Annotated in this window: 50 protein-coding genes (2 of these 50 only partly in view); 31 read left to right on the forward strand and 19 right to left on the reverse strand. The window is 60.3% G+C overall.

What is annotated here, in order from left to right; all coding sequences use genetic code 11:
- Positions 1 to 807, reverse strand: the 5' portion of a protein-coding gene (locus K3819_RS15515) for a LysR family transcriptional regulator (protein WP_221397398.1). It extends 159 nt beyond the left edge of the window; the window shows 807 of its 966 coding nt (coding positions 1-807); its start codon is at positions 805 to 807; its stop codon lies off the left edge, out of view.
- Positions 808 to 1,118: 311 nt separating this feature from the next.
- On the opposite strand from K3819_RS15515, the gene argH reads away from it, so the two are divergent.
- The 14 genes from argH (at position 1,119) to K3819_RS15585 (ending at position 17,326) form a co-directional block, all read left to right on the forward strand.
- On the forward strand, positions 1,119 to 2,546 hold the full coding sequence (gene argH, locus K3819_RS15520) for an argininosuccinate lyase (protein ID WP_221397399.1): 1,428 nt from the start codon (positions 1,119 to 1,121) through the stop codon (positions 2,544 to 2,546).
- A 150-nt stretch (positions 2,547 to 2,696) separates the two neighbouring features.
- Complete coding sequence (locus K3819_RS15525; RefSeq protein WP_011334265.1) at positions 2,697 to 3,575, forward strand: amino acid ABC transporter permease; 879 nt, start codon at positions 2,697 to 2,699, stop codon at positions 3,573 to 3,575.
- 10 nt (positions 3,576 to 3,585) lie between these two features.
- Positions 3,586 to 4,350 carry an amino acid ABC transporter ATP-binding protein gene (locus K3819_RS15530; protein ID WP_039768627.1) on the forward strand — a complete coding sequence of 255 codons (765 nt, stop codon included), beginning with the start codon at positions 3,586 to 3,588 and terminating at the stop codon, positions 4,348 to 4,350.
- 39 nt (positions 4,351 to 4,389) lie between these two features.
- Positions 4,390 to 5,214, forward strand: coding sequence for an ABC transporter substrate-binding protein (locus K3819_RS15535; RefSeq protein WP_074690517.1), 825 nt, complete (start codon positions 4,390 to 4,392; stop codon positions 5,212 to 5,214).
- 128 nt (positions 5,215 to 5,342) lie between these two features.
- The gene (locus K3819_RS15540) at positions 5,343 to 6,188 is read left to right on the forward strand and encodes a polysaccharide deacetylase (protein ID WP_085730857.1); all 846 of its coding nucleotides are present in this window, start codon (positions 5,343 to 5,345) and stop codon (positions 6,186 to 6,188) included.
- On the forward strand, positions 6,181 to 7,071 hold the full coding sequence (locus tag K3819_RS15545) for a polysaccharide deacetylase (protein WP_221397400.1): 891 nt from the start codon (positions 6,181 to 6,183) through the stop codon (positions 7,069 to 7,071). The genes K3819_RS15540 and K3819_RS15545 overlap by 8 nt, the downstream gene beginning before the upstream one ends.
- Positions 7,068 to 8,420, forward strand: a complete 1,353-nt coding sequence (locus K3819_RS15550) for an MmgE/PrpD family protein (RefSeq protein WP_221397401.1) — start codon at positions 7,068 to 7,070, stop codon at positions 8,418 to 8,420. Before K3819_RS15545 ends, K3819_RS15550 begins: the two co-directional genes overlap by 4 nt.
- Positions 8,421 to 8,436: 16 nt before the next feature.
- Positions 8,437 to 9,615 (forward strand): MFS transporter, encoded by a 1,179-nt coding sequence (locus K3819_RS15555; protein ID WP_221397402.1) that lies wholly within the window; start codon positions 8,437 to 8,439, stop codon positions 9,613 to 9,615.
- Positions 9,616 to 9,772: 157 nt separating this feature from the next.
- Entirely contained in the window at positions 9,773 to 10,468 is a 696-nt protein-coding gene (locus tag K3819_RS15560; protein WP_221397403.1) for an HPP family protein, read from the forward strand.
- A 357-nt stretch (positions 10,469 to 10,825) separates the two neighbouring features.
- The gene (locus K3819_RS15565) at positions 10,826 to 13,642 is read left to right on the forward strand and encodes a cytochrome P450 (RefSeq protein WP_085610370.1); all 2,817 of its coding nucleotides are present in this window, start codon (positions 10,826 to 10,828) and stop codon (positions 13,640 to 13,642) included.
- A gap of 3 nt (positions 13,643 to 13,645) precedes the next feature.
- On the forward strand, positions 13,646 to 14,050 hold the full coding sequence (locus K3819_RS15570) for a RidA family protein (RefSeq protein ID WP_221397404.1): 405 nt from the start codon (positions 13,646 to 13,648) through the stop codon (positions 14,048 to 14,050).
- Positions 14,043 to 14,897 (forward strand): alpha/beta hydrolase, encoded by an 855-nt coding sequence (locus tag K3819_RS15575; protein ID WP_085610372.1) that lies wholly within the window; start codon positions 14,043 to 14,045, stop codon positions 14,895 to 14,897. Before K3819_RS15570 ends, K3819_RS15575 begins: the two co-directional genes overlap by 8 nt.
- 167 nt (positions 14,898 to 15,064) lie before the next feature.
- Entirely contained in the window at positions 15,065 to 16,171 is a 1,107-nt protein-coding gene (locus K3819_RS15580) for an enoyl-CoA hydratase/isomerase family protein (RefSeq protein ID WP_221397405.1), read from the forward strand.
- 3 nt (positions 16,172 to 16,174) lie between these two features.
- On the forward strand, positions 16,175 to 17,326 hold the full coding sequence (locus K3819_RS15585) for an acyl-CoA dehydrogenase family protein (protein WP_039768643.1): 1,152 nt from the start codon (positions 16,175 to 16,177) through the stop codon (positions 17,324 to 17,326).
- 89 nt (positions 17,327 to 17,415) lie between these two features.
- Here K3819_RS15585 and K3819_RS15590 read toward each other — a convergent pair whose 3' ends face one another.
- The 6 genes from K3819_RS15590 to K3819_RS15615 form a co-directional block, all read right to left on the reverse strand.
- Positions 17,416 to 18,189 (reverse strand): enoyl-CoA hydratase, encoded by a 774-nt coding sequence (locus K3819_RS15590; protein ID WP_221397406.1) that lies wholly within the window; start codon positions 18,187 to 18,189, stop codon positions 17,416 to 17,418.
- 14 nt (positions 18,190 to 18,203) lie between these two features.
- Positions 18,204 to 19,331, reverse strand: coding sequence for an acyl-CoA dehydrogenase (locus K3819_RS15595; protein WP_085610374.1), 1,128 nt, complete (start codon positions 19,329 to 19,331; stop codon positions 18,204 to 18,206).
- Positions 19,332 to 19,472: 141 nt separating this feature from the next.
- Positions 19,473 to 20,666 carry an acetyl-CoA C-acyltransferase gene (locus K3819_RS15600; RefSeq protein ID WP_085610375.1) on the reverse strand — a complete coding sequence of 398 codons (1,194 nt, stop codon included), beginning with the start codon at positions 20,664 to 20,666 and terminating at the stop codon, positions 19,473 to 19,475.
- A 12-nt stretch (positions 20,667 to 20,678) separates the two neighbouring features.
- Positions 20,679 to 21,440 (reverse strand): SDR family NAD(P)-dependent oxidoreductase, encoded by a 762-nt coding sequence (locus K3819_RS15605; protein ID WP_221397407.1) that lies wholly within the window; start codon positions 21,438 to 21,440, stop codon positions 20,679 to 20,681.
- A gap of 15 nt (positions 21,441 to 21,455) precedes the next feature.
- Entirely contained in the window at positions 21,456 to 23,120 is a 1,665-nt protein-coding gene (locus tag K3819_RS15610; RefSeq protein ID WP_221397408.1) for an AMP-binding protein, read from the reverse strand.
- 184 nt (positions 23,121 to 23,304) lie between these two features.
- Positions 23,305 to 24,321 carry an AraC family transcriptional regulator gene (locus K3819_RS15615; RefSeq protein WP_221397409.1) on the reverse strand — a complete coding sequence of 339 codons (1,017 nt, stop codon included), beginning with the start codon at positions 24,319 to 24,321 and terminating at the stop codon, positions 23,305 to 23,307.
- 179 nt (positions 24,322 to 24,500) lie between these two features.
- On the opposite strand from K3819_RS15615, the gene efeU reads away from it, so the two are divergent.
- The 4 genes from efeU to efeO (K3819_RS15635) are packed head-to-tail and all read left to right on the forward strand — an operon-like array spanning position 24,501 to position 28,710.
- Entirely contained in the window at positions 24,501 to 25,340 is an 840-nt protein-coding gene (efeU, locus tag K3819_RS15620; protein WP_221397410.1) for an iron uptake transporter permease EfeU, read from the forward strand.
- Between the two features lie 8 nt (positions 25,341 to 25,348).
- Positions 25,349 to 26,548 carry an iron uptake system protein EfeO gene (efeO, locus tag K3819_RS15625; protein ID WP_221397411.1) on the forward strand — a complete coding sequence of 400 codons (1,200 nt, stop codon included), beginning with the start codon at positions 25,349 to 25,351 and terminating at the stop codon, positions 26,546 to 26,548.
- A gap of 17 nt (positions 26,549 to 26,565) precedes the next feature.
- Positions 26,566 to 27,864 (forward strand): iron uptake transporter deferrochelatase/peroxidase subunit, encoded by a 1,299-nt coding sequence (gene efeB / locus K3819_RS15630; RefSeq protein WP_221397412.1) that lies wholly within the window; start codon positions 26,566 to 26,568, stop codon positions 27,862 to 27,864.
- Positions 27,865 to 27,885: 21 nt separating this feature from the next.
- Positions 27,886 to 28,710 (forward strand): iron uptake system protein EfeO, encoded by an 825-nt coding sequence (gene efeO / locus K3819_RS15635; protein WP_085610380.1) that lies wholly within the window; start codon positions 27,886 to 27,888, stop codon positions 28,708 to 28,710.
- Between the two features lie 65 nt (positions 28,711 to 28,775).
- Here the strand turns inward: efeO (K3819_RS15635) and K3819_RS15640 are convergent, their stop codons facing one another.
- The 5 genes from K3819_RS15640 to pssA all read right to left on the reverse strand — a co-directional run bounded on the left by K3819_RS15640 (position 28,776) and on the right by pssA (position 37,897).
- On the reverse strand, positions 28,776 to 29,216 hold the full coding sequence (locus tag K3819_RS15640) for an SMI1/KNR4 family protein (protein WP_221397413.1): 441 nt from the start codon (positions 29,214 to 29,216) through the stop codon (positions 28,776 to 28,778).
- On the reverse strand, positions 29,206 to 29,964 hold the full coding sequence (locus K3819_RS15645; protein ID WP_221397414.1) for a hypothetical protein: 759 nt from the start codon (positions 29,962 to 29,964) through the stop codon (positions 29,206 to 29,208). Before K3819_RS15645 ends, K3819_RS15640 begins: the two co-directional genes overlap by 11 nt.
- Before the next feature lie 16 nt (positions 29,965 to 29,980).
- Positions 29,981 to 31,246 carry a hypothetical protein gene (locus K3819_RS15650; RefSeq protein ID WP_221397415.1) on the reverse strand — a complete coding sequence of 422 codons (1,266 nt, stop codon included), beginning with the start codon at positions 31,244 to 31,246 and terminating at the stop codon, positions 29,981 to 29,983.
- Positions 31,243 to 36,486 (reverse strand): AAA domain-containing protein, encoded by a 5,244-nt coding sequence (locus tag K3819_RS15655; RefSeq protein ID WP_221397416.1) that lies wholly within the window; start codon positions 36,484 to 36,486, stop codon positions 31,243 to 31,245. Before K3819_RS15655 ends, K3819_RS15650 begins: the two co-directional genes overlap by 4 nt.
- 67 nt (positions 36,487 to 36,553) lie before the next feature.
- Positions 36,554 to 37,897, reverse strand: coding sequence for a CDP-diacylglycerol--serine O-phosphatidyltransferase (gene pssA, locus K3819_RS15660; RefSeq protein WP_085610381.1), 1,344 nt, complete (start codon positions 37,895 to 37,897; stop codon positions 36,554 to 36,556).
- 216 nt (positions 37,898 to 38,113) lie between these two features.
- Between pssA and K3819_RS15665 the strand changes: the two genes are divergently transcribed.
- Positions 38,114 to 38,680 carry a TetR/AcrR family transcriptional regulator gene (locus K3819_RS15665; RefSeq protein WP_074690500.1) on the forward strand — a complete coding sequence of 189 codons (567 nt, stop codon included), beginning with the start codon at positions 38,114 to 38,116 and terminating at the stop codon, positions 38,678 to 38,680.
- Positions 38,681 to 38,733: 53 nt separating this feature from the next.
- On the forward strand, positions 38,734 to 39,213 hold the full coding sequence (locus K3819_RS15670; RefSeq protein WP_007951263.1) for a nuclear transport factor 2 family protein: 480 nt from the start codon (positions 38,734 to 38,736) through the stop codon (positions 39,211 to 39,213).
- A gap of 42 nt (positions 39,214 to 39,255) precedes the next feature.
- Here the strand turns inward: K3819_RS15670 and sfnG are convergent, their stop codons facing one another.
- A complete protein-coding gene (sfnG, locus tag K3819_RS15675) occupies positions 39,256 to 40,350 on the reverse strand; it encodes a dimethylsulfone monooxygenase SfnG (protein ID WP_085610382.1) in 1,095 nt (364 codons plus the stop codon).
- A gap of 334 nt (positions 40,351 to 40,684) precedes the next feature.
- On the opposite strand from sfnG, the gene K3819_RS15680 reads away from it, so the two are divergent.
- Positions 40,685 to 41,464 carry a TSUP family transporter gene (locus K3819_RS15680; RefSeq protein WP_027611974.1) on the forward strand — a complete coding sequence of 260 codons (780 nt, stop codon included), beginning with the start codon at positions 40,685 to 40,687 and terminating at the stop codon, positions 41,462 to 41,464.
- Here the strand turns inward: K3819_RS15680 and nudC are convergent.
- The 3 genes from nudC to K3819_RS15695 form a co-directional block, all read right to left on the reverse strand.
- Positions 41,432 to 42,262: an NAD(+) diphosphatase gene (nudC, locus tag K3819_RS15685; RefSeq protein WP_064381471.1), complete on the reverse strand. Its 831-nt coding sequence runs from the start codon at positions 42,260 to 42,262 to the stop codon at positions 41,432 to 41,434. The two genes, K3819_RS15680 and nudC, sit on opposite strands and share 33 nt — an antisense overlap.
- A 6-nt stretch (positions 42,263 to 42,268) precedes the next feature.
- The gene (locus tag K3819_RS15690) at positions 42,269 to 43,081 is read right to left on the reverse strand and encodes a crotonase/enoyl-CoA hydratase family protein (RefSeq protein ID WP_085610383.1); all 813 of its coding nucleotides are present in this window, start codon (positions 43,079 to 43,081) and stop codon (positions 42,269 to 42,271) included.
- 82 nt (positions 43,082 to 43,163) lie between these two features.
- On the reverse strand, positions 43,164 to 43,937 hold the full coding sequence (locus K3819_RS15695) for a class I SAM-dependent methyltransferase (RefSeq protein ID WP_221397417.1): 774 nt from the start codon (positions 43,935 to 43,937) through the stop codon (positions 43,164 to 43,166).
- A gap of 158 nt (positions 43,938 to 44,095) precedes the next feature.
- Here K3819_RS15695 and K3819_RS15700 point away from each other — a divergent pair, with 158 nt between their 5' ends.
- The 6 genes from K3819_RS15700 (at position 44,096) to K3819_RS15725 (ending at position 48,697) form a co-directional block, all read left to right on the forward strand.
- Positions 44,096 to 44,629: a tetratricopeptide repeat protein gene (locus K3819_RS15700; protein WP_085610385.1), complete on the forward strand. Its 534-nt coding sequence runs from the start codon at positions 44,096 to 44,098 to the stop codon at positions 44,627 to 44,629.
- 89 nt (positions 44,630 to 44,718) lie between these two features.
- Complete coding sequence (locus K3819_RS15705; protein ID WP_256575331.1) at positions 44,719 to 45,177, forward strand: sigma-70 family RNA polymerase sigma factor; 459 nt, start codon at positions 44,719 to 44,721, stop codon at positions 45,175 to 45,177.
- Positions 45,174 to 45,932: an anti-sigma factor gene (locus tag K3819_RS15710; RefSeq protein WP_221397418.1), complete on the forward strand. Its 759-nt coding sequence runs from the start codon at positions 45,174 to 45,176 to the stop codon at positions 45,930 to 45,932. Before K3819_RS15705 ends, K3819_RS15710 begins: the two co-directional genes overlap by 4 nt.
- Positions 45,933 to 45,982: 50 nt before the next feature.
- Positions 45,983 to 46,609: a bifunctional nicotinamidase/pyrazinamidase gene (pncA, locus tag K3819_RS15715; protein ID WP_221397419.1), complete on the forward strand. Its 627-nt coding sequence runs from the start codon at positions 45,983 to 45,985 to the stop codon at positions 46,607 to 46,609.
- A 378-nt stretch (positions 46,610 to 46,987) separates the two neighbouring features.
- Positions 46,988 to 48,352, forward strand: coding sequence for a hypothetical protein (locus K3819_RS15720; protein ID WP_221397420.1), 1,365 nt, complete (start codon positions 46,988 to 46,990; stop codon positions 48,350 to 48,352).
- Positions 48,353 to 48,433: 81 nt separating this feature from the next.
- On the forward strand, positions 48,434 to 48,697 hold the full coding sequence (locus tag K3819_RS15725; RefSeq protein WP_178076439.1) for a hypothetical protein: 264 nt from the start codon (positions 48,434 to 48,436) through the stop codon (positions 48,695 to 48,697).
- On the opposite strand, the gene K3819_RS15730 is transcribed toward K3819_RS15725, so the two are convergent.
- Together K3819_RS15730 and K3819_RS15735 are read right to left on the reverse strand one after the other, a co-directional pair.
- On the reverse strand, positions 48,657 to 49,970 hold the full coding sequence (locus K3819_RS15730) for an ATP-binding protein (protein ID WP_085610389.1): 1,314 nt from the start codon (positions 49,968 to 49,970) through the stop codon (positions 48,657 to 48,659). The genes K3819_RS15725 and K3819_RS15730 overlap by 41 nt on opposite strands.
- 4 nt (positions 49,971 to 49,974) lie before the next feature.
- Positions 49,975 to 50,676 (reverse strand): response regulator transcription factor, encoded by a 702-nt coding sequence (locus tag K3819_RS15735; RefSeq protein ID WP_039768681.1) that lies wholly within the window; start codon positions 50,674 to 50,676, stop codon positions 49,975 to 49,977.
- Positions 50,677 to 50,893: 217 nt separating this feature from the next.
- On the opposite strand from K3819_RS15735, the gene K3819_RS15740 reads away from it, so the two are divergent.
- Together K3819_RS15740 and K3819_RS15745 are read left to right on the forward strand one after the other, a co-directional pair.
- Positions 50,894 to 52,051 carry an efflux RND transporter periplasmic adaptor subunit gene (locus K3819_RS15740; protein WP_221397421.1) on the forward strand — a complete coding sequence of 386 codons (1,158 nt, stop codon included), beginning with the start codon at positions 50,894 to 50,896 and terminating at the stop codon, positions 52,049 to 52,051.
- A 15-nt stretch (positions 52,052 to 52,066) separates the two neighbouring features.
- The gene (locus tag K3819_RS15745; RefSeq protein ID WP_221397422.1) at positions 52,067 to 55,165 is read left to right on the forward strand and encodes an efflux RND transporter permease subunit; all 3,099 of its coding nucleotides are present in this window, start codon (positions 52,067 to 52,069) and stop codon (positions 55,163 to 55,165) included.
- Positions 55,166 to 55,183: 18 nt separating this feature from the next.
- On the opposite strand, the gene K3819_RS15750 is transcribed toward K3819_RS15745, so the two are convergent.
- Complete coding sequence (locus tag K3819_RS15750; protein ID WP_221397423.1) at positions 55,184 to 56,146, reverse strand: transposase; 963 nt, start codon at positions 56,144 to 56,146, stop codon at positions 55,184 to 55,186.
- Between the two features lie 370 nt (positions 56,147 to 56,516).
- On the opposite strand from K3819_RS15750, the gene K3819_RS15755 reads away from it, so the two are divergent.
- Together K3819_RS15755 and K3819_RS15760 are read left to right on the forward strand one after the other, a co-directional pair.
- The gene (locus K3819_RS15755) at positions 56,517 to 57,158 is read left to right on the forward strand and encodes a DUF1345 domain-containing protein (protein ID WP_085610392.1); all 642 of its coding nucleotides are present in this window, start codon (positions 56,517 to 56,519) and stop codon (positions 57,156 to 57,158) included.
- Between the two features lie 280 nt (positions 57,159 to 57,438).
- Positions 57,439 to 57,671, forward strand: the 5' portion of a protein-coding gene (locus K3819_RS15760) for a hypothetical protein (protein ID WP_221397424.1). The gene runs 214 nt beyond the window's last position; only the first 233 of its 447 coding nucleotides appear in the window; its start codon is at positions 57,439 to 57,441; the stop codon falls past the right edge of the window.

Genomic DNA, 57,671 nt, shown 5'->3' on the forward strand with positions numbered 1-57,671 from the left:
GGCGTAGTGTTGCGGTAGAAAGCCCACGAAACGCCCGGTCTTGATCAACAATGCCACTGCTTCGACCTGGGTCGCCGAGGCGGAAAAGCTGTCGTAGCGGGCGAAGTTGAGCTTGTCGCGATGGATTGCGTAGCGGTGGTTGATGCACTCGTAATCCTGCAGCACGTTGCCGCCCATCTGCTCCGCCGGCATCTCGAACAACGGATGACCGACGGCGCAGTAAGCCTGCGAGCGTTCTTCATAGAGCGGGTAATAATCGAACTCTTCGCGCTTTTGATAAACCGGGACTATTCCGGCAACTAAGCGCCCCTCTACCACGCCTCTTTCCACTTCATCCAACTGGGTCGCCTGAAGTTGAAACCTTACTTTCGGCGAATGTTCATTTATCTTTCTAAGCGCGGCAACTAACGGTGAATTATCGTCGCTAATTGTATTGTCGACCACTCCCACTCCAAGGTCGCCGATAAGTTCGTTCTGCGCGGAGCTAAGCCGGTCACGAAAGTTGTCGACCGAAGCAAACAGATCAATCGACGCCTGATACACCAGACGCCCTTCTTCGGTCAGGTGAAACCCCTCGCGGCCACGGGTGCACAGGCGCATGCCGATGCGGATTTCCAGGTCGGAGATCTGTTTGCTGATCGCGGCCAGGCCCACATTCAGCTCGTTTTGCGCCGCGCTGAAGCCGCCGGCCTCGACCACCGCCTTGAACACCTTGAGCAGTTTGAAATCCAGTCCGCTGAGGGCCAAAGGTGCCCGGTGAGCGGTTTTGACCGGTGGGTTTCCGGAATTGGAAAGTGGGGTTTCCATAATGCTGATTTACCTCTGGCGCAATGTTCAACAATCTGTGTCCAACAACAAAAACATCGCCGGCTAATAATAATGATCACAGAAAACCAGCCTTGGCAACCGCCAGAAAATCCCGAACATCAGTGCCAACTCACTGATCGCCAAACATTAAAAGCTGACACTTCGATCAGCTCTTGTCTCTTGCAACTGCCCTCTTGAAAACTGCTTTGGCCTGATTCTGTCTGCCGCTTCTGTCCACTAATTGGCCGGCACGATTTTTCAGGGCCCAGCACACCGATTTCAGTTCGCGTTACCGACGAGGAAAACAACAAATGTCTCAAACCACCGACCGTCTCTGGGGTGCCCGTTTCAAAAGCGGCCCGTCCGCAGCCCTGGCGGCCCTGTCCCGTTGCCCTGAGCGCTATTTCCGCCTGACGCCGTACGATCTGGCCGGCTCCAAGGCCCACGCCGGGGAACTGCAACGTGCCGGCCTGCTCGACGAGCAGGAAACCCGCACGATGATCGAAGCCCTGGACGGCATCGGTGCCGATTTTGCTGCCGGGCGCATCGCCCCGACCCTGGACGACGAAGACGTTCACACCTTTATCGAGCGCCTGCTGACCGAACGCCTCGGCGCGCTGGGCGGCAAGCTGCGCGCCGGCCGTTCGCGCAACGACCAGACTGCCAACGACCTGCGCCTGTTTCTGCGGGATCACGTCCGCACCCTGGCCGTGGAAGTGCTGGCCCTGCAAACGGCGCTGGTCGATCAGGCCGAGCAGCACGTCGAGAGCATCTGCCCCGGTTTCACCCACTTACAGCAAGCGCAACCGATCGTGTTCGCCCATCACCTGCTGGCCCACGCGCAATCGATGTTGCGTGACGTGCAACGCCTGGTGGATTGGGACGCGCGCACCTCGCTGTCTCCGCTCGGTGCCGCAGCCATGGCCGGTTCCGCGATCGCTCGCCAGCCGCAGCAGTCGGCCAAGGAAATGGGCTACGCCGGGGTCTGCGAAAACTCCATCGACGCCGTGGCCAGCCGCGATCACGTCGCCGAGTTCCTGTTCATCGCCAGCATGCTCGGGATCAACATCTCGCGTCTGGCCGAAGAGTTCTGCCTGTGGTCGTCGCGCCAGTTCCGTTGGGTAGATCTGGACGACGCCTACGCCACCGGCAGCTCGATCATGCCGCAGAAGAAAAACCCCGACATCGCCGAACTGGCCCGGGGCAAGGCTGGCCGTCTGATCGGCAACCTGACCGGCCTGCTGTCGACGCTCAAATCTCTGCCGCTGTCCTACAACCGCGACTTGAGCGAAGACAAGAACGGCGTGCTCGACAGCGTCGACACCCTGCTGCTGGTGCTGCCGGCCATGGCCGGGATGGTCGCGACCATGACCGTCAACGTCGAGGAACTGCGGCGTCAGGCACCGCTGGGTTTCACCCTGGCTACCGAAGTCGCCGACTGGCTGGCGGTGCGCGGCGTGCCGTTCAAGGAAGCCCACGAAATCACCGGCGCGCTGGTGCAGGCCTGCGAGAAACACGGCATCGAACTGTGGGAAGCCTCGCCGGCGCTGCTGGCCGAGATCGACCCGCGCCTCACGGCAGACGTGCGTGACAGCCTGACCCTGGAAGCCGCCATCGCAGCCCGCAGCGGCTGGGGCGGTACCGCACCGCAACAGGTGCGCGAGCAGATCGGCCGCCTGAAAACCGCCCTCGCCGCGCAGCGGCAGTGGACCGAAAACTACCAGGGCTTCCGCCTCTAACGGCCAATACGCAAACCCTGTAGGAGCGAGCCTGCTCGCGATGGCGATGGATCAGCCAGCAGAGATGTCGAGAGTGCTACCGCAATCGCGAGCAGGCTCGCTCCCACAGTGGAATGCGGTGGATTTGAAAGTACAGTTCGGAGAAACACCATGAGCCAGACTCAGGCAGAACGACTCCAGGCGGAGCGCAAACTGGCGGAAAACCAGTTCGACATTACCCAGTACCAGCACGTGCCACGGCGTTATTACGGGCGGATCTTCTTCGCCACCGTGATCGTCATCGCGATCATCGGTCTGGTGCGGGCCTTCGCCGAAGGCAAGATCGAATGGTCGTACATCGGCCAGTTCCTCACCTCCGAAGCGATCATGTGGGGCCTGTTCAACACGATCATCATGGCCGTGCTGGCCATGGCGCTGGGCATCGTGTTCGGCGTGATCACCGCGATCATGCGCATGTCGGCCAACCCGATCCTGCGCTACGTGGCCGTGACCTACACCTGGCTGTTTCGCGGCACGCCGCTGATCCTGCAACTGCTGTTGTGGTTCAACCTGGCGCTGATCTTCCCCACCATCGGCATCCCCGGCCTGTTCGAACTCGACACCGTGAGCCTGATGACCCCGTTCGTGGCCGCCCTGCTCGGCTTGAGCATCAACCAGGGCGCCTACACCGCTGAAGTGGTGCGCGCCGGCCTGCTGTCGGTGGACACCGGCCAGTACGAAGCAGCCAAATCGATCGGCATGCCGCGCCTGCAGGCGCTGCGCCGGATCATCCTGCCGCAGGCCATGCGGATCATCATTCCGCCGGTCGGTAACGAGTTCATCGGCATGGTGAAAATGACCTCGCTGGCGAGCGTCATCCAGTACTCGGAACTGCTCTACAACGCCCAGAACATTTACTACGCCAACGCCCGGGTCATGGAGCTGCTGATCGTCGCCGGTATCTGGTACCTGGCCACCGTCACCGTCCTGTCCTTTGGTCAAAGCCGTCTGGAGCGTCGTTTCGCTCGCGGCGCCGGCAAGCGTTCTTGAGGAGTCGAACATGAGAAACATCGTCAAGGCCGTGAGCCTGAACAAATATTACGACCAGTACCACGCGCTCAAGGACATCAACATCGAGGTCGAGCAAGGCGAAGTGCTGTGCATCATCGGCCCGTCCGGCTCGGGCAAGAGCACCCTGCTGCGCTGCGTCAACCAGTTGGAAAAGATCGACAAGGGCGGCCTGTGGGTCGACGGCGAACTGGTCGGCTACCGCGTGGTCGGGCACAAGCTGCACGAACTCAACGAGTCGCAGATCGCCCGCCAGCGCCTGGCCACCGGCATGGTGTTCCAGCGCTTCAACCTGTTCCCGCACATGACCGTGCTGCAAAACATCATCGAAGGCCCGTGTCAGGTGCTCAAGCGTTCGCCCAAGGAGGCGCACGAAGAAGCTCTGGAACTGCTGGCCCGGGTCGGCCTGGCCGACAAACGCAACAGCTACCCGATCGAGTTGTCGGGCGGTCAGCAGCAACGGGTGGCGATTGCCCGCGCGCTGGCCATGCGACCCAAGCTTATGCTGTTCGATGAACCCACTTCGGCACTCGACCCGGAACTGGTCGGTGAGGTGCTGTCGGTGATGCGCGATCTGGCGCAGACCGGCATGACCATGATCGTCGTCACCCATGAACTGGGCTTCGCCCGGGAGGTTTCCAACCGCATGGTGTTCATGGACGGCGGGCAGATCGTGGAGGCTGGAAGCCCCGAAGAAATACTAATAAGTCCGCAAAACCCGCGCACCCAAAGCTTCATTTCTGCCGTTCGAACCTGAGGCCCCTTTGGCCTTCACAACACTCATAAGAGAACGTCCATGAAGAACTTCGTCATTCCAGCAGTACTCACCTCCCTCATGTCTTGCGGTGTCGCCGTGGCCGCCGAGTTGCCGGCCAGCATCAAGGAAAAAGGCGAGATCGTCGTCGCGATCATGCCCAACTATCCGCCGATGGATTTCAAGGACCCGGCCACCAACAAGCTCACCGGCCTTGACTACGACCTGGGCAACGCCCTGGCCGAACGCCTCGGGGTGAAGATCAAGTGGCAGGAAACCGGCTTCGAGCAAATGATCAACGCCCTGACCACCGACCGCGTGGACATGGTCCTGTCGGGCATGACCGACACCGCCGAGCGCCAGGCCAGCGTGACCTTCGTCGACTACTTCACCAGCGGCCCGCAGTTCTACACCTTGCAGAAGAACGCAGCGACCAACGAGATCATCGACCTGTGCGGCAAGAAAGTCGGCACCAGCCGCCGCACGACGTTCCCGGCGGAAATCGCCGAGTGGAGCAAGGCCAACTGTGAAGCCGCCGGGAAACCAGCGATCAACGTGATCGGCACCGAAGGCTCGGCCGACGCCCGCGCCCAACTGCGCCAGAGCCGTATCGACGCGGCGATGCAGGGCAGCGAAACCCTGTCGTACCTCAAGACCCAGGAAAAGGACATGTACAAGACGGTCGGCCAGCCGATCTCCGTGCAGTTCACCGGGCTGGGGGTGAGCAAGAAAAAGCCTGAGCTGAGTGAAGCGGTGAAGGTGGCGTTGCAAAGCATGGTGGATGACGGCAGCTATAACGCGATCCTGAAGAAGTGGGATCTGGAACTGGGTGCGATCAAGGATGTGACCATCAACGCCGGTAAGTAACTGGTTCCTCTGTGGGAGCGGGCTTGCCCGCGATGGCGCTCGATCAGTCGACATCAATGTTGAATGTACCGGCCTCATCGCTGGCAAGCCAGCTCCCACAGGGGTCGTGAACAGTTGGAGAGTTATCGATGTCCTCCTTGCAACCCACCTGGCCCGACCAGCACAAAGCCTGCCTCGCCCTGGCCTTCGACCTCGACGGCCCGACCGGCGATGCCATGCTCAACAACTCGATCTGGCACAAACCCGAATACTTCGGCTTTGGCGGCTACGGCCCCTACCGCGCCTTGCCACGCCTGCTGGATCTGCTCGACACCTTCAAGATCCCGACCACTTTCTTCGTCCCCGCCTGGGTCGTGGAAAACTGGCCGAAACAGTGCCAGGCCATCGTCGAGCGCGGTCATGAAGTCGCCTACCACGGCTACAAACACGAATCCTTCTACGCCCTGACGCTGGACCAGCAGCAGGCCGTGATGAACAAGTCCCGCGATGTGTTCTGGCAATACCTGCACATCCGCGCCGAAGGTTTTCGCACCCCATCCGGCGACTGGCGCGCCGAAACCCCGGCGATGCTGGCCGACAACGGTGTCATCTATTCCAGCAGCATGCGCGGCGATGACCGCCCGTATCTGGTCAACGTCCCCGGCCATGACACGCCGCTGGTGGAGATTCCCGGCCGCTGGGAAATGGACGACTACGCCTCCCTCGCCTACACCCGCGCACCGAACTTCCCGTCCGGGCTCGACCGCACTGCCAGCTACGAGCTGACCCTCGACAACTGGCAACGCGAGTACGACGGCGCGATGGACGAAGGCCTGTGCCTGACCACCCTGTTCCACCCGAAAATCACCGGCAAACCGGGGCGCATCCTGTTGCTGGAGAAACTCTTCGAGCACATGCGCCAGCGCGATGACGTGTGGTTCGCCACTTGCCGCGACGTCGCCCGCTGGTGGCTGAAGGAGCATCACCATGGCTGACGCTGACAACCTCTGGCCCGCCGGCAAACGCTGCGCGGTGGTGCTGACCGTCGATTACAACGACATCCACGGCATTCTCACCCAGGCCCCGGAAGTCGCCGGGCGCGACAAGACGCTGTCGGTGTGGCGCTACGGCACGCAACGCGGCGTCGAGCGTTTGCTCGGCCTGTTCAGGGAACTCGGGGTGCGCAGCAGCTGGTTCGTGCCCGGCATCGTCGCCGAGGAAAACCCGCAGCACATCGCCGCGATTCTGGCTGACGGCCATGAAATCGCCTGCGCCGGTTACCGCCATCAGAATTACGACACGCTGGATCTGGCGGCGCAAAGCGCGGAAGTCGCCAAGGGTTGTGCAGCGCTGCAAGCATTGACCGGCGTGCGTCCGACCGGTTTCCGGATTCCCGCCGGCAACGGCGCGCCGGGCTTCATCGAAGCCTTAAAAGATCACGGCATTCACTGGTCTTCCTCATGGCGCGGCGATGATCTACCGTTCTTGCACCCGACCGCGCCCGAAGTGGTCGAGCTGCCGCTGCATTACGAACTGGAAGACGAACCTTATTTCGCCTTCAACCTGAGCCCGGCCGTGCCGCCGGCACAATCGCGGATCGCTTCCTACAGCCACACCCTGGGCAACCTGCAAATGGACTTCGCCGGGTTCCACCGCTTCGGCCTGTGCTACGTGCTGCGCCTGCACCCGGAAATCATCGCCACGCCGGGGCGCATCGGTGTGCTGCGCGAATTGCTGCAAGGCATTCAGCAGCATGACGACGTGTGGATCGCCACCGGAGCCGAAGTCGCGCAGTGGTGGGCGCAAACGGCGGCGCCGGTCACGCAGGATCATCCGGCGTCGGTGTATGAGCGCCATTATCGGGACTACCTCGTATGACGGAACGCATGCAGCGGCTGGCGCAGTTTTGCGTCGAGACCCGCTTTGAAGACCTGCCGCCAGCGTTGGTGGAACAGGCCAAGCGGCACATTCTCGACACCTTCGGCGCAGCGCTGGCCGGGGCTGACAGTGCGGTGGCGCTTCAGGCACGGCAGGTGTTCGGCGCCGAGCCGGGCACCGCGTTGGTCTGGGGTTCATCGTTGCGGGTCGGCGCGGGGCATGCGGCCTTGCTCAACGGCATCGCCGCCCATGCGCTGGAGCTGGACGACACCGGCGGTTGCGATCACTCGGGCGCGGTGGTGTTGCCGGCGGTGATGGCGGCGCTGTCACTGGTGGATCGGCCGGTGGACGGTCGCGAGTTCATCACCGTCGTGGTGATCGGCTACGAAATCGGCCGGCGGGTGCTGGAAGCCTGCGGCAGTTATTCGGCGCACAACGGCGCCGGCTGGCACTCCACCGCCACTTGCGGCGTGTTCGGCGCGGCGGCAGCCTGTGCGCGGATCTTTGCGCTGGATGTCGGGCAGACCGTGTCGGCACTAGGCATCGCCGGCAGTTTCAGCGGCGGGTTGTGGGCGTTCATCCACGACGGTTCGCAGAGCAAAAAACTGCACAGTGGCCGGGCGGCCGAGGGTGGCTTGCTCGCCGCGCGTTTTGCTCGCGAAGGCGTCAGCGGGCCGTCGGTGTTGTTCGAGGATGTCTGGGGTGGTTTTCTCAAGACCCTGGCGCCGGCCAGCGCACAACCGGATGCGCTGGATGCCGATTTGGGAAAGGTCTGGAAACTCGCGCGCTGCTCGATCAAACCCTATGCCGCGTGCCGTGGCACCCATTCGGCCATCGATGCGCTTGGGTTGTTGCTGGAGCAATTGCAGGTCGGCGCCGATCAGGTGGAAGACATCCAGGTGCACCTGTGCGGGTTTCTGCTCGACATGTGCGGCGGTCGCGACATCCAAAGTCTGGCCGCTGCGCAGATGAGCCTGCCCTACGCCCTCGCCGCGCGACTGGTGCACGGTCATTGCCGACTCGAGGCTTACGATGAGCAGCCACGCAACGATCCGCGCATCGCTCACTGGCTGACGCGCATTCGCCTTGAAGTGGATGAGCGACTGTCGGAGGATGGCGAGCCGGTGGTCGTGGTGCGAACCCGCGACGGGCGCCAGGCGAGCTTGTGTGTCGAGGTCCCGCTGGGCGCTCCGGGCAATCCGCTGAGCGAGGCGGCGCTGGAGGAGAAGTTTTTCAGTCTGGCGTTGCGAGTCATTTCACCGGTCAAGGCCGAGCCGTTACTGGCGCAGCTGCGGCAACTGCAAACACTGGATTCCGTGCGCGATCTTGAGTACCTGTTAACCGAATAAGGACATTTGATTTTCCGTGGCCACCTACTCGCTCGTTATCCGCCGCCTGATGATCGTCTCGCTGACCATCGTCGTCAGCCGCGCCATCACCAGTCCGTTGCTCACGCTGTTTCTGAGCAACAAGCTCGGTCTCAACCAACAGGACGTCGGGTTGTTATTGGGCATCGCGGTGTTCATCGCCACCCTGCTTGCGCTGTACGGCGGCTACATCATCGACCGGCTCGAGAAGCGCCGGTTGCTGATTCTGGCGATGCTCTCCAGCGCCATCGGCTTCGTGCTGCTGACCTTCGCCAAAGACCTCTACCTGACCACCGCAACCCTGGTCATCACCGAAACCGCCTCGGCGCTGTTCTTGATCGGCTCCAAGGCGATCCTCAGTGAAAACCTGCCCATGGGCCAGCGGGCCAAGGCGTTTTCCCTGCGCTATACGCTGACCAATATCGGCTACGCCACCGGCCCGATGCTCGGCGTGGTAATCGCCGGGGTCTACCCGATTGCGCCGTTCCTGATTGCCGCCGGCATCGCTTTCGGCAGCATCTTCCTGATGATCGGGATTCCCAAGGATGCCAGCCCGGTCGCCGCCATCGGCCAGCCGCAAAGCTTCCTGAAAACCCTGATCACCCTGAAAAACGACCGCACGCTGATCATGTTCACCTGCGGCTGTCTGCTCAGCACCGTGGTTCACGGCCGCTTCACCCTGTACCTGTCGCAATACCTGCTGGTGGTCGAGGATTCGCAGCGCGCGTTGCAAACCATGGCCGCCCTGCTCGCCTGCAACGCCATCGCGGTGATCCTGCTGCAATACCAGATCGGTCGCTTCCTCAACCGGGAAAAACTGCGCTATTGGATCGCCGCCGGCACCAGCCTGTTCATCGTTGGATTGATCGGCTTCAGCCTGGCCGACAGCCTGGTGACCTGGTGCATCGCGATGTTCATCTTCACCCTCGGCGAGATGATCATTTACCCGTCGGAATTTCTGTTCGTCGACACTTTGGCCCCGGAAGAACTGCGCGGCAGCTATTACGGCGCGCAGAACCTGGCGGCCCTCGGCGGCGCGCTGAGCCCGGTGATTTGCGGCTTTCTGCTGATGCATACGCCTGCGCCGACCATGTTCTACGCCCTCAGCGCACTGACGGCGATGGGCGGGATTCTGTGTTTCATGAGTGGGCGGCGCGTGGCTTTACTGCATAAATAATGCACTGAAACTGCATTTATATGAATTTGTCAGCATCGTGATTGCTTGGCACACTGTGCGCGTTCCTCCCCCAATAGTTGGAACACTTCGAAGGACTTTCCGCGTTTACGGACAAGTCCTTTTTTTTGCCCCGGATTTCGCAAAGGATCGATTCTGCATGCTCGCTCGCTGGTTGCCCGCCGCCATCAACACCCGTCCCACCGAATGGAGCCGCGCCGCCATCGGCATGGCCCTGGGCACGTTGTTCAGCGTGTGGGCGTGCAGTCAGGTGTTCGGCATTGAAATGGCCTACCACCTGATCGGCCCGCTGGGCGCTTCGGCAGTGTTGCTGTTCGCGGTGTCCTCCGGCGCCCTCGCCCAGCCATGGTCGATCATCGGCGGCTACCTGTGCGCAGGCGTCGTCGCGTTGCTGGTGGCCCACGTCCTCGGCCGAACCCTCGGCAGCGCCTGCCTTGCGGCGGGTATGGCGCTGATCCTGATGTGCTGGCTGCGCTGCCTGCACCCACCGGCCGGCGCCGTGGCATTGACGATGGTGCTGGCCGATCCGATGACCATCGCCATGGACTGGAAAGCCCTGGAACCGGTGATGCTCAGCGCCGCCTGCCTGCTGCTGGCCGCCCTGGCCTACAACAACCTCACCCGCATCCGCTACCCGAAACGCCCCGCCGAACCGGCGCCGGCCGTGGCGCCGGTGGATATTCAGTCCATCACGGCCGAAGATCTGAAACTGGCACTGGCCGATATGGAGGCGTTCATCGATGTCACGCCGGAGGATCTGGAACAGTTGATTCATGCCAGTGAGTTGCATGCCAAACGGCGGAGTATTGGTGAAGTGCTGAGTGGACGCCGGTAAGACGTGATCCGACCGAAGGTTGTCGGGCGCCCTTGCCAAGACATGGCCAACGTCTACCTTTCAACCTTGTACCGCACAGATCTGTCTGCTTTTCACTTGGAAGTCTGGCCCGCAGTAATGTCCAGTAGCGATGACATCGGTAGTCTGGCTATGGAAGAACGCTCAACGTTGTTGAGAAGCGAGCTGGCTTTGCGCTTTGACTGAACCGTTACTTTCCTCAAACATCGCAGTTCCCGCGTAACCTGCAGTCCGCCCGGATGCCCCGCTTTTCACTGGCGGGCCAGCGTGTTTTCGCCAGCTCCGCGAATCTGGTGGTTTTCGAATCCATGGTTTCGAAATCTGCGAGAGGAACGTTTCATGAGCGACCCACTGCTGAAGTTGCTGCAAACGCCCTTGTTCGACCCCGAGAAGCGCCATCGCGCGTCTCTGCGCGAATATATGGATCTGAATATCGATCGTATGCGCGCGATCATCGGTAACGGGCTCATGACTAATGCCATGTGGCTGGGCCAACCCCGTCAGTCTGAATTCCGGTTGATGCTTGAACGTGCAGCGCTTATTGGCGCCTGGGACTATTCACTGATTGCCTGCATCGTCGACCACTTCATTGCCGGTGACGCTTTTTTTGCCCATGGCAGTCAGAACCAGATCGCGCAGTATCAACAGGAGATCTGTCAGCTGGATGCGGTTTACGCTTTTGGCTGCACGGAGATCGCCAGCGGCTCCGATGTTGGCAACCTGCAAACCACAATCACCCATGCCCCTCACAAACATTGTCTGATTCTGAACTCGCCCACTGCACAGTCCTGCAAGTTCTGGATCGGCAACGCCCTGCACGCAGCAGTGGTGGTCATGGTACTGGGGCGTCTGATGGTCAAAGGTGTGGATGAGGGGTTGCACTGGTTCCGCGTGCGAATTCGCGAGGAAGAAAATGGCCCGCTTTTGCCAGGCGTCAGGATTACCACTTGCGATCCCAAGGGCGGGATCCACGCCAATCAAGTCGCCGGCATCCGCTTTAGCAAAATGAAGTTGCCGCTGGGCGCGCTGATGCAACGCTATGCCAGGTTCTCTGCGCAAGGTGATTTCAGCAGCGACATCCCGCCAAAAGAACGCTTGAAAAGCGCGATGCAGACATTCATCCAGGAACGCCTTTTCCTTATTGCTGCCGCTCGTGGTGGCGCCAGTATGTGTGTTTACCTGACGTATCGTTTCGGCTTGAATCGTTTGCTCAAGGGTAACGAAGGCAGCCAGTCTCTTCTGACCAAGGCACTGTTCCAACAACGCCTGTATGTCGAACAACTCAAGGTGCTGGCCCTGAAGATGCTGGAGCGGGCGGTGCTGTCGCGGTTCGAAGCGTACTGGCATCAGCCGGCCAGACGGACAGAACTGCATATTCTTGCCGCCATCGTCAAAATTGTCGGCACGTGGCTGGGTCTGGAGGTCATGAGGGCATGCAGAGAGCTTTGTGGTTCGCAGGGTTTTCACCATCACAACCAGATCGTCACCTTGTGCATGGATCACGAGATCAGCACCACCTTTGCTGGTGATAACAATGTCCTGTGCTGTCAGGTTGCCCGGGACGCGATAAACCGGCCGCGGTCTGCCTCTGACAACATCGCACAGCAAATTGAATCTTCAATTGTTGATGAGTGCCGCCGTGCCGGTGATTTTTCCCATTGTCAGGCTGTAGCGCTCACCTACGCTCGAGCGCTGGATCTGATAATCGACGAAGGTAAACGCAATAGGCTTGTGTCATCCGAGATATTCGAGGACATCGTCCACGTCTTTTCCCCGAAACTTTACCAATGGGGGCTCGCTGCCAACACCGAGCTGGAGCAGAACGCCACCGAAGCTCGACTGAGCTTGATAAACAAGCTGCTCAAACCACCGTCAGAGCTGGTCAGTGCCCCCATCGACAAAAAAGACTACATAAAACACTTCACGAAACCGCTGTACGAAAGGGAGCCGGATTTCTCGAACCGCAATACGATTCGCAACCCTTACCGGGCGTATGCCTGGCTGCGGGAACATCAACCGGTCTACTGGTGCGAACACTTGCAGGCGTGGTTTCTGACGCGTCATTGCGATGTTTTCGCTGCACAAGCTGACGCCCGGCGTTTTTCGTCAAACCGCATGCAACAACTGATCGACGCGCGGGTGCCTGAAAACAAACGCACGCATCTGACCGAATTCATCAAACTGGCGTCCCGATGGATGTATTCCCAGGATGGCGCAGTTCACAAGGCCAGTCGTCAATTGCTGGGCAATGCCTTTACACCCCGCTCCATCGAATCCTTGCGGACAATCATTCAAGACATCACTGATCGCGAACTGTCGAGGCTGCGCGGACAGACCGATTTGAAAGCCAGGCTTTTTGACCGGATTCCAGCCCTGATTCTGGCTTGGCTTTACGGCATGGAGGAGGATGACGCGCTAAAGCTTCGACGCTGGACGCGAGACATTGTCATGTTTCTCGGCGGCAGCCAGGATGCGGATCAGGGGCCGGATCAGGCCCTGGAAGGCATCAAGGAAATGTACGCCTTTTTCGCTGAGCTCATTGAAGAGCGGCGCAGGCAACCCAGAGATGACCTCGTGAGTCGGGTACTGGAGAGTGGCCAGAACAGCGCCGCCAGTGTTGATGAAGTGCTGGCACAGATCGTGTTCATTCTGGTTGCGGGTTACACCACCAGTGCAGACCAACTGTGTCTCGGCCTGTTGCATTTGCTAAAGCATCCCGAACAACTCAAGGCCCTGAAGGCTGACCCGACACTGATCGACTCATTCATTGAAGAAATGCTGCGCTTCGACCCTGCCGGCTCCTTGAGCCACAGGGTGCTCATGGAGGACGTCACCATTGACAACGTCACGATGAAAAAGGGGCAGCTGGCTTACTTGATACGAGCCTCAGCCAATCGTGATCCGACAAAATTCCCCAATCCCGACAAGTTCAATATTCGTCGCCCAAAGTGCGATCACCTGACGTTTGGAAGAGGCGAACATTTTTGCTTGGGCACGGTGCTATTCAGGCTAGAGGCCAAGATCGTATTCACCTCGCTGTTGCAACGCTTCCCCGACTTGCATCTCATCACGCACCGGCCTGCTACGTGGCGCAACAGCAACCTGCAATTCCGGGGTTTGAAGACACTTCCAGTCGATCTGGGCACAGGAGCCTGAGTCATGAAATTCAAACGTGTTTATTCCGGAGCACCTTGGGAACGCCTCGCCGGTTACTGCAGAGCCGTGAAGGCTGGCAACACTATTCTGGTCGGAGGGACGGTGGCATTTCGCAAAAACGGCAAGCCCTTCAAACCTGGCGATGCGTACGCCCAGACACGGCGATGTCTGAAAATCATCGAACAGGCGCTGAAGCAACTGGGTGAGGATCGTACCCGCATCATTGCCACGCGCATGTACACCACCAATATGGATAACTTGCCAGAAATCGCGCGGGCGCACAAAGCGTTTTTCGAAGGGCATCCACCGACGACAATGTTGCTGGAAGTCTCTCGACTGGTCAGCCCTGAGTACGTTATCGAGATCGAGGCAGAGGCCCGTTCGGGCAGGAGCTGCGGCCATGGATGAAACCTCGTTGACTGTAGAGGACGCCAGAACGGCGTTGCGTGAGGCGCAAGTCACCTGCGTTCATGACCTGGCGATTCAAAGCCATGGCCGGTCACTGCCGCTGCGCCTCTACACGCCACCCGGCAAGAGGCCATTTCCCGTGCTGGTTTTCTTTCATGGCGGGGGGTGGGTCACGGGAGACCTGGACACGCATGACGGATTCTGCCGGTTGATGTGTGAGTGGGCTGGTTGCGCCGTGGTCGCCGTTCATTACGCCCGCCCTCCGGAACACTTGTTTCCGGCAGCTCTGGAAGACTGCTGGACAGCTTTCAAGTGGGTGACACGGCAAGGCGTTGATTGCGGACTGGATATTTCAAGCATTGCAGTCGCAGGAGGTGGTTCAGGAGGCGGGATGGCCGCCGTCATCAGCCAGCGCGACGCTGAATGTGACAAGCCAGGTATCTGCTCTCAGTTGCTGCTTTACCCTTTGCTCGATTGCCACACACGCCGCCGCTCCCACACGAAATTCGGGCAAGGACATGGACTGACCACAGACATGATCGAATGGTACCTCGGTCACTACCTGCCGCCCGGTACATCGCGCGTGGACAGACGGCTGTCGCCCCTGCTCAGTGACTCGCTGCGTGGATTGCCCCGGACGTTGATCATCACCTGCGGACTTGACGTTCTGCGGGATGAAGGCCGTGCCTACGCGAGGCGATTGCGAGCAGCAGGTGTCACTGTCGAACACAAAGAGTTTTCGGGGATGCGTCACGGTTTCATGAACTACCCCGCCGCCCATGAAGAGGCCAGGCGCGCCCTGTTGCTTTGCGCCCGGACCCTTCAAGCACAGCTTCGCGGCGAATGACGGCAGGGACTGGAATCAACGCCTGCAAGCAGCTTTCCAGACAAGGCAAAAATGCAGACAGCCCATGCACATATCCCCGTTGTACACGGCAAATTTGCACTGTTACGATCCGCTAACGCTCGCGCGCGAGCTTCTCGAATAAAGACAATAAAAGCAGGGAGTTAGTGATGACTGCTCAGGCTTCATCCCCGCGGACTTCGTCCATGGATGCCACGCCGCACGAAGTGCTGGCCGAGGTTCGCAATCACATCGGTCATCTGACCCTCAACCGCCCCGCCGGCCTCAATGCCCTGACCCTCGACATGGTGCGCCAGCTCCAGCGGCATCTGGACGCCTGGGCCGCCGATGCCGATATCCACGCGGTGGTGCTGCGCGGTGCCGGCGAAAAAGCCTTTTGCGCCGGTGGCGACATTCGCTCGCTCTACGACAGTTTCAAAAGCGGCGAGACGCTACACGAAGATTTCTTCGTCGAGGAATATGCCCTCGACCTGACAATCCACCATTACCGCAAACCGGTGCTGGCGCTGATGGACGGTTTCGTTCTCGGCGGCGGCATGGGGCTGGTGCAAGGTGCCGATCTGCGGGTGGTCACCGAGAAGAGCCGTCTGGCGATGCCGGAAGTGGCGATCGGGTACTTCCCGGATGTCGGTGGCAGTTATTTCCTGCCACGGATACCCGGCGAGCTGGGGATTTACCTGGGCGTCAGCGGCGTGCAGATCCGTGCAGCAGATGCGCTGTATTGCGGCCTGGCCGACTGGTATCTGGAGAGCAGCAAACTCGGCATCCTCGACGAACAACTCGATCACCTGGAATGGCACGACACGCCGCTCAAGGATCTGCAAAACCTGTTAGCCCGCCACGCCGTGCAAACCCTGCCGGATGCGCCGCTTGAAGCCTTGCGCCCGGCCATCGACCACTTCTTTGCGTTGCCGGACGTGCCGAGCATCGTCGAGCAACTGCGCGCCGTGACCGTCGCCGACAGCCACGAATGGGCAACCACCACCGCCGACCTGCTGGAAACCCGCTCGCCGCTGGCCATGGGTGTGACCCTGGAAATGCTCCGTCGCGGCCGCCATCTGAGCCTGGAACAGTGCTTCGCCCTCGAACTGCATCTGGATCGCCAGTGGTTCGAACGTGGCGACCTGATCGAAGGCGTGCGCGCCCTGCTGATCGACAAAGACAAATCACCACGCTGGAATCCGCCGACCCTGGCCGCGCTGCACGCCGAACAGGTCGCAAGTTTCTTCCACGGTTTCGCAGAGAGCGGGAGCTGAGCCATGCACGATCTCGAATTGACTGAAGACCAGGTCATGATCCGCGACATGGCCCGGGACTTTGCCCGCGGCGAAATCGCGCCCCACGCACAAGCCTGGGAAAAGGCCGGCTGGATCGATGACGGTCTGGTGGCGAAGATGGGCGAACTCGGCCTGCTGGGCATGGTGGTGCCGGAAGAATGGGGCGGCACGTACGTCGACTACGTGGCCTATGCGCTGGCAGTGGAAGAGATTTCTGCCGGTGACGGCGCCACCGGCGCGTTCATGAGCATCCACAACTCGGTAGGCTGCGGCCCGGTGCTGAACTACGGCAGCGAAGAACAGAAACAGACCTGGCTGGCGGATCTGGCCAGCGGCGCGGTGATCGGCTGCTTCTGCCTGACTGAGCCCCAGGCCGGCTCCGAAGCCCACAACCTGCGCACCCGCGCCGAACTGCGCGACGGGCAATGGGTGATCAACGGCGCCAAGCAATTTGTCAGCAACGGCAAGCGGGCGAAGCTGGCGATCGTGTTTGCGGTGACAGATCCGGATCTGGGCAAGCGTGGCATCTCGGCATTTCTGGTGCCGACCGACACGCCGGGCTTCATCGTTGATCGCACCGAACACAAGATGGGCATTCGTGCTTCCGACACCTGCGCGGTGACGCTGAACAATTGCAGCATTCCTGAAGCCAATCTGCTGGGTGAACGCGGTAAAGGTTTGGCAATTGCCCTTTCCAACCTTGAAGGCGGACGCATCGGTATTGCCGCGCAAGCATTGGGCATCGCCCGTGCGGCGTTCGAGGCGGCGCTGGGTTATGCCCGTGATCGGGTGCAGTTTGGCAAGGCGATTGTCGAGCACCAGAGCATCGCCAACCTGCTGGCGGACATGCAGATGCAGATCAACGCGGCCCGCTTGATGATCCTGCACGCGGCGCGGCTGCGCACGGCGGGCAAACCGTGTCTGTCGGAGGCTTCGCAGGCCAAGCTGTTTGCGTCGGAAATGGCCGAGAAGGTGTGTTCGTCAGCGATTCAGATTCATGGCGGGTATGGGTATCTGGAGGATTACCCGGTTGAGAAGTACTACCGGGATGCGCGGATTACCCAGATTTATGAGGGGTCGAGCGAGATACAGCGAATGGTGATTGCTCGGGAGTTGAAGAACTACCAGCTCTAAAAGCATCGCCAGCAGGCTGGCTGCCACAGGGATTTGTGTAATCACAGATCCAATGTGGGAGCCAGCCTGCTGGCGATGGAAGCGCCGCGTTATTTGCCTTGGAACTCCGGCGCACGCTTGGCCACAAACGCCGCCATCCCTTCCTTCTGATCCTGCGTCGCAAACGCCGCATGGAACACCCGACGCTCGAAGCGCACGCCTTCAGTCAGGTTCACTTCGAATGCACGATTCACGCTTTCCTTGACCATCATCGCAATCGGCAGCGATTTGCTGGCGATCACTGCGGCGACTTTCAGCGCTTCGTCCAGCAATTCGGCACTCGGCACGATCCGCGCAACGATGCCGCAGCGCTCGGCTTCCACCGCGTCGATCATGCGGCCGCTCAGGCACATTTCCATGGCCTTGGCCTTGCCCACCGCGCGCGTCAGGCGCTGGGTGCCGCCCATGCCCGGCAGCACGCCGAGGTTGATTTCCGGCTGGCCGAATTTGGCATTGTCGCCGGCCAGGATGAAGTCGCACATCAGCGCCAGTTCACAGCCGCCGCCCAGGGCAAAACCGTTGACTGCGGCGATGATCGGCTTGCGCCGGTTGGCTACGCGGTCGCTGTCGCTGAACAGGTCGTCCATGTAGATCTGCGGGTAGGTCAGATCGGCCATTTCCTTGATGTCCGCGCCGGCGGCAAAGGCTTTGGTCGAGCCGGTGATGACGATGCAGCCAATATTCGCGTCGGCTTCAAAACCATCGAGCGCGCGGTTCACTTCGCTGACCAGCTGCGCGTTGAGGGCATTCAGCGCCTGCGGGCGATTAAGGGTGATCAGGCCGACGCGGCCATGGGTTTCCAGCAAAATCGTTTCGTAACTCATGTGCAGATTCCTTCTCAAAGATTGCGCGAAATGACCATGCGCTGAATGTCGCTGGTGCCTTCGTAGATCTGGCAGACCCGCACGTCGCGGTAGATGCGCTCCAGCGGGAAGTCGCTGAGGTAACCGTAACCGCCGAGGGTTTGCAATGCCATGGAGCAGACCTTCTCGGCCATTTCCGAGGCGAACAGTTTGGCCATCGACGCTTCCACCAGCGCCGGCTGACCGCTGTCGCGCAGGGCGGCGGCGTAATGCACCATCTGCCGCGCCACGGCGATCTGAGTCGCCATGTCCGCCAGACGGAAGGCCACGGCCTGATGCTCGATGATCGGCTTGCCGAAGGTGTCGCGTTCGCGGGCGTAATCGCGCGCCGCTTCGAACGCGGCGCGGGCCATGCCCACCGATTGCGAAGCGATACCGACACGGCCACCTTCGAGGTTGGCCAGGGCGATCTTGTAGCCCTCGCCCTCCTCGCCCAACCGGTTGGCCACCGGCACTTTCACGTCTTCGAACAGAATCTGGCAGGTGTCCGAGGCGTGCTGGCCGAGCTTGTCTTCGATGCGGGCAACTTTGTAGCCCGGCGAGTCGGTCGGCACGATGAAAGCGCTGATCCCGCGTTTGCCGGCACTCGAGTCGGTGACCGCAAACACGATCACGACCCCGGCGTTCTGCCCGGAAGTGATGAACTGTTTGCAGCCGTTGAGCACGTAGTGATCGCCTTCCAGCCGTGCACGGGTTTTCAGGCTGCTGGCGTCGGAACCGGCCTGGGGTTCGGTCAGCGCGAAGGCTCCGAGCATCTCGCCGCTGGCCAGCGGTTTGAGGAAGCGCTCGCGCTGGTCGTCGTTGCCGAACTTGAGGATCGGCACGCACCCCACCGAGTTGTGCACGCTCATGATCGTCGAGCATGCGCCGTCGCCGGCAGCGATTTCTTCCAGGGCCATGGCGTAGGCCAGGTAGCCGGTGTCGCAACCGCCCCACTGCTCCGGCACCAGCATGCCGAAGAAGCCCAGCCCGGCCATTTCGCCGATGGCTTCTTTCGGGAAGCGGTGTTCGCGATCCCACTCGGCGGCGAACGGTTTGAGCCGTTCCTCGGCAAACTGCCGGGCCATGTCGCGGATTTGTTGTTGGTCGTCATTGGGAATCATGGTGAATCCTTATTCATTGGCACCGTCTATCCCCTGTGGGAGCGGGCTTGCTCGCGAAAGCGGTGGATCAGCACAGTGAGTGTTGGCTGATAGGACGCTTTCGCGAGCAAGCCCGCCCCCACAATTCGAGATGCGCGAGCTTTAGTAGAGGCATTCCACGGCCATCGCCGTGGCCTCACCGCCACCGATACAGATCGCCGCAACGCCGCGTTTCAGGCCTTTCTGGCGCAGGGCCGAGAGCAAGGTCACCAGAATCCGCGCGCCGGACGCACCGATCGGATGACCCAACGCGCAGGCGCCGCCGTGGATATTCAGCTTGGCGTGAGGAATTTCCAGGTGCGTCATCGCCGCCATGCCGACTACGGCGAAGGCTTCGTTGACCTCGAACAGATCGACCTGATCCAGCGACCAGCCGGTTTTCTTCATCAGCTTCTTGATCGCACCAATCGGCGCCACCGGGAACAGGCCCGGGGTATCAGCGAAGGCTGCGTGGCCGTGAATCACCGCCAGTGGTTTCAGACCCTGTTTCTGCGCTTGCGACTGGCGCATCAGCACCAGCGCAGCAGCGCCGTCGGAGATCGAGCTGGAGTTGGCCGCAGTTACCGTACCGCCCTCGCGGAACGCCGGTTTCAGCGAAGCGATCTTGTCCAGTTTGGCCTTCGGTGGCTGCTCGTCGTTGCTGATGATCACTTGTTCTTTGCCGACGGTCACGGTCAGCGGAACGATCTCGGCCTTGAAGCTGCCGTCCTGGATCGCCTGCTGGGCGCGGGTGGTCGAGGCGATGGCGAAAGCGTCCTGAGCCTCGCGGCTGAAGTCGTTGGTTTCGGCGCAATCCTCGGCGAAGGTGCCCATCAGACGACCCTTGTCGTAGGCGTCTTCGAGGCCGTCGAGGAACATCGAATCCAGCACCCGGCCGTGGCCCATGCGGTAACCGGCACGGGCGCGGTCCAGCAGGTACGGCGCGTTGGACATGCTTTCCATGCCACCGGCGATCACCACATCGGCACTGCCGGCCAGCAGCATGTCGTGAGCCAGAATGGTGGTCTCCATGCCCGAGCCGCACATCTTGTTGACCGTGGTGCAGCGGGTGGATTTGTCCAGCCCGGCGCCCAGCGCAGCCTGACGCGCAGGTGCCTGACCGAGACCGGCAGGCAATACGCAGCCGAACAACACTTCATCGACCGCATCGGTGGCGACACCGGCGCGTTCAACCGCAGCCTTGATCGCCGCCGCGCCGAGTTGTGGCGCGGTCAGGCTTTTCAGTTCGCCCTGGAAACCGCCCATCGGGGTGCGGACGGCGCTGACGATGACAATCGGATCGTTGGAGATGGTCATGGGAAATCCTCCTTACTTGGCGGCCATGCGCAAGGCACCGTCGAGACGGATTACCTCGCCATTGAGCATGCTGTTTTCAATGATATGCCGCACTAGCGCGGCGTACTCGGCAGGTTTGCCCAGACGCGGCGGGAACGGCACGCCGGCGGCCAGCGAGTCGCGCACTTCCGGGGTCATGCCGGCCATCATCGGGGTTTCGAAAATGCCCGGAGCGATGGTCATCACGCGAATGCCGAAGCGCGCCAGCTCACGGGCCGCAGGCAGGGTCAGGCTAGCGATGGCGCCTTTGGACGCGGAATACGCGGCCTGGCCAATCTGGCCGTCGAACGCCGCAACCGACGCGGTGTTGATGATCACACCACGCTCGCCGTCGGCGTTGGCTTCGCTTTCGGCAATCGCTGCCGCTGCCAGACGCAGCATGTTGAAGCTGCCGATCAGGTTGACGTTGATCACCTGAGCGAAGCTGGACAAGGCGTGCGGGCCGTTCTTGCCGAGGATCTTCTCGCCGCGAACGATGCCGGCGCAATTCACCAGACCATTCAGGCTGCCGAAGGCTGTAACGGTCGCCTGCACGGCGGCTTCGGCGGCGGCTTCGTTGCTGATGTCGGCAACCACGCTTTGCGCGCCGAGGCGCTGAGCCTGGGCAAAAACGGCATCGGCGTTCATGTCCACCAGCATCACTTTGCCGCCGGCGTTCACCAGCAATTCAGCGGTAGCGGCACCCAGGCCGGACGCGCCGCCGGTGACGATAAAAACCTTGTTCTCGATCTGCATGACTGACTTCCTGATTCAAGCTGAAACGGTGTGCGCCGCGGCCTCTTGAGCCTTGGCGATTTCCTGGTTGCGCAAGATAAAGCGCTGCAATTTGCCGCTCGGGGTTTTCGGCAACTCGCTGACAAATTCGATTTCACGGGGGTACGAGTGCGCGGCCAGACGCTTGCGCACGTGTTGGCGCAATTCTTCGGCCAGCGCTGGTTCGGCGCGGTATTGCGGGTTGAGCACGACGAAGGCTTTGACCAGTTCGGTGCGCTCCGGATCGGGCTTGCCGACCACTGCCGCTTCGACCACGGCCGGGTGTTCGATCAGTGCGCTTTCCACGTCGAACGGGCCGACCCGGTAGCCGGAAGTGGTGATGACGTCATCGCTGCGGCCGACGAAGCTGATGCTGCCGTCCGGGTTCCACTCGACGGTGTCGCCGCTCAGGTAGTAATCGCCGACGAAAGCCTTGGTTGGTGCGCCTTCATAGCCGGCGAACCAGCACATCGGCGACTGCGTGCGGTCGATGGCGAGGATGCCGGGCTGGCCGACGCCGAGTTCATTGTTCTGCTCGTCGAGCACCACGATGCGATGGCCCGGCGAAGCGAAACCGGCGGCACCGAGGTGGATCGGGTGTTCGAGGCCGTGGTGGTTGCACAGAACCATGCCCAGTTCGGTCTGGCCGTAGTGATCGTGGATGACCACGCCGAGGTTGTCGGCGAACCAGCGGATCACTTCCGGGTTCAACGGCTCCCCGGCGCTGCTGACGATGCGCAGCTTGCCCTTGATCGACCTGGCGAACTCATCGCCACCGGCAATCAGCAGGCGATACGCCGTGGGCGAACCGGTGAGGTTGGTGATCCCGTACTTGTTGATCACCCGGCAGGTGCTTTCGAGGGTAAACGGGCCATCGTAGAACGTGATCGGGTGGCCCATCGACAACGGGCCGGTCACACCAAAATAGATGCCGTAGGCCCAGCCCGGATCGGCGACGTTCCAGAACGCATCTTCCGGGCGCAGGTCCACGGCATCGCGGGTGTAGCTCTGGAACGCCACGATGGCCTTGAGCGGCACCGACAGCGCTTTCGACGGGCCGGTGGTGCCCGAGGTGAACATCAGCAGGAACGGGTCTTCGCCGGTCAGCATCAGCGGTTCGCAGACACTGGAATGGTTGGGCAACTCGGCCCAGAAACTGAAATCGCCACGGACGATGCCCTGGCCTTTCGGGCCGCCGACGGTGACCAGTGTCGGGCAATCGGCGACTTCGCTGAGTTTCGGCCGGTTGGCGGCATCGGTGACCACCACTTTGGCGCCGGAGCTGTTCAGGCGATGTTCGAGGGCTTTGGGGCCGAACGCGGTGAACAGCGGTTGATACACCGCGCCGATGCGCCAGGTGGCGAACACGGTGATCAGCAATTCGATATTGCGCGGCAACAGGCCGGCGACCTTGTCGCCCTTCTGCACGCCCTGGGCGAGAAGGAAATTGGCAAAACGCGCGGCTTTGTCCTGCAGGTCGCTGAAGGTGTACGTCGCACTGGTGCCATCGCGGCCTTCCCAGAACAGGGCGATGCGCCCCGGCAAGGCGTGGCGGTCACAACATTCGACGCAAGCGTTGAGCGCCTCGAGCGTACCGCTGAGCGCGGCATCCACGGTGTGCTGATAATCAAACTGTGCGGTGGCAGACAAGTAATCGCGCATTGCCAGAATCCCTCTGTTCTTATTAGGTTGGGGAACCGTAAACAACAGAGGAATACTCGCGCCGCACGCCGGCTGCGGCAATGGTCAAAGCCCTCAAAGTGGATGACTGGTTTGGCCAAGATTCCGGACTTTGATCGCTCCCACGCCGAGCGTGGGAACGAGAATCAACGGTGGGAGGTGTGGGTCAGGACGCTTCGTTGAGGATCAAGCTGCGATAGTGCCCAGGATTAGTCCCCGACCACTTGCGAAACGCCTTGTAGAACGAGCTGGCATCGGCAAACCCCAGCCGCGTGGCGATCTCGGCAAAACTGATCGAAGGCTCCGCCAGCCAGGTGATCGCCAGCTCCTTGCGCACGCTGTCCTTCAAACCCTGATAGGTCTGCCCTTCTTCCGCCAGACGTCGGCGCAGGGTCGAGGCCGACATGCACAGTTGCTGGGCCAGTGCGTCGGTTTCCGGCCAGTGTTCGGCGGGCAGCTGCCGCAGATCCTGCTTGATCCGGCTGGCGAGGCTTTCCGGGTCGCGGTACTTCACCAGAATGTTGGCCGGGGCATGGGCCAGGAAGCGTTTCAATTCCTCGGCGCTGCGCTTGATCGGCAGATCCAGCACGTCGGCGGCGAAAATCATCCGCGTGCGTGGCCGGTCGAAGCGCAGGTTTTCCGAGAACATCACCCGATAGTCATCACAAAAATCCGGCGCCGGGCAGCGCAGCTCGATGGCCAGGATCGGAATCCGCCGCCCCGCCAGCCAGCACGCCACGCCGTGGACGATCATCCAGTAAGTGAAATAGGTGAAGGCGCGACGCGGTTCCGGATCGTCTTCCAGCAGCACGATCTCCGCCAGACTCTGCTGGTGCACCAGTTGCGCCGGCAGGCGTTCAAGCATCAACGACAGGAAATTCAAACCGCTGCTCAGCCCGGTCGCCAGGTTCGGCTGGGCCATGGCGCTGCGGCAGAGGAATTCGAGGCTGCCGGATTTCAGCTTGCGCGGGTCCATGCCGAAGAACTCGTCATCGCCGCGCCGCGCCAACAGGCGCCACAACCGCGCGTACTGGCTGGCCGGCACACGGGCGTCATCGGTGGGCAGCAACGCCGGATCGATCCCGACCTTGCTCAAGACTTCTTCCGTGGCCACGCCCGGGGCACAACTTTGCAGCAGTGCTTCGCGCACCAGTTGAATGGCGATGGTGTCTTTTTCCGACATGGAACGCGCGCAATCCTGTTGTTGTTCGAGTGGCGGGCATCTTAGCGCAGCTGGCTGGGCGGCGTGGATGTTCAGACTCGTTCAGCTGAGGTTCAGCTAAATGTCAATGAATGCCATGTGAGAATGACTTTCATTATGTTACAACTTGTAACCTCATTTCGTTACACAGTGACCGCCGAATGCTCGTTCCCTTTTTGATCATGTTGCGCGAAGGCATCGAAGCCGCGCTGATCGTTGGCATCATCGCCAGCTACCTGCAACAGACCGGCCGTGGCCAGTGGATGCCGGCGGTGTGGATCGGCGTGTTTCTCGCTGCTGCGCTGGCGTTGCTGGTCGGCGGTGGCCTGGAGCTGGTCAGTGCCGAATTCCCGCAAAAGCAGCAGGAACTGTTCGAAGGCGTGGTCGGCCTCGTCGCTGTGGGCATTCTCAGTTCGATGGTGTTCTGGATGCGCAAAGTGGCGCGTTCGATCAAGCATTCACTGCAAGCCTCCCTCGATCATGCGCTGACCGCGTCGAAGCATCAGGTCATCGCGCTGATCGCCATGGTGTTTTTCGCCGTGGCCCGGGAAGGCCTGGAAACCGTGTTCTTCCTGCTCGCCGTGTTCCAGCAGAGCGAAGGCCCGGCCGCGCCGATCGGCGCCCTGCTCGGCCTGATTCTGGCGATCGTCGTCGGCTTCCTGATCTACAGCGGCAGCATGCGTTTGAATCTATCGGCGTTCTTCCGCTGGACCGGGCTGTTCATCCTCGTGGTCGCCGCCGGGATTCTCGCCAACTCGGTGCAGGCCCTGCATGAAGCTGGGGTGTGGAACCACCTGCAAACCGTGCTCTTCGACTTCAGCGCGACGCTGCCGATGGACGGCCCGCTGGGCTCGGTGCTCACCGGCATGTTTGGTTATCAGGATGCACCGACCGTCAGCACCCTCGGCGCGTACCTGATTTATCTGCTGGTGGCGCTGGTCATGTTCTTCATGCCGGCACCCAAACCCGCTGCCCAATCGTCTTCCGTTTCCAGCCAATAAGGGCCTTCATGTCAAAGCCTAAAATTCCTCAGGCCTCGCCTCCCCGCGCCTTGCGCTGGGCGGTGGCCGGTTCGGTGATTGTGATGATCGCCGCCGGTGGCCTGTTCTACTACGCCTCGAAACTGGCCACCGCCAAACGTCAGCACAACCGTGACGAAGTGGTGGTCAACATCCATCCGCACAGTTGCGAACCGAACGCCCTGACGGTGCCGGCCGGCCGCGCCAGTTTCCGCATCGTCAATCGCTCCGACCGGGCGGTGGAGTGGGAAATCCTCGACGGCGTGCTGGTGATCGAAGAGCGCGAGAACATCGCGCCGGGCCTGAGCCAGGTGATCAACGCCAACCTGCAACCCGGCGACTACGCCATCACCTGCGGCCTGCTGAGCAACCCGCGCGGCACCCTGCACGTGACGCCAACCGCCGCCTCCGATGCCGCCGCCAAGGCCAAGCCGTCGATGGTTGCCTTCGTCGGGCCGCTGTCGGAGTTCCGTGTCTACCTGGCCAGCCAGGGCAGCGCGCTGATCAAAGCCGTGACGGCGCTGAATCAAGCCATCGACAGCGGCGATCTGGCCCAGGCCCAGGCGTCGTATTTGCCGGCCCGTGCCGCGTACCAGCGTCTGGCCCCCGCCGCACAACGCCTGGCAGAGCTGGACAACAGCATCAACGCCCGCGCCGATTACTTCGAAAAACGCGAGCAGGATCCGGCCTTCGTCGGTTTCCACCGCCTCGAATACGCGCTGTTCCAGCAACGCAAACTCGAAGGGCTGACACTGATTGCCCAAGGCTTGCTCGACAACGTCACCACGCTCAAACAACAGCTGCTGGCCCAATCCCTGCCGCCGGAGCAACTGGTGGAAATCGTCGTGCGCAACCTCAACACCCTCGCCGACGTGCGCGCCGCCAGCGGCGAAGAGGAACGCTACAGCCACAGCGATCTCAACGGCTTCGCAGCCAATCAGGAAACCGCGCACAAAGTCGTCGAATTGCTGCGCCCGCTGCTGAGCAAATCCGCCGCCGACCTGCTACCGAAAATCGACGGCGCACTGGCTGATTTCGATTCCACGCTGAACGGCTTCAAGGTCAAGGACGGCTACGCCAGTTACGACACCCTTAACGGTGAGCAACGCAAGCAGATCGCCGACAAGGCCAAGGCTCTGGCCGACGCCCTCGACGCCATAGATCCCGCCCTCGGCCTCTCCGGCCTGTAAGCAGAAGACGAATACCGATGAACGATTCCGAACACTTCAACCTGCAACGTCGCCGCGTACTGATGGGCATGGGCGCCGCCGGCGTCGCACTGGCCGGTACTGCCCTGAGCTGCCCGGCGATGGCCGCCGCCCCTGCGCAAGTCACCGAAGCGCCGAGCAGCGACAAGACCCAGGATCACCACGATTTCCATGGCGTGCACCAGACTGGCATCGTCACCCCGCGTCCGGCGGCCGGCATGCTGGTGTCGTTCGATGTGCTGGCCAGCGACCGTGAAGACCTGGAGCGTCTGTTCCGCACTCTCAACGAGCGCATCGCATTCCTGATGAAGGGCGGCCCGGTGGCGCAGATCGATCCGAAGTTGCCGCCACCGGATTCCGGCATCCTCGGCCCGGTGGTGACACCGGACAACCTGACCATCACCGTGTCCGTCGGCGAATCGTTGTTCGATGAGCGTTTCGGCCTCGCGTCCGCCAAACCCAAGCGTCTGGTGCACATGGTCGGTTTCCCCAACGATGCGCTGGAAGCCGATTGCTGCCACGGCGACCTGAGCCTGCAGTTCTGCTCCAACACCGCCGACACCAACATCCACGCCCTGCGCGACATCGTGAAGAACCTGCCGGACCTGCTGCTGGTGCGCTGGAAACAGGAAGGCAGCGTGCCGCCGCAAGCGCCGGCCAAGCCCGGTGTGCCGGCGCAATCGGCGCGTAACTTCCTGGGTTTCCGCGACGGTTCGGCCAACCCGGATTCCAACGACGGCAAGGCCATGGACCGCATCGTCTGGGTGCAACCGGGCAGCGACGAACCGGCCTGGGCCACCCACGGCAGTTATCAGGCGGTGCGGATCATCCGCAACTTTGTCGAACGCTGGGACCGCACGCCGTTGCAGGAACAGGAAAGCATCATCGGCCGAGTCAAAACCACCGGCGCGCCGATGGGCGCCAGCCATGAGACCGAAGTCCCGGATTACAGCAAGGATCCGGAAGGCAAGCTGACCAAGCTCGACGCGCACATTCGCCTGGCCAATCCGCGCACCGCCGCGAGCCAGGCCAACCTGATCCTGCGCCGGCCGTTCAACTACTCCAACGGCGTGAACAAGAACGGCCAGCTCGACATGGGCCTTTTGTTCATTTGCTATCAGGCCGATCTGGAAAAAGGCTTCATCACCGTGCAGACCCGCCTCAATGGCGAGCCGCTGGAGGAATACCTCAAGCCGGTCGGCGGCGGTTACTTCTTCACCCTGCCGGGTGTCACGGGCGACAAGGACTTCATCGGTCGCTCGCTGCTCAACGCTACTCAACCAAAAACAACTGCATAGCATTCAACAGGAGCCGCCCCCATGAAAAAGACGCCACTCGCGTTATTGCTGACCCTTGGTTTGCTCAACACCCCGCTGTCGGCGTTGGCCGCGACCGCGCCTCTGGATCTGGTGGGGCCGGTGTCGGACTACAAGATCTACGTCACCGAACAACTGGATGAACTGGCCAGCCACACCCAGCAGTTCACCGATGCAGTGAAAAAAGGCGACCTGGCCACCGCGCAGAAGCTCTACGCACCGACCCGCGTTTATTACGAGTCGATCGAGCCAATCGCCGAGCTGTTCAGTGACCTCGACGCGTCCATCGACTCCCGCGTAGACGACCACGAGCAAGGCGTAAAAGCCGAAGACTTCACCGGTTTCCACCGCATCGAGTACTCGCTGTTCTCGGAAAAGAGCACCAAGGATCTGGACGCCCTGGCGGATGGCCTGAACAAGGACGTGAAGGACCTGCAAACCCGCGTCGCCGGCCTGACCTTCCCGCCGGAAAAAGTCGTTGGCGGCGCCGCTGCACTGCTCGAAGAAGTTGCCGCAACCAAGATCTCCGGTGAAGAGGACCGTTACAGCCACACCGACCTCTACGACTTCCAGGGCAATATCGACGGCGCGAAGAAAATCGTCGACCTGTTCCGTCCGCAGATCGAGAAACAGGACAAAGCCTTCGTCGCCAAAGTTGACAAGAACTTCGCCACCGTGGACAAGATCCTGGCCAAGTACAAGACCAGGGACGGCGGTTTCGAGACTTACGACAAGGTGAAGGACAACGACCGCAAGGCGCTGGTCGGCCCGGTCAATACCCTGGCGGAAGACCTGTCGACGTTGCGCGGCAAACTCGGGCTGAACTGAGATCCCCCGGCAGCTGGTCCGCATTTCCCCGGCAAGTCCACATCACGATGTTGGCTTGCTGGTGTTTATGCATTGTTCGCTCGCTCGAGCATGAACTCGAACATTTCCAACGAGTCCCTGAAGCGTTTCCATATCGGCTTGCCAACAAACTCAATGGCGCACCAGGTCTGACTGGCCAGCTCAAGGACATAGAGTTCTTCATCAAGTTGCCCGAAATAGATGAAGTCTGCGCTGAAGGTTTCGCGCAAATCATTGTTCGCTTCCAGCAAGGTTTCCTGAAACAGAGGCTCTGTTGCGGCAGGCCAAATGATCAGACCGTTATGCAAAACGCCGTTCGCCCTTCGTAGAACCCGCTTGTAAGCTTCGGGAAACGCCATGCCGAAAGCCTGTTTGAAAGCGGCCTCTGCCCCCTCGATAGTTTGCTCGGAACAGGGTTGAGGAATGGCCGGCACTTCGCTCGGCAGCAGATCGGCCGTCATATGATCGACCCACGATTCAATGGTCATCGTAAATACTCAGCAGATCGACATTCGCCACGCGTTCCGAGTCGTAGTTCATGGCCGGGTTGGGGTAGACAATCGAATCCATCGGCGGCGTCGGCAACGCAACCATTACCCATTCGCCTGGTTTGAGCCGGTCAATGCTCAGTTCCGCAGGATTGTAATGGCCATGCACCGCACGATGCTCCACATCATCGCGAATCAGGATGAAGTTATCCGTGTTGTTATCGCCGCTATCATCGAGTGGCTTGCGATGGTGCACCTGATAGGTCTTGCCCGCGACGACAGGGTTGAGACCGTCGCGAGCCATCTTGTCGATCACCGCCTGGGAAAATCCGGCATTACGCAAGACCTGGGCATGGCTGACCGCAATGTCCTTGAGCCACTGGCGCTTGACCTTGGGATACTGCTTGTCACGCTCGTAGTCGTATTGATTGCGGTCGAGCTTTTTTTCGAACCTGAAATTCTCGAAAGTAAACCCGGTCAGCAGACGCACACCGGAATGGTGGTAGACCAGAGTGGCATCGGGCTCGCCGGCCTGTCTTCGCTTCTCTTGCCAGTCCAACAGTTTTTGATTGAACATTTCCAGCGTCTGATCGTCATGTCTGCGTGTCTTGAACAACACTTGCAGAAAACGCTTGAGGTTGACTCGCAGCTTGTTATCGCGCATCAGCTTCATGACTTCGTCATAGCCTTGAGCGATGACCGCTTTCAGTTCAGCCGCCGTGCGCGGATAAGTAATAAGGCTTGTCATTGGATTCTCGGCGGCCTCAGATGAACGATTCGGCGGTTTCAGCCTTGCTTGGCAGGCTCATGCGTATTTCGACCGGTAATGTCTGCACATGCTGGAGGGCTTCACCGAGATCCTCATCATTGAGCGGTGACTCCTCCGGCCCAAGGTCTACCCAGTAACGCCAGGCAATGTCACGACCAACCAGTGCCAGCCATTGCGCTTTGGAGCGAGTATCACTCAGCGTGAGAATGGCAACCCTGCAGGCAGCGCGCTCGCGAGCGCTGAACCGCTTCCAGCGCTGGGGATCGGCATGGAAGAACAAACCATCGATTTCTTCACGCAACACCACGGCCTCCGCCGGACGGCGAGTCAACAGTTGTGGTGCAAGCCCGGCAGGCAGGCTTGTCCCCTCCCAGCTATTGGCGATCGGCAGACGCGATTCGGCCCGAGCCAACGCCTGGTTCAGGCTTTCGCCTTCAATGACTAACTCATCGAGCCATTGAGCCAGTCCCGTGCTTTGCCCCAGGGCTCGCTGGCTGAACTCATCGAGTACGCGACCGGCTTGTGTCTGATCCTGCTCCACGGACTTGAGTGCAGTATCCAGTGACTGGCTATAGGACGCGCCCAAAGCGTCGATCTGCGGGTGAAGCGCGATATCGTCGAGTATGTCCCGCCCCAGTAAACCGACCTCCAGACAGCCATCCTTGAGTTCGATCAACTGATTATCGAGTGCGCGATGAAATGTACTGGCGAATGTCGAAGGTCGTCCTACGGATTGGTCGGCCATTTGCTCCAACAATTGATCCACACTCAGGCCCGGCGTCAGATTGACCTTGCTCGCCCGCCATTCTTTGACCTCGGGCAACAACGATCTCAAACCCAGACAGGCCTGACCATCGTGCACCCTCGTACCATTCTGCCCTCTCTGGCCCGCAGGCAATGCCCGAAGACTCTCATCCAGATTGCACGGGAAGGGGTAAACGAAAGGGCTGAGCGGGTTTTTCCCGAGCGCGCCTTCATCGGGCAACAACGTTCGCCAGCCGGGGTCGACGCAGTCTTCCTGAATCGATTGCAACACCAGTCCCGAAGCACTTTCTGGCAGCGTTGCAGCAGGATGAAGACGGATTTCAAGCAATTGCTCACGCAGTGCCGGCCCATCCATCGCAGTGGCGACTGCGCTTTTCCATAGCAATTGGTAGACGTATAGCAAGTCGCCTTTGAGCATTGAAGCTGCACGGTCTGGCGTCAGTTCGTAGTCAAGGGGCTCCAGCATCGGATGAGCCGATAAAGCGTGCGAAGTCATTGAATGCTCTCCGATTGGTGCAGCGTCGATCCCGTTGTATCCGGCAGCTTTTGGGAAATTTCGGATTGCCCTTCATAAAGCGCTTGCAGCGCCTCCATGACGCGCTCCGGCCAAAGTCGCCTTGCACGCCAACCCAATGCCAGCATGCGGGCTGTGTTGAGCGCCGGGTAGGTATCGAGCTGTTGCAAGGGTCCGGTTGATAGCTGCATCGAGATGTCACCGGAGTGCCCCAGCAGTGTTTTCTCGATAGCCTTCAACGCTTTGTCGGCGGATGCCGGATCCTCGGTTTCCCAGATCACGGCAGGCTGCTTCGAAACAGGGCAGGCAAAGGTTTTCAGTACTTGATCACCTTCCAGGGGAATTTCCACCTGCACCACATACCGAGCCGGTTCCTTCGCGGCCTGCTGGACAAGGTCCAATAGACCCAACTGCACTCGACCAATACCCTTGGCGGGCACGTTCGGCCTGCTGCGACCGATCCGGGCCGGGTATTGTGTGCTCAGCAGGTGGTCGAGCAGATTTCTTGCCAGCGCGCTTTTGACCAGCCCCGCATCGAGCCCCTGTGCAGGCTGGTCAAAGGCATCACGCAGGGTCGCCGGCTGGAGATTGTTGAAGCGCACCCGTTTGATGTGCGGGCCACTGCCGCCGGCGCCCAGGTCTGCACGGGCCAGACGTTCCTGAAGCACCCTGAGGCAATGCCAGGCAATCAATTCGCCTTCCGCATCCGCATCCGTTGCCAGGTAAACCGTGTCCAGATCAGACCACAACCTTGCAACACGGTCGAACACCCTCAGCCCCGCGTCGTTCAAAGGTCCCCACACAGGCTTCGAAGCTTGCCTGGCGTCCCACTTCTCCGGGGCCTGAAGCTGCGAAATATGGCCTCCGGTGGCTTGAATCTCCCATTCGATACTGTCGCCCAGAGCGGCATGTACAACACTGCGCTTGTACGGCGACTCGACCAGCACCAGATGACGCTGGTTCAGTCGCGAGCCACCAGTGGCTAGCGCATGCCATAAATAATCGCTGGGTTTGTTCAATGTCTCGGCGCTAAGACTGCGGCCATAATCCAGAGCGTTCTGGGACAACGCTACGATGAACATTTCCTTCGCACGGGAAACCGCCACATTGATCAGGTTCGCGCCCTTGTCATAAAAGTGCTGCGCATCCGGGTCATGTGTATCGACCATGGCAAAGATCACGATGTGTTTTTCCGCGCCTTGCAACGAATGTACGGTGTCGATCACCATCCGGTTGTGCAGTGCGTCTTTGTTATCCATGTCGTGCTGGACGCCATAACGCTCGGCCAGTGCCCGCTGAAGCACCGGGATCTGCCCCTTGAACGGCGTCACGATGGCCACTAGATCGCTCAGCGGCTTGCCGTAATGCCGAACAAGGCTCGCCTCGTTTTCATGAACCCACTGCGCGATGCACTGCGCCTCTTTTTCATTGCGCCGCGATCCGCTTGGGTGCTTCGTCTCCTTCACTTCCTCAGTCACCAGAAAGCCGAGTCTTTGCAGTTCAGGGCGCCACAGCGTCGCCGGAGCGCGCGTCGCCACCGCAAGGTCACCCGCGTATACCATGTCATTGCAGATCGTGATGATGGGTTCAAGGCATCGATAATGGTTGGTCAGCGTCAATCCCGGCGCATGGACGAAGGCCGGGTTGAACCACTGTGAGACTTTCTGCGCCATGCGCATCACGCTGCCGCTGGCGAGCAAGGCTCCACTGGGCTCCAGCGCCCGGTAGGGTGTCAGTTCCGCGCCAGTGACATGGGAGGCCAGTTCGAAACGCTGCACCAGACTGGTATCGCTGGCCTTCTCCATCGCCCATACGGGCTCCAGTTGCGCAACATCCCCCACCACGATGGCCTTGCGGGCGAACATGAAGGCACTGGCACCGATGTCCGGCGTGCCCTGCCCCGCTTCGTCAACGATCAACAGATCCGCCATCCCGAACAGGTACAGCTGCGAATCGGCATTCAGGTCCTTCACGTCACAGCGCATCAGTTTCGGTGCGGAATACGCTGTCACGACAAACACCGGGGCAAGCATCGCCAGTTCACGCAGTTGCGCTGCATTGGACGCAACCCATGTTTCATCCTTTTTCAGGTTGGCTGTGCGCAGATGCCGCGAAAGAATATAGCGGCCTTCCCAATACCGCGCGGCTCCATGGAACAACGCAGTGCGCACATTCACATCCAGCCAGTCCTGGAGCTGCTTGAGCAGTGCCGCCAGATTTTTGAAGAAATCCGCCGAAGGTGCCTGACCGGCATGGCAGCATTTCTGGAGCATCTCCAGACGGTCTGTCAGCAACGCTGGATGCGACGGATCCAGCCCAAGGCGCTGCAACGACTGTTCGACCGACACCCGCGACAGAGCCAGTTGCTCCTGAGCGGATTCATAGGTGCGCCAATGCTGATCCAGCTCAAGCAATTGCGCCTCTTCTTCAGCGTGACGCTGCTCAAGCTTGTCCAGGCGGACCATGCACGCTGTCCGGGCCAGCGTTAAACGGGAACGATGAGCCTCCACCAGAGCCGGCCATTGACGGCGTCCGTCCGGGTCCATTGTCAGATGGACGCCGCAACGGCTCATGTACATCGCCAGCCCTTGCGCCGCCTGATCCTGCAAGCGGTTTTGCAAGACCTCAATACGATCGGCCAGCAAACCGGCGTATTCCTCGTAGCCTTGTCTGTGCGCAGGCACGACAACTCCGCAAGCCCTCAACGCTTCGGCCAGTTTCGCCAGATCGCGCTCCTGAGCTCCCGGGGTAAAAACTGCCGCCAGTTTGTCCCCGATCCACTGGAGGACGCTGTATTCATGCTGTTTCTTGATCGTCGCCCCGACCTTGCCTGCCAGTGCGAGCGTCTGCCGGGTGTGGGCAAACGCTCCCTGTGCGTTCAAGACATCGTCGTCTGGCAATTGATCCAGCAAACCTGCGTAGCCATCGCTCAGCCGATCAAAGTCGATGATCGGCGCCAGCCTCGCGAGCCGGGTATTGATGCCTTCGATTTCTGACTGCAGACGGCTGCGCAAACCGTGATCGGCAGTGCGATCCCTCTTCTGTTGCTGTAATTGTCGACGCGCGAGTTCCTGGCCCGGAGTCCAGGGGGCAACCTGCTCGAGGTCGGCCAGCAGTGCCAGCCATTTAGACAAGGACCGATACAGATCGACAATGGCGGCATGACCGGTCTGAACCTGCCCGCGAAGCCTGCCGACCGCCTCCTCCAGGCTTAACGACTGCCCGAAATATTCACGCGCGCACCTCAGAAAACCCGATTCGAGCTTCTGTGCACTGACACTCCCGAAAGGTTTGACGCAACCGTCATATGTCCAGGGGTCACGATGGGAACTGCGCAACACCCACTGGTAGCTCCCATAATCACGCCGTCTTTCCTGGTTGTCACTGGGCGGGGCAAACCAGCCATAGGAGTTCAGATGGGGTAACCAGCGACTGTCGATTCCGGTCACGGCGTCTTCCAGCAGGTTACCGGCGCTGTCGAACAGTGCCGGTCCCGGCGCTTCCTGAAAGCTGGAAATGACGTTGGTCACCGCCTGATTGGTCGCTGCGCAGGCAAGGATCATGGGGCAGGCCGGATCGTCGACCTCCGATAACAGTGGCTCGACCCAGGCGCTGGCAATCACACCTCGCAACAGGCTGGTCTTCCCCGTTCCTGGGGGACCATTGACCGCCAGCAACTGACCGTCATCGGTGTGCCTCAGCGCAATCAACGCGTCGCGCTGTGCGGGATCCAGCGCGTAAGCCTCTCGCTTGCCGTTCTTGAGCGAGTCCATATGGCCGAAATAGGCCAGCAGATGATCAGCGCCATACTGCTCATGGAAAGGATCGTAAGTCCGCTCATTGCCGGGTTTGTCGATATGTGACAGTCGCTTGAACAAATTGAGCTCGCTGCGGCCCATCAGCGATTCGTCGGCCAGCAGTTGCTCATAGGCATTACAGACATGCTGAGTTGCACCTTTGACGGCACCGCCATTCACCAGCGTGAAAACCGGTTTGTAGTTTTTCAATGCCGGAAAGTTGGCCTGAGTCAGGCGAAAGCGCTCAATCCAGCCACTCAAGCCTTGTGCCCCTGAAAGCCTGGAAAACGCCTCATCCCACAACTTCAGCGCTTCTTTCAACGACTGCTCGGGGGCGACCTCGTCAGTGCCTGTACTTTTGATCGACATCTGCCCGAGCGCCCACTGGTCGTAGGCTTCAACGTCATCGAACAACAGACCCGGCAGGCGGGCTGTTTCCCCCAGGAGATCGCGATTGAACAGCGGGACACGCTCTTTTGAAAGTGCCCAACCACAACAGCCGGGTTCGGAACCCGCGAGCGCAATGGCGTGTAACGGCAAAACACTCAACACTGTGGAATTCAGCTTGCCCGCAACGTTTTTTTCGAGTTTGAACACCAGATGGCGCACCGGGGCCGATGGCGCATCGAACGACAAGCCCTCGCAAGGTTCCGTCAGCAATCGCGTTGCAATCATCTCCAGACTGAATGGGCGTCGGGGCTTGTCACCCAGCAGGTTTTCCAACTTGCCCATCGCATCGAAAGCCGTGCTTTTGAGCCCTTCAAGCCAATAGCCAACCAGCTTGTGGTTGATGGACGCAAGCTTCGAGGCATCAAGCCGGGTAAAGCCACTTTTACCGGCCTTTTTATACGTTTCAACGACTTCTTGCTTTTCTTCCCAGCTGGCTGCGGCAGCCACACTCTGGCGCAATTGCGGGGTAATGCACTCAAGGCCCCTGATCAGGTATTCCAGCTTCCGCCTTGCGTTAAGCTCAGCCTTGGCGGCCTGCTCCTGCTTCTGCACGGCACAATGTTGCTTGAACTGATCCCCAAACTTCCCGATGAATGCGTTGCAGCCAGCCAGATCGCTCAAGGCAACCGCCAGGACTTCGGGCGTTACCAGTTCGGGCAGGGCCTTGGCGATTTTATTGATGTAGGCGCGCTGAGCGTCAGACGGAGTGGCGCTCACGCCTTCCTCAGAAAGTTTTGCGGCGCTTGCAGCTGTATCTTTATGCCGCGAGATGAAGGCACTGCACTTTTTCTTATCGCTGCGCACGTCGGCGGGGACAGGGATGCCGGCCTTTTTGGCCAGATCCTCTGCGAACTTGATCTGTCCGGGGGATGGCTGAACGGTATCGTTTTGCATAATCGTCCGTGATTCGAGGTGCTTGCCTTGTACGTCGACGGTACATGCCAGCAAAGAAAAATAGTGGCGCTTTAGTGGCATGCATTAAAACGTAAAAGCCGTTGAATAGAAACTCCACGCCTTATCCTTGAGGCGTGGATGTCTCCTTTCAGAGGATGCGATAGAGCAGCCGCTCGACCCGCACCCGACTCACACGCTTGAGGAACTTGGCCACGCCCGCCGGGTAGTCCGGCAAGGCTTCCAGGTCCTGGAATCGCTCGATCCGCGTGGTGTGTTCGAAGATGTTTTCCAGCTCAAGGCGGCGCGGCTCCAGCCACTCGCCTTTCGGGTCATCGATCAGCAAGGCGTTTTCCAGATCGAGCCGAAACGCCCGCGGGTTCAGGTTATTGCCGGTCAGCAACGTGTAGCGCTGGTCGATCCACATGCCCTTGAGGTGATAGCTGTTGTCGCCTTCACGCCACAGGTGCAGGTTCAACTGGCCGCTGTCGATGTTGCGCTGATGCCGCTTGGCGAAGCGGCGCAGGCTGATCTCGTAGAGATACGGCAGCGCGGCGATCACCTTGAACGGCTCGCTCGGCGGAATGTAGAAGTCGTTGGCGGTCTTGTCGCCGACCACGATGTCGATCTTCACGCCGCGCGCCAGTGCGCGGTTGATCTCGCGGATCACCCCCAGCGGCAGGTTGAAGTACGGTGTGCAGATGGTCAGTTGCTTCTGGGCGCTGGCGATCAGCTCAAGAATCACCCGGTTCAGCGGATTGTTCTTGCCCACACCCAGCAACGGGCTGACCGACAGGCCAGTGTGCGCCGTGCTGCCGGCACTGGTGTCGTACGCCGCGTATTTGAGGCGGCTGCGCAGGTCGCCGATGTCGTTGCGCAGGCTGCGGGTGGTCGGCAGGTTCGGCAGGTCGAGGCGATGCACCGCTTTCGATTCGATCAGGCCGTGCTTGACCAGATGGTGCATCGAGTCCGCCAGTTCGCGGCTTTGCAACACGTGATAACGGTCGAAACGGTACTTGTCGAATTTGTGCAGGTAGACGTTGTTCAGGCTCGCACCGCTGTAGACCACGCAATCGTCGATCACGAAGCCTTTGAGGTGCAGCACGCCGAACAGCTCGCGGGTCTGCACCGGCACGCCGTAGACCGGCACCACGCTCTGGTGGGTGCGGGTCATCTCCTGATACCACGCCGAGTTGCCCGGCTGTTTGCCGGCGCCGATCAAGCCGCGCTGGGCCCGCAGCCAGTCGACGACCACCGCGATTTCAAGCTCGGGACGCTTGAGTTTGGCGGCGTGCAAGGCATCGAGGATTTCCTGGCCGGCTTCATCGTTTTGCAGATAAAGCGCGACGAGGTAGATGCGCTGGGTCGCCTGGGCGATTTTCTCCAGCAGGCAACGACGGAAATCGGCGGCGCCGGGCAGGATCGTCACGGCCTCGGCGGTCAGCGGAAAGCTGCGCAGTTTGGGCAGCAGAGAGCGTTTGAAAAGCAACGGCATAGGGCTCGCAATGGGTCGAATCCGAAGAACCCGAGAGCTTACACCATCAACTCCTTCGGGTCTTGTGAGTGTCTGTAATGACTTCATCACCAGCCGCCAGGTTCCCTCGGCTGAAATGCATTTTTCTGTGGGAGCCAGCCTGCTGGCGATCGCTATCTTCCAGATAAAAGAAATATCCGCTTGACCAAGGAGAACGATCGTTCTACTGTTCACCACATGAACGAAATCACACGCAACGACACGACCCGAGACATCATTCTGGATGTCACCGAAAAGTTGATCTACAAAAGTGGCATCGCCGCCACCGGCATGGATCTTCTGGTGAAAACCGCCGGCGTTTCCAGAAAGAGTATCTACCGCTACTTCGCCAACAAGGAGGAGCTGACCGTCGCCGCCCTGCAACGCCGCGACGTGCGCTGGATGCACTGGTACAGAAGCGCCGTCGATCAGGCCGAGACCCCGGCCGACCGCCTGCTCAACCTGTTCACCGTGCTCAAGGGCTGGTTCGCCTCGGAAGGCTTCCGGGGCTGTGCCTTCATCAATACCAGTGGCGAGACCGGCGATCCCGAGGATCCGGTTCGCCAGGTCGCCAAAGACCACAAACAGAAACTGCTCGACTACCTGTGCGAGCTGTGTACCGAACATGGGGCCGAGGACCCGCAACTGCTGGCCAAACAGTTGCTGATCCTGATTGACGGCGCCATTACCGTAGCGCTTGTGATGGGTGATCACAGTGCCGCCGATAATGCGCAATGCATGGCGCGAAAGTTATTGGACCTGTAACGCCTTAATAAGCCTGACAAGTTGTTTAACTGTTAACAGATCGGGAGACAAACATGTCTACTGCAGCCGAAGTTCGTCCGCCATTGCCACCGTTCAACCGTGAATCAGCCATTGAAAAAGTTCGTCTGGCCGAGGATGGCTGGAACTCCCGCGACCCGGAGCGCGTGTCGCTGGCCTACACCCTGGACACCAAATGGCGCAACCGCGCCGAATTCGCTAACAACCGCGAAGAAGCCAAGGGTTTCCTGACCCGCAAATGGGCCAAGGAACTGGATTACCGCCTGATCAAGGAGCTCTGGGCCTACTCCGACACCCGCATCGCCGTGCGCTACGCCTACGAGTGGCACGACGACTCGGGCAACTGGTTCCGTTCCTACGGCAACGAGAACTGGGAATTTGACGAGCACGGCCTGATGTTCCAGCGCTACGCCTGCATCAACGATATGCCGATCAAGGAAAGCGAACGCAAGTTCCACTGGCCGCTGGGTCGCCGCCCGGATGATCATCCGGGGTTGTCCGAGTTGGGTCTGTAATTAAATAGCCGATCCCTCCTGCATAGTGTGCAGGAGGGATTTTCAAGCAACTTCAGCGGTCTGGATCGATTGCGCTTTGGCTTCCAGTTCCCGCACCAAAGGCAACACCCGCTGGCCGAAATACTCCACCTCTTCCTGAAAGTGCAGGAATCCCGCCAATACCAGGTCCACCCCCACCGCTTTCAACGCCACGATCCGTTCGGCAATCTGCTGTGGCGTACCGATCAGGTTGGTCTTGAAACCGTCGTTGTACTGCACCAGATCTTCAAAGGTCGATTTGGCCCAGTTACCCTCACCTTCCGGCGACGCCCTGCCCGCCTGTTTCGCCGCATCGCCGAAGGCATTCACCGCTTCCGGGTCCGCCTGATCGATGATCTGCGCCAGCACTGCTTTGGCTTCTTCCTCGGTATCCCGGGCGATCACAAAAGCATTTACCCCGACTTTCACCGAATGCTGGTTCGCCGCCGCTTTGGCGCGAATATCGTCGACCTGCGCCTTGATGCCCTCGACGCTGTTGCCATTGGTGAAATACCAGTCCGACACCCGTGCCGCCATGTCCCGCGCGGCACGAGAACTGCCGCCCTGAAAGATTTCCGGCCGGCCCAGCGGTTTCGGCTTGAGGCTGTAGTTGTCGAAGCGATAGAAATCGCCACGGAAGGTGAAATTGTCCTGACTCCAGATCCCTCGCAGCGAACGGATAAACTCTTCCGAGCGACGGTAGCGCTCGTCGTGCTCCAGCCAATGCTCGCCAATCGCCTGGAACTCGCCCTTGAACCAGCCGCTGACGATGTTCACCGCGATCCGGCCATTGGTGAGTTGATCGATGGTCGCCAACTGTTTGGCCGCCAGCGCCGGTTGCCACGGCCCGGGCAGAATGGCGGCGATGACTTTGAGTTTGCTGGTGGCCGCGAGCAGCGCATGGCTGAAGGCAACCGATTCATGCTGGAACTCAGCGCCGTAGCCCGCAGTGAAGCGGATTTGCGTCAGGGCGTATTCGAAACCCGCCGCCTCGGCCAGTTGCGCCAGCTTGCGGTTGTAGTCGATGCCCCAATCGGTGCGTTGCTCGATCTTGCTGACCACCAGCCCACCGCTGACGTTCGGTACCCAGTAGGCAAATTTCACGGCTTGCTGACTCATTGGCGTGTCCTCGGGACAGTTGATGAAGGTGAGTAAGCCAGAGCAGCAAGCGTGCCAGCCCCTGAAGACCGGTTTTATTGGGGCTTCCGGCAATCGGCATGCACTGAGAGAGGTTGATTTGTTGTTAGCGTGTTGGGTGGGCAACAGTTGGGATTTGAAGTGGCTGGACCCAAGCTATCGCGAGCAGGCTCGCTCCCACAGTGGGAATGCATTCCAATGTGGGAGCGAGCCTGCTCGCGATAGGGCCATATGGGTCGCCGCAACACCTGGAAATGAGTAACATGACTGCCCTCCCCGCAGCCCTGCTCTGCGCCCTGCCGAATAAGCCGATTCCATGCCTTTCGAACTCAGCGTTGACCTCACCACCCTGGCCGTTCTGGCCCTTGTCGCTTTCATTGCCGGATTCATCGACGCCATCGCCGGTGGTGGCGGACTGTTGACCACGCCTGCGCTGCTCACCGCCGGCCTGCCTCCGCACCTGGTGCTGGGCACCAACAAGTTGAGTTCGACCTTCGGTTCGGCCACTGCCAGTTTCACCTTCTATCGGCGCAAGCTGTTTCATCCCCGGCAGTGGATGCATGCCATCGTCGGCACCCTGGTTGGCGCGCTGACCGGCGCCATCGTCGCCCACTATCTGCCGGCGGAATGGCTGAACAAAATGCTGCCGGTGATCGTCTTCGCCTGCGGCCTGTACCTGTTGTTTGGCGGCACGCCGAAAGCGCCGCTGGACAGCGACGCACCGATCAAGAAAAAGTGGCAATCGACCCAGGGCTTCAGCCTCGGTTTCTACGACGGCGTGGCCGGCCCCGGCACTGGCGCGTTCTGGACCGTCAGCAGCCTGCTGCTGTACCCGATCGATCTGGTCAAGGCCAGCGGCGTGGCGCGCAGCATGAACTTCGTCAGCAACATTGCCGCGCTGTCGGTGTTCGTGTTTTCCGGGCAGGTGGACTGGATCATCGGCCTGAGCATGGGCCTGTCGGTGATGGTCGGCGCATTCTTCGGGGCGCGCACCGCGATCAGCGGCGGCGCCAAGTTCATTCGTCCGGTGTTCATCACCGTGGTGTTGGGGTTGACCGTGCGCCTAGCCTGGCAGCACTGGTTCAGCGTGGCCTAAGCGCCGCGCCACGTAGACGTCGATCAGGTAACGGGCAATCGATTTGGACGCCGGCAACGGCGGCAGGTCGTGCACGTTGAACCACTGGGCGTCTTCGATCTCGTCTTCCTGGCAGACAATCTCGCCACCGGCGTATTCAGCATGGAAGCCGAGCATCATCGAGTGCGGGAACGGCCAGCACTGGCTGCCCATGTACTGAATGTTCTTCACCTCGATCTGCACTTCCTCGCGCACTTCGCGAATCAGGCAATCCTCGGCCGATTCCCCCGGTTCGGCAAACCCGGCCAGCGTACTGTAGACCCCGGTGACGAAACGCGGTGAGCGCGCCAGCAGCACTTCATCGCCCCGGGTCACCAGCACGATCATGCTCGGGGAAATCCGCGGATAACTGCGCAAGTCGCAGGGCTGGCAATACATCGCCCGCTCCCGTGGCACCTGGGTCATGGCCTGACCGCAATTGCCGCAGAACCGGTGCTCACGGGCCCAGGTCCCGATTTGCGCCGCGTAACCCAGCACTTTGTAGATCGTGTGATCGCCGTCGAGCATGAACGCCCGCAGGCCTTTCCAGTTGCACCCCGGCACCTCGCTGGTGCTGTGCAGTTCCAGCAGATACACCGGTTCGCCATCGAGATGACCGATACCGTGCTCGGCCAGGATCGATAAGTCCTGGCGCTTGAGCCATTCCCGGGGGAACAGCGCGCCGTTGTCATCGAACAGGAAACCCTCGGGGCTGCGCGCCACGGCCCAGCCGCCGGGTTGATCGGTGTCCAATACTGCAGTGGTCCAGCGAGATGTCATGGTTTCTCAATCCAGAAATTCGGGTTTCTGTTTGCTCATATGGGCGGCCATGGCCACGCGCAAGTCGGTGGATTGCAACATGGCGGCGTTCCAGGTGGCAACGTACTCGAGACCGTCGTCGATGCGATGGTCGCGCATGTAGCTGATCATTTCCTTGGTGCCGGTGATCGCGATCGGCGACTTGCCGGCGATGTCCCGGGCAATCTCCATCACGCCTTCGATCAGGCTGTCCTTGTCGCTGTAGACGCGATTGACCAGACCGATGCTGCGCGCTTCTTCGGCGCCAAAGGTGCGACCGGTGTAAGCCAGCTCACGCAGCATGCCGTCACCGATGATCCGTGGCAACCGTTGCAGAGTGCCGACGTCCGCCGCCATGCCGATGTCGATTTCCTTGATCGAGAATTGCGCGTCTTCGGCGGCGTAGCGCATGTCGCAGGCGGCGATCAGGTCGATGGCGCCGCCCAGGCAATAACCCTGGATCGCCGCGAGTACCGGCTTGCGGCAATTGTCGACCGCATTGAACGAGGCTTGCAGGGTCAGGATTTTTTTACGCAGCAGACGTGCATTGCGGCCGACATCCTTGCCCAGCTCATTGGCCACGCCGGCCAGCATCATCAGGTCGATGCCCGAGGAAAAGTGCTTGCCGGCACCACTGAGCACCACCACCCGCACTTCGTCGGTGTCGTCGATCCACTGGAACACCTCGACGATTTCACTCCAGAACGCGGCGTTCATCGAGTTGATCTTTTCCGGACGATTGATCTGCACATGAGCGATGTTGTCGGCCAGTTCGACGCTGAAGGCGGTGTATTGAGTCATGGCAGAAATCCTTTACCGGGCTGAAAATGAGGCCCGAACTATAACAAGGCATCAGCACGGCGGTTCGGCCAAATGCGGGACTCTAGCCGTTCTTCACCGCGACGAAGGCGGCGGTCTCGTAAGGCACCGTCACTATCTCCCTGCCCCGCAGCTGCGGCTCGCCGGCAATCAGTTCAGCAATTTGCTCGTCGATCTTCGCGCGCTGCTGATCGCTCAGCGCGGCAATGAAACTGGTGGAGCGCACTCGGTTGAAAATCACATCTTCCGGCGCGCCGGTATGCCCGTGCTGGAAATGCTGCGCCTGCAACGGCCCGAACGCCGGATGGGGAAAGGCTTTGCGCCATTCGCCGGTGTAGAAGCGTGGCGTGTCGCCTTCCAGCGCGTTGACGATGGCATCCAGTCTGGGCACCCAGTCGATCCGGGTGTCGCGCAGGTTCCAGATCAGGCCCAGCTTGCCACCCGGCTTGAGGACCCGGGCGATTTCATCCAGGGCTTCGGTACGGGCAAACCAGTGAAAGGCTTGCGCGCACACCACGGCATCCACCGAGGCGTCGGGCAGCGGCAAATCCGTTGCTGTGCCGCTGAGGGCCAGCACTTGCGGCCAGGCCACCGACAGTTTTTCCAGCATCTGCGCCACCGGCTCTACGGCAATCACCTGGGCGCCGGTCGCCACCAGCCGTCCGGTGAACTTGCCGGTGCCGGCGCCGAGGTCGATAACAGTCTTGTGGGCATCGAGGCCCAGAGTGCCGGTCAGCCATTCGCTGACGGCCGGCGGGTAGTCGGGCCGGCCTTTGACGTAGGTGTCGGCGGCGGTTTTGTAACCGCTGGCGGCCGAGTGGTGAACCTGATCTTTCATGGCCAAACTCCCATGGTAGAACTGCAGATCGACGACGAACGCTGACCAGCATAGCGCCGGAAAAACGGCGTTCCTTTAACAAAGCCTGACAAACCAATGAATAAATGTTCACCCTGCGGTGTTCAAAGTGAAACATGACCCCTTGTGGAGCCTTGCCCATGACTATCCGTTCCGTTATGTTCGCCGCCCCGTTGCTGGTAGCCGCCGTTTTCGCGAGCCCCCTCGCCTTCGCCAATGGCGATGAAGAGGCACCGGTACAGAAACCCAACTGCCCCAAAGGCCAGGTGTTCGACACCAAAACGCAGAAGTGCGTGATGCAGACCAGCCATCTGGTGCCCGACGCCGACCGGACCGATTACGCCTACCGCCTGGCCAAGGCCGGCCGTTACGAAGAAGCCCTGGCCCTGCTCGATACGCTGGAACAACCGAACACCGCCAAGGCTCTCAACTATCGCGGTTACGCGACGCGCAAACTGGGGCGCACCGACGAAGGCATCGGTTATTACCTGCAATCGGTGAAGCTTGATCCGCAGTACGCGCAGGTCCGCGAATACCTGGGCGAGGCTTACGTCATCAAGGGCCGCGTCGATCTGGCGCAGGAACAGTTGCAGCACATCCAGACGATCTGCGGCACGACCTGCGAGGAATACCGGGACCTGGCCCAAGCCATCAACGATTCATCGAAAACCTGACACGACACGCGGAGGCGAACATTTTCAGCGATCAGGCCTTCAGAGCCGAACTCGGGCAACACCTGGCGCGCCTGTGGCGTTACGGCTTGCTGCTGTCGCGCAATCGGCACGTGGCCGAGGATCTGGTGCAAGCCACCTGCGCGCGCGCGCTCGAGCGTTCGAGCCAGTACGTGGCCGGCACGCGCATGGATCGCTGGCTGCTGAGCATTCTGCATTCGATCTGGCTCAACGAAGTGCGCGCCCGCCGGGTGCGCCAGGGCCAGGGTGTGGCGGATGCCGAAAGTCAGCTGACCTTCGATGGCGAATACGCCGCGCAGACCCACGTCATGGCCGCGCAAGTGATCCGCCGCGTCGATGCGCTGCCGGAAACCCAGCGCGAGACCGTCTATCTCGCCTACGTCGAAGGCCTGTCCTACCGCGAAGTCGCCGAGATCCTGCAAGTGCCGATCGGCACGGTCATGAGCCGCTTGGCCACCGCGCGCCTGAAGCTGGCCGAATACCCGCCGCTGCAAGCGGTACCGAACACCCCCGCAGGAGACCGGCAATGAATGCGCCTTCCGACGAGCAACTGGTGGCGTATCTGGACGATGAACTGGACCGCGAACAGCGCAGCCAACTCGACGGCCTCATCGCCGACGATCCGCTGCTGAGTTTGCGGGTGCAATGGCTGAGCCGCAGCACCCTGCCGTTCAAGGCCGCCTATGACGAACAGGCGCAACAGGCGCCGCTCGACCGTTTGCAGGCCCGGCTCGATGCCGCGCCGTCACCGCAGAAACCCGGTTTCAGCCGGCGCTGGTTCATCGGCGCGGCGGCAGCGGGCGTGGCGCTCGCAGCTGTTGCGGCGGACCGTTTGTTTCTGGCCTGGCAAGCGCAGCAATCGCACAACTGGCGCGAACTCGTGGGCGATTACATGGCGCTGTATGTGCCGCAGACCCTCGAACATCTGCCCACCGATGAAGCCTCGCAACTGGCGCAGTTGCGAACCGTCGATGCGCGGCTGGGTGTAAGCCTGTCGCCGGCGAAACTGAAACTGCCCGGCGCGCAGTTCAAACGCGCGCAATTGCTCGAGTATGACGGCGTGCCCATCGCCCAGATGACCTGGCTCGACGCCACCCACGGCCCGCTGGCGCTGTGCGTCACCCGTACCAACAGCGGCAGCCAGCCGCTGGCCCATGAACGCCGGCACGGGATGAACGTGGTGTACTGGACCGAACGCGAACATGCCTGGATGCTGATCGGCCATCACCCGGCTTCCGAGCTGGAAGACATGGCGAAAATGTTTAAGACCAGGCTGAACGTTTAAAGAATTTTGTCACTATGCTGCTCGGGTGATTTTCCAAGAAGGATGGATTTATGCCGATTTCGCCACGCACAGCCCTGCTGGTCATCGACGTGCAGAACGACTTCATTCCCGGCGGCCAACTGGCCGTGCCGGAAGGTGATTTGATTGTTCCGCTGATCAACCGGCTCGCCGGGCAGTTCACGCAAGTGGTCATTGCCCAGGACTGGCACCCGGCCGGACATGCTTCGTTTGCGTCCAGCCATCCTGGCCGCCAGCCGTATGACGTGATTCAACTGCCATATGGCGAGCAGACTCTGTGGCCGGACCATTGCATTCAGGGCTCACGCGGTGCCGAGTTTCATTCGGGACTTGATCTGCCCCATGCGCAATTGATCATCCGCAAGGGCTGCAACCCGGACATCGACAGCTATTCGGCGTTTCTGGAAGCGGATCGCGTCACGACCACGGGTCTGGCCGGTTATCTGAAGGAACGCGGGATCGACACGGTGTACATGGTCGGCCTGGCGCTGGATTTCTGCGTGATGTTCTCCGCGCTGGATGCACGGGCGGCGGGGTTCAATGCGTTTGTGGTGCTGGATGCGTGCCGGGCGATTGATTTGAATGGATCACTGGCGGCGGCGATCGAGCGGATGCAGGTGGCCGGGGTCGGGCTGATCCAGTCGACTGAACTGCTCTGATGACGCCCGTTCCCGCCCAGCGCACTGATCGTTCCCACGCTCTGGACTGACCCCGGTCGCGGGGGATGAGGCTCTGTAACTGTTGCGCGAGGAAATTCGGTGGCGAAGCATTTCGCCCAGTTGCTGTACGTCGTCCATCTGATTGCCCTCGTAGAGTAGCGATACCGCGGAGGTCGATCATGGCCGGTTCAGCGTCGGGGCGTACGACAAACCCAGGACGTGTCAACCGGTCTGCAACGGGAAGATTACGACGAACGGCTGATTTTTTCGGGGTTTACCTGTCAGATCTGACAGTAGCCAGGCGCGGATGGGCGGTGTTTGATGACGGTACCCGCTGCAGCTCACGCAGCCACTATCTCGAATACCGGGGTGCAGAATATGAACAGTCCGTTTGTGGTTTATCCCGCCAAAGTTGTCGGGGGAGTTCAGAACCCCATTTACTACCCCGACCCCAACGTGAAACCACACTACGGCGTACCGCTTGCACTCTTCTCCGCGCCCGGCGATTTGCTGCGCCTTGAGATTATTCCCTGGGACAATCAGGCGGTGAACGATAGTGGATGGTTGATCATCAACAAGGGAGCTCCCCTATTCATGAAAACCATCCAAACGGGGGAAGACGGCAGGACTTTCTTCCATGACGTGCCTAAAGCCTTTTTCAATGATGGCATCAACACGCTGGTGGTGCGGGTCACTAACCAAGTCCAGCCCGGAGGAACGGATTCAACTGAACTGTTGACGCTCGTCCACATACCACGCCCGGGAGGAGAAGTGCCAGGTTCCGGGAACAATCCGAATCTGACTCTTTCAGTATCCCACTTGAGCGTAGGTCCAACAGAGGCTGCAAACGGCGTCGATGTCACACTGCGCTACGCCTACATGCGAGAAGGCGACGACATCAACCTTGACCTGGACGGTCGGCCCTATCCGCATAAAGTGACCGCAGCACAGGCGCTACTTGGCCAAGTGGTCATAAAGCTCTTCGCCAAGGATTTCTGGCAGGACAATAAACAGTTCGCCATTCGTTTCCGGGCGACTGACAGTCTCGGCAACACATCGGGCCCGCTGGCGATCTGGTCGGCAACCACCAACATCGATGTGCAGGTGAAACAGCCTGCCCTCGATCTTCTCCCCCCCAAAGTGCTGGAAGCGAAGGAAGCGAACGGTACGCTCTTGAATTTCGAGAAGGATTTTTATCAGAACACCCACGCCACCGTAGAAGTGCAATACACGGGTTCCAACGCAGGACAGAAAGTCAGAGTCTATTGCATCGGACGCGCGGAAACTTACGGCAGCGAGACTCAGACAGTTTCTTCAGCCGGGCAAAAATTGACGTTTTCAATCCCGCGTCGAGTGATAATCGACGCCATCGCCAACAAGATCCAATTCTCTTACACCGTCATTTTGCCGAACACAGTACCCGAGATTCCCTCCAAAGACCTCGACGTCAACATCACCCGACAGAAGCACCTCTGTGGCGTACCCACGATCAACGCTGCCAGAGAGAACCTCAGGCTTTACGCCCCAAATCCCCTCGAAGCGCAATACACGGCACGTATTTCATTAACCATCGATGGTCAGACACGTCTCGACAGCCAAGAGATCCCTTACGTCCAGGGTTCCTACATGGACTTCAGGGTTCCGCAAGGCTGGGTGAGCAGCAACCCAGGCAAAACCGGCTATTTCAACTATTCCATCAGGCGTACGGGTAGCACGGACCCCATCATTTTTCGCCGTATTTGAAGGTCTTCCTCTAGGAAGACTCATCTTCAGCAACAACGCCAATCACTCACCGGCCCGTTTACACGGGCCGGTGATCCGGTCATGTACAAGATAATCAACTTACTACTGTTGGCTCTGCTGGTCGGTTGCGCAAAAGTGGCGACTCCGCCGGCCGATACGATCAATGTCAACGGCGCGCAAGTACTCAGCGGCCCGGCCATCGCGGCGCAATTCAACACCCTTTACAGTCGCACTTTTCTCAACTGCAACAAGTCCGACTCGCAGCCAGCATTCATGTGTTCGAGGGTAACGCTACGAGTCACGGTCAAGGACCCGGCCACGCCGGGGTTGGCAGCCATAGCCTGAACCGCGCCCCACCCAACGGCGAACCCTCCACCGTCAACGTCCCGCCCTGGGCCTCCAGCGCCCGACGGCTGATGGCCAGTCCCAGACCAAACCCGCCGGTCGCCCGGTCACGGCTGCGATCCAGTCGATAGAACGGCTCGAAAATCCGCTCCCGCTCGTCTTCCGGAATGCCGATCCCGTCATCATCCACCCAGATCTCACAGCCCTTCGGACAAACCTGCACGCCAATCTGAATGCGTTTTTCGCAGTAGCGCATGGCGTTGCGCAGCAAGTTTTGAATCGCACGGGCCGTCAGGCGTGGGTCGAGGGTGAAACGTTCCAGCTGATTGTGCAGCAGCACATCGATGACGATTTCCGGAGATTCCAGCTCTTCGTCGACGCTGCCCAGAATGCTGTCGATGAACTCGTCCAGCGACACTTCGACCTGCTCCGGCAACTTCGCCGGATTCTGCAGGCGACTGTAGGACAGCAACTCCAGCACCAGCTCATCCAGTTCGCGGATGTGCGCGACCAGCCCTTGCAGGCGTTCGCGGCTGGCTTGCGGCAAGTCATCGGACAGCGCCAGCGCCAGGCCGAAGTCCAGGCGGGTCAGCGGCGTGCGCAATTCGTGGGACACGGCGTTGAGCAGGTCCCGCTGCTGGTTGAGCAGGTTTTCGATGTCGCCGGCCATGGTGTCGAACACGTTGGCCAGGCTGCCGATGTTGGAGCTTGGGCCAATTTGCGTGCGCTCGCTCAAATGGCCCTTGCCGAAACGTTCGGCGGTTCCCTTGAGGCGTTCCAGGTCGCGCCAGTGCGGACGAAACCAGAGCAACAGGCACGCCAGCAGACTCGCGCCGATCAGCACGTTGATGCTCCAGTACAACAGGTTCACGTCCATCGGATCCGGCGGCACCACCATCTGCACCGCCATTTCGTCGTTAAGTGGCGTGACCGCCAGCGTGCGCCAGCCCCAGTCGCCCACCCGCACCATGTTCTCGCCACGCCGCAGACGCTCTTGCTCGATGGCGGTGAAGCCAGGGTCATCGATACGGGCGAGCACGATGTGCAGCGGCTGGAAATCCTTGTCCATCGACGCCGCCAGTGCCGGCCACTGATCCTGCGGCACCGCGCGAAACTGCTTGGTGATCAACGATTGCAGGCCACGGGAATAGTCGAGGTTGTAGGTGACGAATCGCTGCTTGAACGCCATCACCACCAGATCCGGCACCAGATAGATCGCCGCGCTGTAGGAAACGATCGTTACCAGATAGAGGCGAAACAGGATTCTGAACATCGAATCAGCATTCCCACTCGGAACGGCTGAACAGATAACCCTTGCCCCACACAGTCTTGATCTTCCGCGCCTCGCCGGCGTGGTCGTCGAACTTGCGTCGCAGTTTGGAAATCGCTACGTCTACCGAGCGGTCGGTGCCGTTGAATTCGATGCCGCGCAGACGTTGCAGAATCTGGTCGCGGCTCAGCACTTCACCGGCGTGACGGGCCAGCACCACCAGCAGGTTGTATTCGCCGCTGGACAGCTCGACCGGTTGTTCACGCCAGGTCACCGTGCGCTCCGATAAATCGATGCACAGATTGCCCATCAGGATGCGGTCGTTGGCGGTCATCGGCTCGCCGAGGCTGCTGCGCCGCAGCAATGTGCGCACCCGAGCCAGCAGGACGCGCGGCTCGCAGGGTTTGGTGACGTAATCGTCGGCGCCCATTTCCAGGCCCAGTACCTGATCGTGGCTGTCGTCGCGGGCGGTGAGCATCAGGATCGGCAGCGTTGCCGAGTCGGCGCGCAGCAGGCGACAGACCTGCAAACCGTCGAGGCCCGGCAGCATCAGGTCGAGAATCACCAGGTCCGGAGGACTCAGCCGCGCCCGTTCGCGCACATGGTCGCCACGGCCGATCACGCTGACGGAATAACCGTTGCGCTCCAGATAGCTGGAAATCAGTTCGGCGAGGGCGGTGTCGTCTTCGACCAGAAGAATGTTGGGCATTGATGATCCAGAAAGTGCTGTGGCGACTGGCAGAGCTTCTTCGACTTGCCCGCGAAGGCGGTTTATCTGTCGCAATAAATATCAAGGCGTAAAGGATATACGCCCTCACCCGTCCCTGAGCAAAACCCTTACACAATTTCACACAGCACCTACAAAGCTTCACCGCTACCCTCGCTGACTGTCCGTAGGATGCGCAGATCAATATTGGGGGTTGTACATGTCGAAGAATCTGCTGGCCGGTCTCGGCCTGATCGTATTGGCGCTGACGCTGAGTGCCTGTGATAAATCCTCGAACGCCGAGGAACAGGCGCCGCCGGCCACCGTGCGGATCGAAACCCTTGAGGCGCACCCCCTGTCGATCAGCAGCGAACTGAGCGGGCGGATTGCCGCGCCGCGCATTGCCGAAGTCCGCGCCCGGGTCGCCGGCGTGGTACTGCAACGTACCTACCGCGAAGGCAGCGACGTGAAAAAGGGCGACGTGCTGTTCCGCATTGATCCGGCGCCGTTCAAGGCCGACCTCGATAGCGCCGAAGCCGCGCTGCGCAAGGCCGAGGCCAACGCGTTCCAGGCAAAACTGCAGGAGCAGCGCTACGCCCAGTTGATCGAAGACAAGGCCATCAGCGCTCAGGACTATGACAACGCCCGCGCCAACGCCCGGCAGACCGCCGCCGACGTGGCCGCCAACAAGGCTGCCGTCGAGCGGGCGAAGCTGAATCTGGGCTACGCCACCGTCACCGCGCCGATTTCCGGGCGCGTCGGTCGTGCTCTGGTGACCGAAGGCGCGCTGGTCGGCCAGAACGAAACCACGCCCATGGCGCTGATCCAGCAACTGAACCCGATCCACGCCGACCTCACCCAGTCGACCCGCGAATTGAATGAACTGCGCCGGGCATTTCGTTCCGGCCAGTTGCAGCAGGTCGGTCAGGATCAGGTCAAGGCCACGCTGATTCAGGACGACGGCAGCCTCTATCCGTTGCCGGGCAAGTTGCTGTTCAGCGACATCACGGTCGATCCGGGCACCGGGCAGATCATCCTGCGCAGCGAGTTCCCCAACCCGGATCTCGATCTGTTGCCCGGCAGCTACGTTCGCGTGCGCCTGGAACAAGGCGTGATCCAGCACGGTCTCACCGTGCCGCAACGCGCGGTGCAGCGAGACAGCGCCGGTGTGGCGCAAGTCCTGACTGTCGACGATCAGATGCGTGTTGCCCAGCAGCCGGTGCAGCTTGGCGCTGTGCAGAACGACCGCTGGATCGTCACCGGTGGCCTGAAGGCCGGCGACCGCATTGTCATCGAAGGCCTGCAACACGCCCGTCCGGGCGAAGTGGTGCAGATCGACGACACCCCTCTTCCACTTGCCCAGACCTCTGGTCAGTAAGCAGGACGCTCTTCTATGCCGCAGTTCTTTATCGACCGCCCGGTGTTCGCCTGGGTCGTCGCGTTGTTCATCCTGTTGGCCGGTGCGCTGGCCATCCCGCAATTGCCGGTGGCGCAATACCCCGACGTCGCGCCGCCGCAGATCGAAATCTATGCCGTGTACCCGGGCGCCTCGGCGCAGACCGTCGATGAAAGCGTGGTCAGCCTGATCGAGGAAGAGCTCAACGGCGCTGATCAGCTGCTGTATTTCGAATCCCAGAGCAGCCTCGGCAGCGCCACGATCAAGGCGACGTTCCAGCCGGGCACCAACCCGGAGCTGGCGCAGGTTGATGTGCAGAATCGCCTGAAGGTAGTCGAGTCACGCCTGCCGCAAGCGGTCAATCAGCAAGGTTTGCAGGTGGAGAAAGTCTCCGCCGGCTTCCTGTTGCTGATCACTTTGACCTCCAGCGACGGCAAGCTCGACGACGTGGCGCTCAGCGATTACCTGGCGCGCAACGTGATGAACGAGATCAAGCGCATCGACGGTGTCGGCAAGGCCCAGTTGTACGGCGCCGAGCGGGCGATGCGGATCTGGGTCGATCCGCAGAAGCTGATCGGTTTCAACCTGACACCCGCTGACGTCAACGCCGCCATCGTCGCGCAGAACGCCCAGGTGTCAGCCGGCAGCATCGGCGATCTGCCGAACCCGAGCACTCAGGAAATCACCGCGACGATTCTGGTCAAGGGTCAGCTTTCGACGCCGGAAGAGTTCGCCGACATCGTGCTCAAGGCCAACCCGGACGGCTCCACCGTGCGCATCAAGGATGTGGCGCGGGTCGAAATCGGCAGCCAGGAATACCAGTTCGGCACCCGTCTTAACGGCAAGCCGTCCACCGCCGTCGGTGTGCAACTGTCGCCGGGCGCCAACGCCCTCAGCACCGCGACCTTGATCCGGGCGAAGATGGATGAACTGTCGCGCTACTTCCCGGCGGGCGTGGAATACAAGATTCCTTACGACACGTCGCCATTCGTGAAGGTCTCGATCACCAAAGTGGTCTACACCCTCGGCGAAGCGATGCTGCTGGTGTTTGCGGTGATGTTCCTGTTCCTGCAGAACATCCGCTACACCCTGATCCCGACGCTGGTGGTGCCGGTGGCGCTGATGGGCACCTTCGCGACCATGCTCGCGCTGGGGTTCTCGATCAATGTGCTGACCATGTTCGGCATGGTGCTGGCCATCGGCATTCTGGTGGACGACGCCATCGTGGTGGTGGAGAACGTCGAACGGATCATGGCCACCGAAGGCCTGTCGCCCAAAGAAGCAACGCGCAAGGCGATGAGCCAGATCACCGGGGCGATCATCGGCATTACGCTGGTGCTGGTGGCGGTGTTCATTCCGATGGCCTTCATGCAGGGTTCGGTGGGTGTCATCTACCGCCAGTTCTCGCTGTCGATGGCCACCTCGATCCTGTTCTCGGCGTTCCTCGCCCTGACCTTGACCCCGGCGCTGTGCGCCACCTTGCTCAAGCCGATCGCCAAGGGCGAACATCACGAGAAAACCGGGTTCTTCGGCTGGTTCAACCGCCGCTTCGAGCAACTGACTGATCGTTATCAGGGCTGGGTGGGTTACGCGCTGAAACGCACCGGTCGTTACCTGCTGATCTACGTTGTGTTGCTGATCGGTCTGGGCCTGTGCTTCGCGCGCCTGCCCTCCTCGTTCCTGCCGGTCGAGGATCAGGGTTACACCATCACCGACATTCAACTGCCACCCGGTGCGAGCAAGAACCGCACGGTGCAGGTGGTCGAGCAGATCGAAGCGCACAACGCCGGCGAACCGGGTGTGGGCGACAGCACCGTGATTCTCGGTTTCAGTTTTTCCGGTAGCGGGCAGAACGCCGCGCTGGCGTTCACCACGCTCAAGGACTGGTCGCATCGCGGCAGCGACGACTCGGCAAGCTCGATTGCCGACCGCGCCAACATCGCCCTGAGCCAGATCAAGGACGCCGTGGCGTTCGCCGTGCTGCCGCCGCCGGTGGATGGTTTGGGTACGTCCAGCGGCTTCGAGTTCCGCCTGCAGGATCGCGGCGGCCTCGGTCATGCGACCTTGATGGAGGCTCGCACCCAGTTGCTCGCGGCCGCCGAGAAAAGCCCGATCCTGATGAACGTGCGTGAAAGTGCGCTGGCCGAAGCGCCGCAAGTGCAGCTGGAAGTGGATCGCAAGCAGGCCAATGCACTTGGGATTTCCTTCGCCGACGTCGGCAACGTGCTGTCCACCGCCATCGGCTCCTCGTACGTCAATGACTTCCCCAATCAGGGGCGGATGCAACGGGTTGTTGTCCAGGCTGAAGGTGATCGTCGCAGTCAGGTCGATGACTTGCTGAAAATGCACGTGCGCAATGACGCCGGGAAAATGGTGCCGCTGTCGGCATTCGTGCGAGCCACATGGACTCAAGGCCCGGCGCAACTGACCCGTTACAACGGCTACCCGGCAATCTCGATTTCCGGTGAGCCGAAACCCGGCCACAGTACCGGCGAAGCCATGGCGGAAATCGAACGGCTGGTGGCGCAAGGGCCGAAAGGTCTGGGTCAGGAATGGACTGGTCTGTCGTTGCAGGAGCGTTTGTCCGGCAGTCAGGCACCGATTCTGCTCGGGCTGTCGCTGCTGATCGTGTTCCTGTGTCTGGCGGCGTTGTACGAGAGCTGGTCGATTCCGACTTCCGTGCTGCTCGTTGTACCGCTCGGCGTGCTCGGTGCGGTGCTGGCGGTGACTTTGCGCGGGATGCCCAACGATGTGTTCTTCAAAGTCGGGCTGATCACCATAATCGGCCTGTCGGCGAAGAACGCGATCCTGATCATCGAGTTTGCCAAGAGCCTGTATGACGAAGGTCACGATCTGATCGACGCTACGCTGCAAGCCGCGCGCCTGCGGTTGCGGCCGATTGTCATGACTTCGCTGGCGTTCATTCTGGGCGTGGTGCCGCTGGCGATTGCCACGGGCGCAAGTTCGGCGAGTCAGCAGGCGATTGGAACCGGGGTGATTGGCGGGATGATCACGGCGACGTTGGCGGTGATCTTTGTACCAGTGTTCTTTGTTGTCGTCATAAAGCTCGTACAACGATTCACCAAACCCCACTGATCTCAAATGTGGGAGATTCTATGTTGCAGGGGAACCCTGCAACCTTAAATTCGGTTGGTATTCGCTCTGGTTTTTCATGAGGGCGAATGCCACCCGGCAAAGCTTGCGGGCGAGGATGACCAAGGCTTGGGTTCTGGCTAGACCTCTTGCCAGATAGGACTCATAGAACGGTTTCCAGACAGGGGACCGACAAGCTGCCATAGCTGCATTGTGTGCAAGACGCCGTAATTCCCCGTCACCTTTTTTGCTCAAGTGGCGAGGACTGTGTTTCTTACCTGAGTCTTTTGCCTTCAAGTCCATTCCCAGAAAGGCGATGAACGCATCGGCGCTGGCGAACTCACCTCGCATGTATGTAGTTGCCAGGCCCGTTGCCGTGAGTTCACCAACTCCTTCAATCGCTTTGCAGCGTCTGATGTTTTCACTAATTCCGGCTTCTTGGCTGACTTTACGAAGCAACTCCTGAATGGCCTGATCCAGCTGTTTGAAATGCTTCAACCCATCGGCCAAAAGATCTTCAAGAAGAGGTTCGGTTGACCAGCTCAGCTTGATACTGACTCGGACCTTCATCAGCTGTGCACGCTTGTTAAGCAGACTTTTCAACACTGTGTAGTGCCGCGGTGGTGGGTTCCAGACCCGCAGCCGATGCTGTTCACTGGTTAGATAACGCGCCAGAAGACGTGCATCACAAGGGTCGGTTTTTGCACGCTGACCGATGCTTTCGCGGTAATGGCTCACCCGGTAAGGGTCCACGATGTAAACCCGATGCCCCATACCATGGGCCAGTTCGGCCGTGTCCAGGTGGTAGAGATTAGTGGCTTCCAGGGCGATTGAGCTTTGGGCGGGCAGGGTCTTCAGCCAATGACCTACAGATGTGCGGTCGTTGTTGATGGCCTGGATGATTTTCAGATCTTCGCGATAAACGACGATTTCGGCCTTGGCCACATCGACACCAATCACCGTTGGCGAGGTAAGGATTGTCATGACGAATCCTCGGAGCTAGGGTTTAAGAGCTTGTCGGGGTCTACCGTAGCGCTGGCTTGCCTCTATCGTCGGTTTTACCGATGAATTCCTTATCGGCGCTTTAGGTAGAAAGGGCGGGACGAGAAGTCTCCCACGGTCCGTACTGGCTAGAGTCGGAATCGAGCTTTTAGTCCCGCCCACCCCTTCAAGTCTAAACATACAAGCGAGCTTGCTCGCGAAAGCGTCGACACATTCAAAGTGGATGTTGGCTGACCGGACGCATTCGCGAGCAAGCTCGCTCCCACAGGGATTTGCAAACATCCGGCATTGTGGCCACACCTGTCAGCGCTGAGCTAAGGTGTCTGAACCACCCTGGCCCATCGAGCCCTCCATGCGCTTTCTCGCTCGCACCCACCCTCGCCTCTCTGCCGCTGCCCTCTTCGGCCTTGCCGTCGGCCTGCTAGTGCCTGCCGATTCTGTCATCAGCAAAATTCTCATCGGCTGGAATGCTGGGGTCTGGACCTATTTGGCCCTGATGCTCTGGCTCACCTCTCGGGCCAAGGCGCCGGACGTCAAGCAAATAGCCGTCGTCGAAGATGAAAACGCCGGGCTGGTGCTGTTCGTGGTGTGTATTGCGGCGCTGGCCAGCCTGGCGACCATCACCCTGGAACTGGCCGGCAGCAAGGATCTGGAAACCACCCGCAAACTCCTCCACTACGGATTTACCGCGCTGACGGTCATCGGCTCATGGCTGCTGATCGGGGTGATCTTCAGCGTCCACTACGCCCGCCTGTTTTACACCTGGGACGGCAAGGAGCCGGCACTGCGCTTTGCCGAAGGTCTGACGACGCCCAACTATTGGGACTTTCTGTACTTCTCGTTCACCATCGGAGTGGCGGTGCAGACGGCGGACGTTGGCGTGGCAACGCGGGAAATCCGCAAGATCGTGCTGGCACAGTCATTGATCGGTTTTGTGTTCAACACAGCGATTCTGGGGTTCTCGATCAATATTGCGGCAGGTTTGTTTGGCTGAGTTTGGCTGCGCTCTACATGCCGATAAACGAACGTTTATATTGAGAAAGGACATGCATCACAAATAGTTATTTATCCGATTTGTAATAACGAATACATTTCCTGCGTCTTTTAGACAGCGACGCCCCCTCAAACTTATTCCAACCACAAAAAATTCGATTTTCATAGCTGTAATATCCGACAGTAGACAAAGCGCGCGAGCAGGCCTTATATAGGTTATCCATGTCCGTTCAAGTGTTTCGGCGTGGAAACCCCTGACAGAACAATCGGAGACTTGACTCATGAGCAGCGCAGTCAGAAAAAACAACTACAGTAGTCAGTTAGCACCCAGGGAAGAATTCACAGCTAACCTGGAAAATGGATCAACATTCAAGGCCTTGTACACTGTGCTTGAAGAGTCCACAACTCCCGGTAGAGGGGACGTATACATGGTGATTGCATATGATCGCCAGAACACTTATGCACGAACATTTACGATCGTGTTCAAGAAAAGCACGCTCGAGGGTAGAATTTC

It is taken from the genome of Pseudomonas sp. 3-2 (assembly GCF_019710535.1).
Classification (GTDB): domain Bacteria; phylum Pseudomonadota; class Gammaproteobacteria; order Pseudomonadales; family Pseudomonadaceae; genus Aquipseudomonas; species Aquipseudomonas pharyngis.

Coding starts and splice junctions, on each gene's coding strand:
- K3819_RS15615 (WP_221397409.1), bottom strand. CDS start 24,321: ATGTCGGAAAAAGACACCATCGCCATTCAACTGGTGCGCGAAGCACTG.
- K3819_RS15700 (WP_085610385.1), top strand. CDS start 44,096: ATGACTATCCGTTCCGTTATGTTCGCCGCCCCGTTGCTGGTAGCCGCC.
- K3819_RS15680 (WP_027611974.1), top strand. CDS start 40,685: ATGCCTTTCGAACTCAGCGTTGACCTCACCACCCTGGCCGTTCTGGCC.
- K3819_RS15595 (WP_085610374.1), bottom strand. CDS start 19,331: ATGATTCCCAATGACGACCAACAACAAATCCGCGACATGGCCCGGCAG.
- K3819_RS15530 (WP_039768627.1), top strand. CDS start 3,586: ATGAGAAACATCGTCAAGGCCGTGAGCCTGAACAAATATTACGACCAG.
- K3819_RS15650 (WP_221397415.1), bottom strand. CDS start 31,246: ATGACTTCGCACGCTTTATCGGCTCATCCGATGCTGGAGCCCCTTGAC.
- argH (WP_221397399.1), top strand. CDS start 1,119: ATGTCTCAAACCACCGACCGTCTCTGGGGTGCCCGTTTCAAAAGCGGC.
- K3819_RS15740 (WP_221397421.1), top strand. CDS start 50,894: ATGTCGAAGAATCTGCTGGCCGGTCTCGGCCTGATCGTATTGGCGCTG.
- nudC (WP_064381471.1), bottom strand. CDS start 42,262: ATGACATCTCGCTGGACCACTGCAGTATTGGACACCGATCAACCCGGC.
- efeB (WP_221397412.1), top strand. CDS start 26,566: ATGAACGATTCCGAACACTTCAACCTGCAACGTCGCCGCGTACTGATG.
- K3819_RS15645 (WP_221397414.1), bottom strand. CDS start 29,964: ATGACAAGCCTTATTACTTATCCGCGCACGGCGGCTGAACTGAAAGCG.
- K3819_RS15525 (WP_011334265.1), top strand. CDS start 2,697: ATGAGCCAGACTCAGGCAGAACGACTCCAGGCGGAGCGCAAACTGGCG.
- pssA (WP_085610381.1), bottom strand. CDS start 37,897: ATGCCGTTGCTTTTCAAACGCTCTCTGCTGCCCAAACTGCGCAGCTTT.
- K3819_RS15735 (WP_039768681.1), bottom strand. CDS start 50,676: ATGCCCAACATTCTTCTGGTCGAAGACGACACCGCCCTCGCCGAACTG.
- K3819_RS15610 (WP_221397408.1), bottom strand. CDS start 23,120: ATGCGCGATTACTTGTCTGCCACCGCACAGTTTGATTATCAGCACACC.
- K3819_RS15725 (WP_178076439.1), top strand. CDS start 48,434: ATGTACAAGATAATCAACTTACTACTGTTGGCTCTGCTGGTCGGTTGC.
- K3819_RS15665 (WP_074690500.1), top strand. CDS start 38,114: ATGAACGAAATCACACGCAACGACACGACCCGAGACATCATTCTGGAT.
- K3819_RS15670 (WP_007951263.1), top strand. CDS start 38,734: ATGTCTACTGCAGCCGAAGTTCGTCCGCCATTGCCACCGTTCAACCGT.
- K3819_RS15710 (WP_221397418.1), top strand. CDS start 45,174: ATGAATGCGCCTTCCGACGAGCAACTGGTGGCGTATCTGGACGATGAA.
- K3819_RS15560 (WP_221397403.1), top strand. CDS start 9,773: ATGCTCGCTCGCTGGTTGCCCGCCGCCATCAACACCCGTCCCACCGAA.
- K3819_RS15755 (WP_085610392.1), top strand. CDS start 56,517: ATGCGCTTTCTCGCTCGCACCCACCCTCGCCTCTCTGCCGCTGCCCTC.
- K3819_RS15690 (WP_085610383.1), bottom strand. CDS start 43,081: ATGACTCAATACACCGCCTTCAGCGTCGAACTGGCCGACAACATCGCT.
- K3819_RS15605 (WP_221397407.1), bottom strand. CDS start 21,440: ATGCAGATCGAGAACAAGGTTTTTATCGTCACCGGCGGCGCGTCCGGC.
- K3819_RS15600 (WP_085610375.1), bottom strand. CDS start 20,666: ATGACCATCTCCAACGATCCGATTGTCATCGTCAGCGCCGTCCGCACC.
- K3819_RS15535 (WP_074690517.1), top strand. CDS start 4,390: ATGAAGAACTTCGTCATTCCAGCAGTACTCACCTCCCTCATGTCTTGC.
- K3819_RS15550 (WP_221397401.1), top strand. CDS start 7,068: ATGACGGAACGCATGCAGCGGCTGGCGCAGTTTTGCGTCGAGACCCGC.
- K3819_RS15720 (WP_221397420.1), top strand. CDS start 46,988: ATGAACAGTCCGTTTGTGGTTTATCCCGCCAAAGTTGTCGGGGGAGTT.
- K3819_RS15565 (WP_085610370.1), top strand. CDS start 10,826: ATGAGCGACCCACTGCTGAAGTTGCTGCAAACGCCCTTGTTCGACCCC.
- K3819_RS15540 (WP_085730857.1), top strand. CDS start 5,343: ATGTCCTCCTTGCAACCCACCTGGCCCGACCAGCACAAAGCCTGCCTC.
- K3819_RS15730 (WP_085610389.1), bottom strand. CDS start 49,970: ATGTTCAGAATCCTGTTTCGCCTCTATCTGGTAACGATCGTTTCCTAC.
- K3819_RS15590 (WP_221397406.1), bottom strand. CDS start 18,189: ATGAGTTACGAAACGATTTTGCTGGAAACCCATGGCCGCGTCGGCCTG.
- K3819_RS15745 (WP_221397422.1), top strand. CDS start 52,067: ATGCCGCAGTTCTTTATCGACCGCCCGGTGTTCGCCTGGGTCGTCGCG.
- K3819_RS15655 (WP_221397416.1), bottom strand. CDS start 36,486: ATGCCACTAAAGCGCCACTATTTTTCTTTGCTGGCATGTACCGTCGAC.
- K3819_RS15545 (WP_221397400.1), top strand. CDS start 6,181: ATGGCTGACGCTGACAACCTCTGGCCCGCCGGCAAACGCTGCGCGGTG.
- efeO (WP_221397411.1), top strand. CDS start 25,349: ATGTCAAAGCCTAAAATTCCTCAGGCCTCGCCTCCCCGCGCCTTGCGC.
- sfnG (WP_085610382.1), bottom strand. CDS start 40,350: ATGAGTCAGCAAGCCGTGAAATTTGCCTACTGGGTACCGAACGTCAGC.
- K3819_RS15585 (WP_039768643.1), top strand. CDS start 16,175: ATGCACGATCTCGAATTGACTGAAGACCAGGTCATGATCCGCGACATG.
- efeO (WP_085610380.1), top strand. CDS start 27,886: ATGAAAAAGACGCCACTCGCGTTATTGCTGACCCTTGGTTTGCTCAAC.
- K3819_RS15575 (WP_085610372.1), top strand. CDS start 14,043: ATGGATGAAACCTCGTTGACTGTAGAGGACGCCAGAACGGCGTTGCGT.
- K3819_RS15695 (WP_221397417.1), bottom strand. CDS start 43,937: ATGAAAGATCAGGTTCACCACTCGGCCGCCAGCGGTTACAAAACCGCC.
- K3819_RS15750 (WP_221397423.1), bottom strand. CDS start 56,146: ATGACAATCCTTACCTCGCCAACGGTGATTGGTGTCGATGTGGCCAAG.
- K3819_RS15580 (WP_221397405.1), top strand. CDS start 15,065: ATGACTGCTCAGGCTTCATCCCCGCGGACTTCGTCCATGGATGCCACG.
- pncA (WP_221397419.1), top strand. CDS start 45,983: ATGCCGATTTCGCCACGCACAGCCCTGCTGGTCATCGACGTGCAGAAC.
- efeU (WP_221397410.1), top strand. CDS start 24,501: ATGCTCGTTCCCTTTTTGATCATGTTGCGCGAAGGCATCGAAGCCGCG.
- K3819_RS15640 (WP_221397413.1), bottom strand. CDS start 29,216: ATGACCATTGAATCGTGGGTCGATCATATGACGGCCGATCTGCTGCCG.
- K3819_RS15570 (WP_221397404.1), top strand. CDS start 13,646: ATGAAATTCAAACGTGTTTATTCCGGAGCACCTTGGGAACGCCTCGCC.